The 57671-nt window shown below is 67.7% G+C and carries 50 protein-coding genes and 1 other RNA gene (2 of these 51 only partly in view); 28 read left to right on the top strand and 23 right to left on the bottom strand.

Going from position 1 to position 57671, the window contains the following annotated elements:
- The 7 genes from ACOGI5_RS13130 to ACOGI5_RS13100 all read right to left on the bottom strand — a co-directional run.
- A protein-coding gene (locus tag ACOGI5_RS13130) for a xanthine dehydrogenase family protein molybdopterin-binding subunit (RefSeq protein WP_419864858.1) crosses the window boundary here: on the bottom strand, nt 1–2258 show its 5' portion. It extends 133 nt beyond the left edge of the window; the window shows 2258 of its 2391 coding nt (coding positions 1–2258); it begins with the start codon at nt 2256–2258; the stop codon falls past the left edge of the window.
- Nucleotides 2255–3769: a 2Fe-2S iron-sulfur cluster-binding protein gene (locus ACOGI5_RS13125; protein ID WP_419864857.1), complete on the bottom strand. Its 1515-nt coding sequence runs from the start codon at nt 3767–3769 to the stop codon at nt 2255–2257. Before ACOGI5_RS13125 ends, ACOGI5_RS13130 begins: the two co-directional genes overlap by 4 nt.
- 37 nt (nt 3770–3806) lie before the next feature.
- Complete coding sequence (locus ACOGI5_RS13120) at nt 3807–5483, bottom strand: thiamine pyrophosphate-binding protein (protein WP_419864856.1); 1677 nt, start codon at nt 5481–5483, stop codon at nt 3807–3809.
- A 38-nt stretch (nt 5484–5521) separates the two neighbouring features.
- On the bottom strand, nt 5522–6271 hold the full coding sequence (locus ACOGI5_RS13115) for a 3-oxoacyl-ACP reductase family protein (protein ID WP_419864855.1): 750 nt from the start codon (nt 6269–6271) through the stop codon (nt 5522–5524).
- Between the two features lie 39 nt (nt 6272–6310).
- The gene (locus ACOGI5_RS13110) at nt 6311–6769 is read right to left on the bottom strand and encodes a cupin domain-containing protein (protein WP_419865488.1); all 459 of its coding nucleotides are present in this window, start codon (nt 6767–6769) and stop codon (nt 6311–6313) included.
- Nucleotides 6770–6908: 139 nt separating this feature from the next.
- Nucleotides 6909–8108 carry a Rieske 2Fe-2S domain-containing protein gene (locus ACOGI5_RS13105; protein ID WP_419864854.1) on the bottom strand — a complete coding sequence of 400 codons (1200 nt, stop codon included), beginning with the start codon at nt 8106–8108 and terminating at the stop codon, nt 6909–6911.
- Between the two features lie 70 nt (nt 8109–8178).
- A complete protein-coding gene (locus tag ACOGI5_RS13100; protein WP_419864853.1) occupies nt 8179–9279 on the bottom strand; it encodes an LLM class flavin-dependent oxidoreductase in 1101 nt (366 codons plus the stop codon).
- A gap of 105 nt (nt 9280–9384) precedes the next feature.
- On the opposite strand from ACOGI5_RS13100, the gene ACOGI5_RS13095 reads away from it, so the two are divergent.
- From ACOGI5_RS13095 to ACOGI5_RS13080, 4 genes are all read left to right on the top strand, one after another.
- Nucleotides 9385–9867 (top strand): hypothetical protein, encoded by a 483-nt coding sequence (locus ACOGI5_RS13095; RefSeq protein ID WP_419864852.1) that lies wholly within the window; start codon nt 9385–9387, stop codon nt 9865–9867.
- 56 nt (nt 9868–9923) lie between these two features.
- Nucleotides 9924–10652 (top strand): M48 family metallopeptidase, encoded by a 729-nt coding sequence (locus tag ACOGI5_RS13090; protein ID WP_419864851.1) that lies wholly within the window; start codon nt 9924–9926, stop codon nt 10650–10652.
- 145 nt (nt 10653–10797) lie between these two features.
- A complete protein-coding gene (locus ACOGI5_RS13085) occupies nt 10798–12402 on the top strand; it encodes an acyl-CoA carboxylase subunit beta (protein ID WP_419864850.1) in 1605 nt (534 codons plus the stop codon).
- 56 nt (nt 12403–12458) lie between these two features.
- Nucleotides 12459–13349, top strand: a complete 891-nt coding sequence (locus ACOGI5_RS13080; protein WP_419864849.1) for an LLM class flavin-dependent oxidoreductase — start codon at nt 12459–12461, stop codon at nt 13347–13349.
- Nucleotides 13350–13417: 68 nt separating this feature from the next.
- On the opposite strand, the gene ACOGI5_RS13075 is transcribed toward ACOGI5_RS13080, so the two are convergent.
- On the bottom strand, nt 13418–14755 hold the full coding sequence (locus tag ACOGI5_RS13075) for an ABC transporter ATP-binding protein (protein ID WP_419864848.1): 1338 nt from the start codon (nt 14753–14755) through the stop codon (nt 13418–13420).
- A 170-nt stretch (nt 14756–14925) separates the two neighbouring features.
- Between ACOGI5_RS13075 and ACOGI5_RS13070 the strand changes: the two genes are divergently transcribed.
- Nucleotides 14926–15339, top strand: a complete 414-nt coding sequence (locus ACOGI5_RS13070) for a nuclear transport factor 2 family protein (protein WP_419864847.1) — start codon at nt 14926–14928, stop codon at nt 15337–15339.
- A 5-nt stretch (nt 15340–15344) separates the two neighbouring features.
- Nucleotides 15345–16577 (top strand): PLP-dependent aminotransferase family protein, encoded by a 1233-nt coding sequence (locus ACOGI5_RS13065; protein WP_419864846.1) that lies wholly within the window; start codon nt 15345–15347, stop codon nt 16575–16577.
- Nucleotides 16578–16635: 58 nt separating this feature from the next.
- Here the strand turns inward: ACOGI5_RS13065 and ACOGI5_RS13060 are convergent, their stop codons facing one another.
- The 3 genes from ACOGI5_RS13060 to ACOGI5_RS13050 all read right to left on the bottom strand — a co-directional run bounded on the left by ACOGI5_RS13060 (nt 16636) and on the right by ACOGI5_RS13050 (nt 19633).
- Nucleotides 16636–18384 carry an N-acyl-D-amino-acid deacylase family protein gene (locus tag ACOGI5_RS13060; protein ID WP_419864845.1) on the bottom strand — a complete coding sequence of 583 codons (1749 nt, stop codon included), beginning with the start codon at nt 18382–18384 and terminating at the stop codon, nt 16636–16638.
- 84 nt (nt 18385–18468) lie between these two features.
- Nucleotides 18469–19248: an SDR family NAD(P)-dependent oxidoreductase gene (locus ACOGI5_RS13055; RefSeq protein ID WP_419864844.1), complete on the bottom strand. Its 780-nt coding sequence runs from the start codon at nt 19246–19248 to the stop codon at nt 18469–18471.
- Between the two features lie 7 nt (nt 19249–19255).
- The gene (locus ACOGI5_RS13050) at nt 19256–19633 is read right to left on the bottom strand and encodes a limonene-1,2-epoxide hydrolase family protein (RefSeq protein ID WP_419864843.1); all 378 of its coding nucleotides are present in this window, start codon (nt 19631–19633) and stop codon (nt 19256–19258) included.
- 182 nt (nt 19634–19815) lie between these two features.
- Between ACOGI5_RS13050 and ACOGI5_RS13045 the strand changes: the two genes are divergently transcribed.
- The 4 genes from ACOGI5_RS13045 (at nt 19816) to ACOGI5_RS13030 (ending at nt 24525) form a co-directional block, all read left to right on the top strand.
- On the top strand, nt 19816–21204 hold the full coding sequence (locus tag ACOGI5_RS13045) for a CaiB/BaiF CoA transferase family protein (protein ID WP_419864842.1): 1389 nt from the start codon (nt 19816–19818) through the stop codon (nt 21202–21204).
- Complete coding sequence (locus ACOGI5_RS13040) at nt 21201–22415, top strand: CaiB/BaiF CoA transferase family protein (RefSeq protein WP_419864841.1); 1215 nt, start codon at nt 21201–21203, stop codon at nt 22413–22415. Before ACOGI5_RS13045 ends, ACOGI5_RS13040 begins: the two co-directional genes overlap by 4 nt.
- 61 nt (nt 22416–22476) lie before the next feature.
- On the top strand, nt 22477–23232 hold the full coding sequence (locus ACOGI5_RS13035; RefSeq protein WP_419864840.1) for an enoyl-CoA hydratase/isomerase family protein: 756 nt from the start codon (nt 22477–22479) through the stop codon (nt 23230–23232).
- An 18-nt stretch (nt 23233–23250) separates the two neighbouring features.
- Nucleotides 23251–24525 carry a CaiB/BaiF CoA transferase family protein gene (locus ACOGI5_RS13030; RefSeq protein ID WP_419864839.1) on the top strand — a complete coding sequence of 425 codons (1275 nt, stop codon included), beginning with the start codon at nt 23251–23253 and terminating at the stop codon, nt 24523–24525.
- Between the two features lie 9 nt (nt 24526–24534).
- Here ACOGI5_RS13030 and ACOGI5_RS13025 read toward each other — a convergent pair whose 3' ends face one another.
- The 3 genes from ACOGI5_RS13025 to ACOGI5_RS13015 all read right to left on the bottom strand — a co-directional run bounded on the left by ACOGI5_RS13025 (nt 24535) and on the right by ACOGI5_RS13015 (nt 26296).
- Nucleotides 24535–25431 (bottom strand): MOSC domain-containing protein, encoded by an 897-nt coding sequence (locus ACOGI5_RS13025; protein ID WP_419864838.1) that lies wholly within the window; start codon nt 25429–25431, stop codon nt 24535–24537.
- 48 nt (nt 25432–25479) lie between these two features.
- Nucleotides 25480–25764 (bottom strand): hypothetical protein, encoded by a 285-nt coding sequence (locus tag ACOGI5_RS13020; protein ID WP_419864837.1) that lies wholly within the window; start codon nt 25762–25764, stop codon nt 25480–25482.
- Nucleotides 25765–25825: 61 nt separating this feature from the next.
- On the bottom strand, nt 25826–26296 hold the full coding sequence (locus ACOGI5_RS13015; protein ID WP_419864836.1) for a hypothetical protein: 471 nt from the start codon (nt 26294–26296) through the stop codon (nt 25826–25828).
- A gap of 522 nt (nt 26297–26818) precedes the next feature.
- Between ACOGI5_RS13015 and ACOGI5_RS13010 the strand changes: the two genes are divergently transcribed.
- Complete coding sequence (locus tag ACOGI5_RS13010; RefSeq protein ID WP_419864835.1) at nt 26819–28141, top strand: M24 family metallopeptidase; 1323 nt, start codon at nt 26819–26821, stop codon at nt 28139–28141.
- Nucleotides 28142–28180: 39 nt separating this feature from the next.
- Here the strand turns inward: ACOGI5_RS13010 and ACOGI5_RS13005 are convergent, their stop codons facing one another.
- The 3 genes from ACOGI5_RS13005 to ACOGI5_RS12995 all read right to left on the bottom strand — a co-directional run bounded on the left by ACOGI5_RS13005 (nt 28181) and on the right by ACOGI5_RS12995 (nt 33086).
- Nucleotides 28181–30088, bottom strand: a complete 1908-nt coding sequence (locus tag ACOGI5_RS13005) for an acetyl/propionyl/methylcrotonyl-CoA carboxylase subunit alpha (protein WP_419864834.1) — start codon at nt 30086–30088, stop codon at nt 28181–28183.
- Nucleotides 30089–30221: 133 nt separating this feature from the next.
- On the bottom strand, nt 30222–31844 hold the full coding sequence (locus tag ACOGI5_RS13000; protein ID WP_419864833.1) for a carboxyl transferase domain-containing protein: 1623 nt from the start codon (nt 31842–31844) through the stop codon (nt 30222–30224).
- 75 nt (nt 31845–31919) lie between these two features.
- Nucleotides 31920–33086 carry an acyl-CoA dehydrogenase family protein gene (locus ACOGI5_RS12995; RefSeq protein WP_419864832.1) on the bottom strand — a complete coding sequence of 389 codons (1167 nt, stop codon included), beginning with the start codon at nt 33084–33086 and terminating at the stop codon, nt 31920–31922.
- Between the two features lie 91 nt (nt 33087–33177).
- On the opposite strand from ACOGI5_RS12995, the gene ACOGI5_RS12990 reads away from it, so the two are divergent.
- From ACOGI5_RS12990 to ACOGI5_RS12975, 4 genes are all read left to right on the top strand, one after another.
- Nucleotides 33178–35661 carry a CoA transferase gene (locus ACOGI5_RS12990; RefSeq protein ID WP_419864831.1) on the top strand — a complete coding sequence of 828 codons (2484 nt, stop codon included), beginning with the start codon at nt 33178–33180 and terminating at the stop codon, nt 35659–35661.
- Nucleotides 35662–35698: 37 nt separating this feature from the next.
- On the top strand, nt 35699–36844 hold the full coding sequence (locus tag ACOGI5_RS12985; RefSeq protein ID WP_419864830.1) for an LLM class flavin-dependent oxidoreductase: 1146 nt from the start codon (nt 35699–35701) through the stop codon (nt 36842–36844).
- A gap of 56 nt (nt 36845–36900) precedes the next feature.
- Entirely contained in the window at nt 36901–39225 is a 2325-nt protein-coding gene (locus ACOGI5_RS12980; protein ID WP_419864829.1) for a molybdopterin-dependent oxidoreductase, read from the top strand.
- Nucleotides 39226–39290: 65 nt separating this feature from the next.
- Nucleotides 39291–39965, top strand: coding sequence for an alpha-ketoglutarate-dependent dioxygenase AlkB (locus ACOGI5_RS12975; protein WP_419864828.1), 675 nt, complete (start codon nt 39291–39293; stop codon nt 39963–39965).
- On the opposite strand, the gene ACOGI5_RS12970 is transcribed toward ACOGI5_RS12975, so the two are convergent.
- A complete protein-coding gene (locus tag ACOGI5_RS12970) occupies nt 39955–40644 on the bottom strand; it encodes a DUF2461 domain-containing protein (protein WP_419864827.1) in 690 nt (229 codons plus the stop codon). The genes ACOGI5_RS12975 and ACOGI5_RS12970 overlap by 11 nt on opposite strands.
- Nucleotides 40645–40753: 109 nt before the next feature.
- On the opposite strand from ACOGI5_RS12970, the gene ACOGI5_RS12965 reads away from it, so the two are divergent.
- From ACOGI5_RS12965 to ACOGI5_RS12945, 5 genes are all read left to right on the top strand, one after another.
- Nucleotides 40754–41005 (top strand): DUF6457 domain-containing protein, encoded by a 252-nt coding sequence (locus ACOGI5_RS12965; RefSeq protein WP_419864826.1) that lies wholly within the window; start codon nt 40754–40756, stop codon nt 41003–41005.
- A gap of 82 nt (nt 41006–41087) precedes the next feature.
- On the top strand, nt 41088–42377 hold the full coding sequence (locus ACOGI5_RS12960; protein WP_419864825.1) for an O-acetylhomoserine aminocarboxypropyltransferase/cysteine synthase family protein: 1290 nt from the start codon (nt 41088–41090) through the stop codon (nt 42375–42377).
- Nucleotides 42374–42883, top strand: coding sequence for a CoA-binding protein (locus ACOGI5_RS12955; RefSeq protein ID WP_419864824.1), 510 nt, complete (start codon nt 42374–42376; stop codon nt 42881–42883). Before ACOGI5_RS12960 ends, ACOGI5_RS12955 begins: the two co-directional genes overlap by 4 nt.
- A gap of 29 nt (nt 42884–42912) precedes the next feature.
- Entirely contained in the window at nt 42913–45120 is a 2208-nt protein-coding gene (locus ACOGI5_RS12950) for a thioredoxin-like domain-containing protein (RefSeq protein WP_419865487.1), read from the top strand.
- A gap of 83 nt (nt 45121–45203) precedes the next feature.
- Nucleotides 45204–46703 (top strand): glycoside hydrolase family 3 N-terminal domain-containing protein, encoded by a 1500-nt coding sequence (locus ACOGI5_RS12945; protein ID WP_419864823.1) that lies wholly within the window; start codon nt 45204–45206, stop codon nt 46701–46703.
- On the opposite strand, the gene ACOGI5_RS12940 is transcribed toward ACOGI5_RS12945, so the two are convergent.
- Together ACOGI5_RS12940 and ACOGI5_RS12935 are read right to left on the bottom strand one after the other, a co-directional pair.
- Complete coding sequence (locus ACOGI5_RS12940; protein ID WP_419864822.1) at nt 46700–47857, bottom strand: hypothetical protein; 1158 nt, start codon at nt 47855–47857, stop codon at nt 46700–46702. The two genes, ACOGI5_RS12945 and ACOGI5_RS12940, sit on opposite strands and share 4 nt — an antisense overlap.
- Nucleotides 47858–47921: 64 nt before the next feature.
- A complete protein-coding gene (locus ACOGI5_RS12935) occupies nt 47922–48611 on the bottom strand; it encodes a thiamine diphosphokinase (protein ID WP_419864821.1) in 690 nt (229 codons plus the stop codon).
- A gap of 144 nt (nt 48612–48755) precedes the next feature.
- On the opposite strand from ACOGI5_RS12935, the gene ACOGI5_RS12930 reads away from it, so the two are divergent.
- The 4 genes from ACOGI5_RS12930 (at nt 48756) to ACOGI5_RS12915 (ending at nt 52998) form a co-directional block, all read left to right on the top strand.
- Complete coding sequence (locus ACOGI5_RS12930) at nt 48756–51035, top strand: transglycosylase domain-containing protein (protein WP_419864820.1); 2280 nt, start codon at nt 48756–48758, stop codon at nt 51033–51035.
- Nucleotides 51032–51763, top strand: a complete 732-nt coding sequence (locus tag ACOGI5_RS12925) for a zinc ribbon domain-containing protein (RefSeq protein ID WP_419864819.1) — start codon at nt 51032–51034, stop codon at nt 51761–51763. The genes ACOGI5_RS12930 and ACOGI5_RS12925 overlap by 4 nt, the downstream gene beginning before the upstream one ends.
- A gap of 42 nt (nt 51764–51805) precedes the next feature.
- On the top strand, nt 51806–52315 hold the full coding sequence (locus ACOGI5_RS12920; RefSeq protein WP_419864818.1) for a hypothetical protein: 510 nt from the start codon (nt 51806–51808) through the stop codon (nt 52313–52315).
- 86 nt (nt 52316–52401) lie between these two features.
- A complete protein-coding gene (locus ACOGI5_RS12915) occupies nt 52402–52998 on the top strand; it encodes a histidine phosphatase family protein (protein WP_419864817.1) in 597 nt (198 codons plus the stop codon).
- A 32-nt stretch (nt 52999–53030) separates the two neighbouring features.
- On the opposite strand, the gene rnpB is transcribed toward ACOGI5_RS12915, so the two are convergent.
- Together rnpB and ACOGI5_RS12905 are read right to left on the bottom strand one after the other, a co-directional pair.
- An RNA gene (gene rnpB / locus ACOGI5_RS12910) (RNase P RNA component class A) lies at nt 53031–53418 on the bottom strand.
- Between the two features lie 15 nt (nt 53419–53433).
- Nucleotides 53434–53877 carry a hypothetical protein gene (locus ACOGI5_RS12905; protein WP_419864816.1) on the bottom strand — a complete coding sequence of 148 codons (444 nt, stop codon included), beginning with the start codon at nt 53875–53877 and terminating at the stop codon, nt 53434–53436.
- Nucleotides 53878–54029: 152 nt separating this feature from the next.
- Here ACOGI5_RS12905 and ACOGI5_RS12900 point away from each other — a divergent pair, with 152 nt between their 5' ends.
- From ACOGI5_RS12900 to ACOGI5_RS12890, 3 genes are read left to right on the top strand one after another with little or no spacing between them, the layout of a single operon-like run.
- Entirely contained in the window at nt 54030–54344 is a 315-nt protein-coding gene (locus ACOGI5_RS12900) for a WhiB family transcriptional regulator (protein WP_419864815.1), read from the top strand.
- 16 nt (nt 54345–54360) lie between these two features.
- Nucleotides 54361–55452, top strand: coding sequence for an anthranilate phosphoribosyltransferase (gene trpD, locus ACOGI5_RS12895; protein ID WP_419864814.1), 1092 nt, complete (start codon nt 54361–54363; stop codon nt 55450–55452).
- Between the two features lies 1 nt (nt 55453).
- Nucleotides 55454–55687 (top strand): hypothetical protein, encoded by a 234-nt coding sequence (locus ACOGI5_RS12890; RefSeq protein WP_419864813.1) that lies wholly within the window; start codon nt 55454–55456, stop codon nt 55685–55687.
- Nucleotides 55688–55792: 105 nt separating this feature from the next.
- Here the strand turns inward: ACOGI5_RS12890 and ACOGI5_RS12885 are convergent, their stop codons facing one another.
- Nucleotides 55793–56683 carry a serine/threonine-protein kinase gene (locus tag ACOGI5_RS12885; RefSeq protein ID WP_419864812.1) on the bottom strand — a complete coding sequence of 297 codons (891 nt, stop codon included), beginning with the start codon at nt 56681–56683 and terminating at the stop codon, nt 55793–55795.
- An 84-nt stretch (nt 56684–56767) separates the two neighbouring features.
- Between ACOGI5_RS12885 and queG the strand changes: the two genes are divergently transcribed.
- A protein-coding gene (gene queG, locus ACOGI5_RS12880; RefSeq protein WP_419864811.1) for a tRNA epoxyqueuosine(34) reductase QueG crosses the window boundary here: on the top strand, nt 56768–57671 show its 5' portion. 284 nt of this gene lie beyond the right edge of the window; 904 of the gene's 1188 nt are visible here — the first part of the coding sequence; the start codon lies at nt 56768–56770; its stop codon lies beyond the right edge, outside the window.

The following is a 57671-nucleotide window of genomic DNA, read 5'->3' as shown; positions in this document are numbered from 1 at the left end:
TCGCCGAGACCCTTGGAGCCGAACGGGCCCGGCCCGTGCCCCTGCTGTTGGGTGATCGACACGAATTCCGCCGGCACGTCGCTGGCCCGTGGCACCCGGTAATCAACGAGGCGGCCGTTGGCGAGCACAGCGCCGTCGAAGCGCATGGTCTCGAACAGCGCGCCGCCGAGGCCCATGATCGCGGCACCCTCGTCCTGTCCACGGCAGGCACCCTCATGCAGCACCGTGCCCGCATCGCCCGACACCACCAGCCGGTGAACGGTCACCACGCCGGTTTCGGCGTCCACCGACACCTCCGCAGCCCCCCAGCCGTACTCCCATGACACACACGGGGATTCCAGCGGCGCCCGGCTCTCGCCGGGTGCCTTGAAGAACCCCTCGCCGGTGAATTCGTAGCCGGTGCCGCCGTAGAAGCCCATCACCAGCGGTGCCAGCGGGACGCGTTCGGGCTCGCCCGAGCCGTCCGGGGAAGCTGCGATGACGAGTCCGTCCTGGAACTCGACGCGCTCGAGCGGAACGCCCAGTGCCGTTGCGGCGAACAGCAGGACGCGCAGCCGGGCCGCTTCGGCGGCCTTCTGCACTGCCTGGCCCATGACCGAAATGGCTGAGGATGCGTTCGTGCCCTGGTCGAAGGGCGTGTGGTCGGTGTCGATGTCAGACCAGTGCACTCGCTCGCGGCTCACGCCGAGCACCCGCGCTGCAACCTCTCGCAGGGCGGTCTGGGCGCCCTGACCCATCTCGACAGTGCCGCACTGCACCCAGGCATCGCCCGAGGTGGCCACCTTCACGCGGGCCTGCGCCGGCTTGTTGACACCGCCGGAGTCCTTGAATCCCACCGCCACGCCACGTCCCCGGCCCGTTGGGCGGGGTTGGTCCATGCCGATGCGGTCGGCCACCAGGTCCAGCCCCTCGACCAGGTCCGAGTCCATGGCCGACTCGCCCGGCACGTACGGCTCGCCAAGCCCGATCAGGTTGCGGCGCCGCAGCTCGACCGGGTCGAGGCCGAGCCGGTCAGCGATCATGTCGAGCTGGCTTTCGCAGGCGAAGTTGGCCTGCGTTCCGCCGAAGCCCCGGAACGGGCCGGCTGGTGTGGTGTTGGTCAGCACGGCGTCGGTGACTGACCGGATGTGCTGCCAGCGGTACGGCCCCGCCACCCGGTAACCGGCTTTCTCCGCTACGAGCGGGCTGGCGTCCGCGTAGGCGCCCCCGTCGAGCAGCACTTCGGCGTCGCGAGCTACGAGTGTGCCGTCGGCCATGACGCCGGTGCGCAGCGTGAGCCGGGCGTTGTGCTGGCGCATTGTCCAGAAGCCCTCATCCATGGTGAGGCAGTAGCGCACCGGTGCCCCGGCCTTCAGCGCCAGCAGCGCGGCGACGGGTTCGGTCTTGCAGCCGTTCTTGGCGCCGAAGCCGCCTCCGAGGTAGCCGACATGCATGCGCACCCGCTGCTCGCCGATGCCCAGCAGGCGGGCCATCTCCTTGCGGACGGGGAACGGGTTTTGGCAGCTCGACCAGAGCTCCAGCCGGCTGCTGGCGTCGAGATGTTGCGCCGCTGTGTCGTCGGGCCATGGAGCGCTGGTCCAGCGGGCAACCGCTACGAACGGCTCCAAGTGCAGGTGCTGCTGACGGCCGTCGAAGTTGAACACGTCGGTGAATACGTGGTCGCAGTGATCGAACGCAGCAGGGTCGCCGGTCTCGTAGCCGAAGCGGTAGCAGACGTTCGGCCGCGGCCGGGCGCCACCGCTCGCGCCTTGGCCGTACTTCGGCGTCATGGCGAGAGGTGCTTCGGGAAACAGCTCTGTGGCACCGGGAGCCAGGGCCTCGTCGAAGTCCGTCACGGCGGGCAGCGGCTCGTAGTCGACCGTCACCAGCGCCAGCGCCTTGGCTGCATCCAGCTCGGTGTCGGCGGCGATGGCCACCACCGGATCTCCGATGCAGCGCACACGGTCCAGGGCCAGAATCGGCTGGTCCTTGATGAAGTAGCCGTAGCTGTGCGAGGCCACCAGGGGCCGCTGGGGCATGCGCAGGCGGGCGTCCTGGCTGGCCCAGCGCTCGCAGGTGTCCGCGTCCAGCAGGTCGCGACGTGTGAGCACCGCCCGAACGCCGGGGGCTGCTTCGGCCTCGGTGGTGTCAATGCGCGTGACCAGTGCATGGGCATGGGGGGAGCGCAGCACCTTGGCGTGCAGCATCCCGTCGAGAGTGACATCGACGGCGTAGGCGCCGGTGCCCGAAACCTTCAGCGCAGCATCCGAGCGGGTCACGGCGTGTCCTCGAGGTCGGCGTCGCCGCTGTTTCGCACTGCCGCAGCGGCGGCCTCGACGGCTTCGATCACCATCAGGTAGCCGGTGCAGCGGCAGACGTTCGAGTCGAGCCAATCGCAGATGGCGGCTCGGTCGGGTTCGGGATGGCGGGCGAGCAGTGCGGCGGCCACCAGGATCAGGCCCGGAGTGCAATAGCCGCACTGGAATGCGCTGCGCTCGGCGAAGGCGCCTTGGACAACGGGCAGGATCGATTCCACGTCGCCACGCCCGCCGGCGCTCGCGGGACGGTTGGCGGCTTCGATCGTGAGCACCTCGCTGCCGTCGGCCTGCCAAGCGAACGTGGAGCACGACGCCGTCGGCGTGCCGTCCACCAGCACCGTGCAGGCGCCGCAGACCGCCTGGTCGCAGCCCACACGCGTGCTGCCCAGACCGGCCCGGGTGCGGATGGTGTCCACCAGCATCTCCGAGGGCGGCGCCGCGACGGCCAATGGCTCGCCGTTCAGGTGCATCTCGACATGAGCCATGCTTCCGGTGCCGTCTCGCGAGACGGCATCCGGCGACTGGACGTCTTGCGAGCGGGCGGGCGGTGCGGCCTCCAGTGAGCGGGCGTCTGGCGTCGCGACTTCTCGCGTCGACCCAGGCCGTGTCGCAGGCACGCCCATGCGGTCATCTCCGGCAGGTGCAGGTGGCTCGGCGTGCATCCGCAGACACCGATCCACGAGCACGCTGATCATGCGACGCCGGTAGGCAGCGCTGGCGAATGCGTTCTCGATCGGATCACCGAGCGCGGCAACCGCAGCGGTGACGCTTTCCGGATTGGCCGCTCCATGCGGGATCACGTGAGTCGCTGCATAGGCACAGCCGATGGCGACGGCCTGCTCGCCGACAGCCACCGAGACAACGGGTTTCAGCGAGCGGTCATAGACGACGCGCCCCGACAGCGGTATCTCACACCCCACGATCAGCCGATCCCGTGGCACGTCGGCCACGGCGCAGCGAACCTCGGTGCCGTCAGGCTCGGCGACGACCAGCTCGGCCCCGGCAGCCGCAAGTATCGGTGCAGCGTCGTAGCCCGGATGGAAGGCCGCCAGGTTGCCGCCGAGCGTGCCGGCGGCGCGGATCCTGACGTTGCCGATCGTCCGCCATGCGGAGGCCACGTCGGGACGGTGTGCCTGCACCAGTGGATCCGACTCGATGCGAGCGTGTGAGACACCGGCGCCGATGAAAAGGGATCGCTCGCCGAGCGAGATCTCCGTGAGCCGCTCGAGTCCGGCACCTGCCGATCTTCGGGGAGCGCACAGCGGCACAAGCTCGTCGGCGACCTCCCCGGCGCGCAGGCGTTGGGCCACGTCGATGCCGCCGGCATGCGCCCAGGAGCCGTTCGCCACCGCGGCCGCTGCGTCGGCCAGCGTCTCCGGCAGGCGCAGCTCGAACGGGTCGATGCCGAGGTGGCTGCGCGAGATGAGCCCACTCGCCCGCGAACCTGGTGAGGGTTGCGGCAGTTCGCTCATCGCAGCGTGCCTCGATGTCGGTTGAACGGGGGAATCGTCATCGGACCCCTGAGGGCACGTCGACGGGCGGGACGAACGGCACTGGCATGGGACCGAGCTTGTCGCAGTCCACCCGGATCATCTGCGGGCTCCCGCTGGCAGTCGCAGCTTCGAAGGCGGCGGCGAATCCGTTAGGTGTCGACACGTCGCAGTAGCCGAAGCCGAACGCCGCCGCAGTCGAGGTGAAGTCGGGCGCCAGCAGGTCGACGCCCGAACGCCGGCCCACATGGCGATCCTGCGTGTTGCGCAGCACGCCATAGCCGCCGTCGTCGAACACGACCAGAGTGACTGGCAATTGCTCCTGGGCCAGCGTGGCGAGCTCGCCGATCTGGGGCGCGATGCCGCCGTCGCCGACCATCACCATGGTTGGTTCGGCCGGTCTGGCCACAGCAGCCCCGATCGCCATGCCGACAGCCTGTCCGATGCCGCCGCCACGCGGGACGACATTGGTGGTGGGGTCAACCATCGGCAGCAGCCGGTTGCCCCACGAGCTGTTGGGGATGGTGATGTCACGCACGCGCGGAGCGTGGTCGCCCAGCACGCTCGCCATGATGTCGCAGATCGCCGCATAGGGCCCGATGTCGGCTCGAAGCTGCGCCCTGCATGCCTGACGAGCTCCCGCAACGGCTGCTTGCCAGCCGCTCTCGACAGCAGTCGCACCGTCGCTGAGCTGACCGACGAGCGCGTCCACCACCGTGGCTGCATCACCCACGATGCCCGCATCGGTCGGATACACCCGGCCGATGGCTGACGGGTCCACGTCGATCTGGATGTGCCGCGGCGGCAACCTCAATTGGTAGCTGCGAGTCTCGTTGGAGCGGAAGTGGGTGCCGACCGAGATCAGCAGGTCTGCCTGCGACAGCAGTTGCGCACCAGCTGGCGACGCGGCGAAGTTGCCGATGACGCGGGCATCGGACTCGGGCACCACGCCCCGCCCGGCGTTAGAGGTGAACAGGCCCGCACCCGCGCTGCGCAGCAGTTCGTCGATCTGCGGGCCGGCGCCGATGGCGCCGCCTCCTGCCCAGACCAGCGGTCGTTGCGCGGAGGCGATCAGCTCGGCGGCACGTCCCGTGGCTTCCGCGTCGGGTGCGGGCACTGTCCCTGGGACTCCCGAGCCGTCACGCAGCGGAACGGCGTCGAATGGCGTCGTCGCTGCGTACTGCAAGTCAATGGGCCATTCGAGGCTCACCGGGCCGCGCGGGTGCTGGCGAAGCCGCCACACAGCGTCGGCGAAGTCGGCAGTCGGGTCAGCGCCCACCGTGGTTGCCCAGACGGAACAAGACGCGAGCAGCTCGAGCTGGTCGCGGGTCTCATGGATGACCCCCCGACCCTTGCCGAAGTATTCGCTGGGGATCTGGCTGGTCACGTGCAGCACCGGTGAACCAGCGCTCAGAGCTTCGACGAGTGCCCCGGCTGCGTTCGCCGCGCCTGTGCCGGTCGAGGTCACGGCACAGCCGGGCGTGCGGCCAACTCGCGCATAGCCGTCCGCCGCGTTGACCGCAGCGGCCTCGCTGCGGGTCGGCACCCAACGCAACCGGTGTGCGAGGGCGTCAACCAACGGCAGGTTGTGCACGCTGACCACACCGAAGGCAGCGTCGATCCCGACCGTCGACAGCACTTCGGCCAACAAGTCACCGCCGTTCCGGTCTCGGTCGGGAGAGCCGCCTGTCGTCATGGCGTCAACGTCATGGAAGGACCGTCAGTTCAGCGCTGTCATGGCATCACGAAGCCGCCGTCCACCACGATGGTCTGCCCGGTGATGTAGCCAGCCTCGTCCGACAGCAGGAACGTGACGGCACCCGTGATGTCGGCTGGCTGCTGTGGCCGGCTGATGGCCCGATTGGCGGCATAGAGCTCATGGCGCTCCGAAGGGATCTGTTCTGCAGAGGGTCCCTCGGTGAGCCCGGGCGCCACTGCGTTGACGGTGATGCCGTGATCGCCAAGCTCGCGTGCCATCGCCCGGGTCAAGGCAATCAATGCACCCTTCGAGGCGATGTAGTGAGCGAGCCGTGGGGAGCCGTACAGCGCCGCATCCGAAGCGATGTTGACGATCCGGCCCTCGCCGGTGGCCAGCATCTGCGGTGCGAGCGCTCGGCTCACCAGCCACGGGCCGCGGGCGTTCGTCTGCTGGATGCGGTCCCACTCGTCGGGTGTGATCTCCCAGAACGTCTTGCCGCCGACGGCGTCTGCGAGAGCGGCGTTGTTGACCAGGCCCCAGATGGGTCCGCTGCCGTCGAGAAATGCGGCAAGCTCAGCCACTGAGGCTTGATCGCCCACGTCGACCGTGTGCGATTCCGCCGAGCCGCCTGCCGCATGAATCTCGTCCACAACGCGGTCGGCCCGCTCGCTCCGAATCTCGGCGACCACGACGTGACCCCCACCCGCGGCGATCGCATGCGCCATGGCCTCTCCGAGCCCGCGCCCGGCGCCGGTGATTACGACGCGGCGACCGTGAAGGCTCATGTCTGTGCCGTCTGACCTCGGGCCGGCCGTGCGACCGGGTCAGTCCCGCGTGATCCCCGCCATGGGGGAGTGCGGGGGATAGGTGGGCAGCTGGGGCTTCGATGCGCCCAGCATCACCACGAACAGGGCATCGGTGTCGCCGACATTTCGGATCGAGCGGGCGGTGCCGGCGGGCACTTTGATGAGGTCGCGGTAGCCGAGCATCCGGCTGGCGGCGTCGTCGCCGTCGTGGATGGTGACCTCGAGTTCGCCCTCGAGCACGAAGAACGCTTCCTCGACATCGTGATGGGTGTGCTCAGGGCCCTCGGCACCGGGCGGCAGCAGCATGTTCGAGAACGTGAAGTGCTCAGCCGCCAGTGCGCGTTCGTCGCCCTCGTGATTGCCGGTGCCGCCCGAGCCGATGTAGCGGATCTGCGCACGCCGGTACTGCGGGCCGGCCTTGGTCTGGAACGCCAGCGTGTCCCAATCCTCACGCCGGCTGTCTGCTGTGGCGCACATCGAGTCGATGAGTTCCTCGAGGTCAGTTGCTGTGGCTGCGCTGGGTGTCTCGGCTGGGGCGGCGGTCTGGCTCATCGGTGTCGTCCTGTGGTGTCGGCGGGCGGCGAGTGAGTGGGCGGTGCGATGTGAAGCGGTGCGGTCAATCAGCGGCGAGCAGCTGCACCGGCTCGGGTCGGGCTGCCAGTCCGAAACGCTGCCGCTGCGCCTCGAAGTCGCCTTCGAGCGCGCGACGCAAGTGCACCACAGGGCGATCGGCCTGCGCCAGATGCTCGTCGCGACGCGCTTCCTCGACAGTGCGCAGGCCTTCGAGCATCTCCTTGTCCTGATTGAGCACGTGCAGGTGGGTGCCACGCAGGCGCAGCCGGTAGAGCGTCCGCCAGATTCGGCGCTCGCGGCCCGACACCGCACGGAAACGGGGGAAGTGCACCAGCGTGGCGGCATTGTCCCGCGGTGTCAGGAACCCCAGGATCCGCAGCGGCGGGCCCGGCCCGGCACTGGGCGGCAGCGGGATGTCCAAACGCACGTAGCTCAGCGCCCCGGTGTGGACGTCGATCCAGTCGAAGTTGGTGCCGGCTTGGTCGCGGCGGCGCACCTCGAACCCGTCGTCGTGGTCGTCGACGACGACCCGGTCGTGCGTGACGCCCTCGCTCAGCGTGATCGAGCGCGCATGCAGAAACGGCGCATGCATCAGGTCCACGAGGTTTTCCAGCCCGAGCATCCAGTTGGCGCCCCACTCCACGGTCTCGGGAAACGTCGAGTAGTGCTCGTCGGTGAACTCAGCCGGAAGCTCGAGCGGTGCAGGCTCGCTCTCGCCGATCCAGGCCCACAGATAGCCGGCTTGCTCGCTGACGGGATAACTGACGCTGACGCGGGTCCGCTCGGCCAGCGAGCAGGCACCGCCCTGTGACGGCACCGACGTGCACTGGCCCTCGCCGTCGAATCGCCAGTGGTGGTACGCGCACTGCAACTGCCCGCCCACGACATCGCCGACCGACAGCCGTGCGCCCCGGTGCGGACACAGGTCCGCCATCAGCCGCGCAGTGCCGTCGCCGTCGCGCCACGCAACCAAGTCCTCGCCGAGGAGGCGGGTCGGCACCGGCCGGGCGCCCACGAGGTCGGCCACGCCCAGCAAGTACCAGCGGTCCCGCAGCCCGAGACGGGGGTCGCCCTTGGGGAGTTCGGGGGCGGGAGGCCAGATCGGCGGTCGTCGCGCTGCGCGTCGCGCGCCGATACCGGAGTACTGGGAGATGCGGTGTCGGGCGAGTTCGACCAGCGCTTCGGCCTGAGCTCGCACGGTCCGAAGTGCCGGTGAGGTTGCTGCTCGCGGTGCCGACACCATGGCGCGCAACTGTATTCGCCCCAGTCGCCGGACCCGGCGGGCAGAGGCTGGACTCAGGGTTCGCGCGGGTTCAGTCGCCGGTCAGATGCGCCACGCGCGGCATCACGTCGTGGGCCAGCAGCTCCATCGACTGCCGCCACGCCTCCGCGCTCTCGGGTGTCTCGGAGTAGTCGAAGCAGAACAGCAGCAGGTGGCCGAAGCCGCCGACATCCGCGTAGACCTTCTCGATCGACGCCGCCACGGTCTCGGGCGAGCCCACGAACCAGTTGTTACGGGCGCAGTACTCCACGGTGACGACACCGTCGGCGGGCGGGTTGCGCTCGTCGATGAGGAACTGGTGGAAGTCGAACGCACCGAGCAGCGGGATGAAGTAGTCGGTCATCATCCGGCCCATCATCCCGCCGTAGGAATGCTCCCAGGCCTCCTCGTCGGTGGGTGCCACGAACACCTCGCGCACCATGCGCCAGTCGCTGCGGCTGACCTCCCGCCCGGCGCGCCGTGCGCCGGCTTCGTAGGAGTCCCAGTGACCGCTGACGTACTGCGGGTTGAGGTTCAGGCTGAGCGGGATCCAGCCCTTCTCGCCCGCCATCTCCAGCGTCGGGGACGGCGAGTTGAGCCCGGCCACACCGATCGGCGGGTGCGGCTGCTGCAGCGGCTTGAGGTGGTGCACCAGCTCCATGTCGGGCATGCCGTGGGGCACCGAGCCCTTCCAGTGCTTGCCCTCGTGGGTCCAGCCGGGCTCCTGGCTCCACAGGTTCAGGATGAACTCGACCGACTCCTGGGTCATCTCGCGGTTCTCGCCGGCCATGCCGTCCACGCCGAACATCTCCCAGTCGCTGGGCAGGCCGCTGGCGGCGACCCCGAAATTCAGCCGCCCTTCGGAGATGTGATCCAGCAACGAGATGCGATTGGCCAGTTCGGCGGGGTGGTAGTAGGGCATCAGGAAACCGCCGGGGCCGATGCGGATGTTCTCCGTGCGTCGCAGAGCCTCCAGCGTCAGCAGGTCTGGAGCAGGATGCGGTTCCCACTTGGCAGCATGATGCTCGCCGATCCACGCCTCGGCGAAGCCGTATTGATCGGCCCACTCGATGACCTGCAGGTCCCACTCCCACCCCTCGCGCAGGTCGCGCTCGGGCGGGTGGCTCGGCATCGTGAACAGTCCCAGTTCCATCGTGATCCCCTGTCAGTCTCAGCAGCGCCGCGAAGTCCCGCGCCTCGCAGCCGCAACTTACTTCGGCCACGCTTCCCCGTCAGTGGCCTGCGTACTCTCTGCGGTGTGATTGGCTCCCGCCACTCGACGAAGAACCTGGCGCTGGGAATCGGCATCGTGGCACTAGCGGCAGCTCTGCTGGGTGGGTGCGCCGAAGAACTCGGGCAGGGAGGACTCTGGGAGTGCCGAGCGCATTCGGGGCCTGAGCCGGCCGAACTGCTCGACTGGCGTTCGGACCACGACGAGCCGCACCCCGATGTCTCGTGTCGGGTGGGTGTGGGCATCCGTGCGGGATGGTGGCATTGGCACGAACTCTCCGGCCATGAATGCCGCCATGTCGCTGTGTCGGCATCGGCGACAGCTGAGCTGCCTGAGGGCCAATCACGGTCCCGGCGGGATGCGCGCGAACCGATCCTGCTGAACGCTGGTGACGTCGTCACTGGATTCACCACCGAGGACTCTGGGGCCACCGGCTACATCGCAGCGACCTCGATTTCGCAGTGCTTTCTCGAGTTCGTGGGAACGGAGCCCCCAACCTCGGAGCAATGACAGTTTCATCAGAAGGTGATCCGGGTGATGTGACACCCCGCGGTCAGGATCGTGGGATGGAATTCACCGAACATGACTGGATTCGATTCGGCGACGCCGTGATCGACTACGAGATCAAGCGCAGCACGCGGCGGCACAAGACGATGGAGATCTCTGCTGGACCCAACGGCGTCCGCGTCGCGGTGCCTGCAATCACGCCGTCTGAGGAGGTGGCGGCGTTCGTCCGCAACAAGGCGCATTGGATACTCGCTCACACAGCGGCACCGCGCGCGTCGCCTGAACCGAGCAAGTTGCCGAGTTCGCTTCCCTATCTCGGCCGGCAAGTGAACGTGGTCGTCGGCAACGGGTGCGTCGCCGATGTCGACGTGCGTTTCCGTCCATGGGAATTGCAGGTGTTCCTGCCACTGGAGACCGATGAAGCGCATGCCGCGGGACGAGCTCGCAGCGCAGTCGCCGAGTGGTACTGGCTGCGTGCGTGCGAGCACGTCACGACGAGCGTCGACCGCTGGTGGCCCGATCTCGGACGCGACTCCATGCCGGAGATCCACATTGGAGATCAGCGCAAGCGATGGGGGAGCTGCGCCGCGGACGGTCAGCTCAGGTTCAACTGGCGGCTCGTGATGCTTGCCCCTCGATTGTTGGACTACGTGGTGGTCCACGAGCTCGCGCACCTCACCGAACGGAACCATGGACCGGCGTTCTGGGCGCTCGTCGAGACGATCCTCCCCGACGTCGCCGAGCGCAAGCGTGCGTTGCGGTCGGTCGAGGGCACGCTTCCGATGTGAGCCAAGGGATTCCGGCGGGCGACCATCCGCAGACCCCGGCGCAGGCAGGCAGAGCGCCATACATTCATAGGGGCACCTGATGGCGCACGCTCAGCGGCCGCCGCAGCCGTGTGCACGGCTCCATGGGTGTGAACGGAGAGCGCGAATGCCTGTTGACCCGGACCGGGAGACGTGGAAGCCGGGAATGTCCTGGGAGGACGCGGTCGCCGAGATCGCCTATCTCAAGGAGCTGGCCGCCGAGATGGGCGGGCCCGAGCGCATCGACCGCCAGCATCAAGGCGGGCGCTACACGGTGCGCGAGCGCATCGCGAAGATGGCCGACCCTGGGTCGTTCGTGGAGATGGGCGGGCTCATGGGCGGTCCGGAATACGACGACGATGGCAACATCATCGGGTTCACGCCCGGTGGCTACGTCATGGGCCTCGCCGAGCTGGACGGCCGGCCGGTAGCGATCGGCGGTGACGACTTCACCATTTCCGGCGGCAGCCCGCACAACGTGCACAAGATCCCGCACCAGTTCGCGCAGCCGCTGGCCATCACCTATGGCATCCCGTACGTGCAGCTTCGTGAGGGCGTCGGCCACAGCTCCCGCTCGGACGAGGAGTCGGGCCAGATGGCGCTGCCGCAGGGCGACATGTGGTGGCAGGGCGTGGAGATGCTGACCAGGGTGCCCGTGGCTGCGGGGATCATGGGCTCGGTGGCCGGCTGGCCTGCCGCAGCGGCGCTCATGTCGCACTTCACGGTCATGGTGAAGGGGCAGTCGCAGATCTTCCCGTCCGGGCCTCCGGTGGTGCAGCGCGCAACCGGCGAATCGCTGTCGAAGGAGGAGCTGGGCGGCTACCGGATGCATGTGTACGAGAGCGGTCAGGTCGACAACGTGGCCGAGAGCGAGGAGGACGCGTTCGAACAGATCCGCACGTTCCTGTCGTACCTGCCCAACACCACGGCGCAGGTAGCACCCCGTGTCGACACGGGCGACCCGGCCGACCGGCGCCCTGAAGAGCTGCTCAACATCATTCCCACGAACCGGCGAGCCGGCTACGACGCACGGGCGCTCATCCGCCACGTCGTCGACAACGGCGAGTTCTTCGAGATGCGCCAGCACTACGCCGGGGCGATCATCACCGGTTTCGCCCGGCTCGACGGCTACAGCGTGGGCGTGGTCGGCAGCGACCCGATGCGGCTGGCGGGCGCCATGGACGGCGACGGCGCCGACAAGTACACCCACTTCGTCGACCTGTGCGATGCGTTCAACCTGCCCATGGTGATCTTCCTGGACATGCCTGGGTTCATGCTGGGCTCCGCCGCAGAGCGCAAGGCCACCATGCGCCGCGGCGTGCGTGCGCTGATCGCCTCGGCTGAGGCCAGCGTTCCGAAGGTGGAGTTCAACGTGCGCAAGTCCTACGGCGTGGCTGCTGATGCGCCCAACAGCATCGGCCTGCCGCACAATCTCAATCTGCGATTCGGCTGGCCGGCGGGGGAGTGGGGCGGCATACCCATCGAGGGCGGCGTCGCGGCGGCCTACCGGCGCGAGATCGATGCTGCACCCGATCCCGAGGCGCATCGCGAGATGATCGAGGAGCGTCTGCTGCGCCTCCGCTCGCCGTTCAAGGCGGCCATGCACGGCGACGTTGTCGACCTCATCGATCCTCGAGAGACCCGCCGGTTGGCGTGCACGTTCGTGAAGCTGGCCCAGCCGGTGCTCGAAGAGCTCGCCCGCCGACCCAACAAGCGCGCCGTCCGTCCCTGACCCAGGTCCGCGGCGATCTTCCCGAGCGCTCAGGAACAGCCGGTTAGCGTGACGCCGTGACTGCGGAAAATGGACTCAGGTTCGGGTGGCTGTCGCCGTGCATCGGCAACCGCTGGAGCGACCACCGCCCGATCGTGGCCGACCAGGTGGAATGGCTGCTGCCCGAGGTGATCGGCCACTTCGACTCCCTGTGGATCGCCGACCACTTCTACGGGTTCGACGCCAAGACCGATCCGTTTCTCGAGGCTTGGACCGCCATCACCTGGTGCGCGGCCCGCCTGCCTGGCGTGCAGCTGTGCCACCACGTGCTCGGACACGGCTACAGGCCGCCGGCACTCACCGCGAAGATGGCGGCGACGCTGCAGTACCTGTCGGGCAACCGGTTCATCCTCGGCATCGGGGCCGGTTGGCGGGGTGATGAGTACGAGGCCTACGGCTACGAGTTCCCGCCGCCAAAGGTGCGCTTTGCGCAGCTCGAAGAGGTGGTCACGATCTGCCGCCTGATGTGGACGCAGGACAACCCGAGTTTCGAAGGCGAGTACTACCGCATCGACGGCGCAGCAGCGCCGCCCCTGCCTCAGGTGCCGCCGCCCATCTGCATCGGGGCCTCAGGCGAGCAGATCGGCCTGAAGGTCGCTGCCCGCCATGCCGACATCTGGAACACGCCGTGGCGGCGCGATCTCGAAGCGCTGAAGCGCAAGTGCGGCATCGTGCTCAACGAGCTCGACCGGCTGGGCCGTGACCCCGCAGACGTCGAGATGTCGACCACCGTCGAGCGGGCGCTGCCGACGAACGACAGCGAGTCCGCGGAGTACGCCGAGTTCCTGGCCTCGCTGGCCGAAGTGGGCATCCGCCACTTCGTGCTCGATTTCGGCAATCCCGGCAGCGCCGAGCCGGCCCACCGGTTCGCCGAGCAGGTCATCGCGCCCCTGCGGGCTGCCGGGTAGTCACCCGGCCTTCCGCGAGGGGGAGCGCTGAAGCTGTGGCGCAGGCACTTGTGTCCGTGACCGGAGGCTCAGTCGGCGAAGAGCTCCAATTCGGCAGGCGTCGCTGACCCTTCGGCCGACGTGGGGAAGCGCAACTCGGCTTGTTCCAGGGCCTCGGTGTAGACGCTATGCGCAGACGGGCCCATCGAAGCAAACGCCATGACGTCGGTGCCGATGAACTCGACGGCGACAGGGTCGCCGCGACGCACGGCGGGATCGGGACCGCAGCGCACGCGCAGTCGCGTGCCGTCAAGGTTTGCCACCACCATCGAGTCGTGGCCGTAGAACTCCACCAACTCGACCTCTGCGCCGGTTCCCGCACCCAGCCGAAGCTGCTCGGGGCGGAGCATCACATCCACGGTGCCGGACGGGGCACCTGCATCCAGCGCACCGTTGCCACCGCTAGATGCCGTGCCGCCCACCGGGAGGCGGCCGAGCGCTGTGTGCACGATGCCGCCGGCGGCCTCGCAGCGCAGCCACGATGCGGTGCCCACGAAGTCGGCTACGAACGGATCAACCGGCCGGCGATAGAGCTCGTCGGGCGAGTCGACCTGCATGAGGCGGCCGTCGCGCAGCACGCCGACTCTGTCGCCCACCACGAAGGCCTCGTCCTGGTCGTGAGTGACGAACACTGCCGTAATGCCCAGCTCGATCAGCAATCGCCGGACCTCGCTGCGGACTTCTTCGCGCAATGAGGCATCGAGATTGGAGAACGGTTCGTCCAGCAGCAAGACCCCTGGGTGCGGGGCCAACGCCCGGGCCAGGGCCACCCGCTGCTGCTGTCCTCCTGACAGTGTCGACGGCAGGCGGTCCTCGAACCCGGCCAAGCCCACGAGATCAAGTGCTTCGCCGATGCGACGCGGTGTTCGTTTGGCCCGTTCGAGCCCGTAACCGACGTTGCGGCCAACGGTGAGATGCCCGAACAGCGCCCAGTCCTGGAACACCATCCCCACCCGGCGCGACTCCGGCGCCACCCAGGTGCCACCGCGGCCTGGCGGGCCTGCCACGAACCGGTCGCCAAGCTGGATGGTGCCTGCGAGGGGACGCTCCAGCCCCGCGATCAGGCGAAGCAACGTTGTCTTGCCGCACCCGCTCGGGCCGAGCAGGGCAACTGACTCGCCGGGCTCGACCCGCAGCGACAGCTCGCGCACCGAGTATTCGTTCGCCGCCGACCCGTCCGAGGCGGCGTCGTCGACAGATGTCCGAACGGCTTGCAGGGGTCCGTAGGAGTGCGTGACGTTGTCGAGGACGATGGATCGAGCCCCGGGCCAGTGGCGATCTCGGCTGTTGCCGAGCCGTGCGTCCGACTCAGCGGGACCGGTACCGCGCCTGCGTCGCTGTGACCGAAATGCCCGGACGGTGCGCACCGACAGGAGTATATGCAACCGCGTCCGAAGGTATCCAGATGGGTGAATGCCAGGTGATGACGGTGCCTGCTGCCAGTTGGTAGGCATAGCTAACGGCACTGAGCTCGAGCCGGCTGTTCGACGCCGAAGTAGGTTCAGATCGACATGCAGGGTGAACCTTGGGGAATGCCGTGACCGTGACGAACGATGACCGTGTGGAGATCAGGGATCTGATCTCCCGCTACAACAAGGCGATCGACACCGGCGATGCTGATGGCTACGCCAACACCTTCACACCGGACGGGCAGTTCATCGGGATCGTGGGCACGTTCAACGGCCGCGACGAGCTGCGTGCGTTCGCTGCTGCCTATGCCACTGAGCAGCAGTACGCCGAATTCGCTTCGGCACAGCACTGGGTGACCAACGTCGTCGTCGATCCGGTGGAAGGCGACGACGAACGGGCCACCGTGTTCAGTCATATCCAGATGGTGAAGCCGCTGGCCGAAGGCGGACGGATCCTGCTGGTCGGCCACTACGACGACATCGTCCGCAGGGCCGACGGCGGCTGGCTGTTCGAGCAGCGGATCGTGGTCTCGGACGCCTGAGCCCCATGCCGGCGTTCGACATGGCAGGCAAGCTGGCCGAAGGGCTGCCCGCGCCCGCGGGCGCGTGGTCACCGATCCCGAAGTACAGCTTCGTGGGTGGCAACAACGACTCGCCCAGCGTGCCGGTGGGCGGACTGACAGAAGCGGCGATGGCGGTGCTGGCCAAGCACGGGTCGAACCTGGCCACCTACAACCTGGGTGGCAACCCGCAGGGATTCGAGGGCTTGCGGAGCTTTGTCGCCCAGTCGCTCGCTGCCAACGCCCACATGCCGACCGATCCCGACCAGGTGCTGGTGGTGTCGGGCTCGCTGCAGGCCCTCGACCTGGTCAATGCAGCGTTTCTGCGTCCGGGCGACGTCGTGGTTGCCGAAGAGGCGACGTACGGGGGGATGATCTCGAAGGTCAAGCGCCGCGGCGCGAGCTGCGTAGGAGCCGAGCTCGACGACGACGGGATCATTCCCGAGCGCCTCGAATCGCTGCTCGACGAGCTGGCTGCAGCCGGCACGCCGCCGCGGTTCATCTACACCATCCCGACCGTGCAGAACCCCACCGGTTCGGTCATGCCTGTCGAACGCCGGCGGCGGATCCTGGCGATCGCCCGCCGGTTCGGGGTGCCGATCTTCGAGGACGAGTGTTATTCCGATCTTCAGTGGACTGGCGAGCGACCGCCGACACTGCGGGCGCTGGACTGCGCCGAGTCGGAGGGGCAGAGCGCCGTCGTCTACTGCGGCTCGTTCTCAAAGTCGATCGCCCCGGCCCTGCGGGTCGGTTATCTGGTGGCCGACGTGCCGATCATCCGGCAGCTCGCTGCCCTAAAAGACGATGCCGGTACCGGCGCACTGGAGCAGCTTGTGCTGGCCGAGTATGCGAACGCCCACTTCGACGACCATGTGAGCCAGCTGCGGGACACCTTGCGAGCGAAGTGCCGAGTGATCCGTCGCGCAGTGAACACGCACCTCGGTGCCTTGTCGCGTGTGGCGATCAAGCTCGGCGGGCCGGTGCAGGTGACCGACCCCAAGGGCGGCATCTTCGTGTGGCTGACGTTCCCGTCCGGCACCGACACGGCGCGCTACCTGGCGCCCGCTGCGGAGCGGGGCATCCAGTTCAACGAGGGAGCGGCGTGGTCGGTTGACCCTTCGTGGGGTGCGCGCCGGATGCGGCTGTGCTTCGGCAGCCTGCCCGACGACGACATTCGCGACGGTGTAGCCGCCCTCGCTGAGGTGATCGCCGCGAACTAGCAGCCGCTAGCCGCGCCGCGTTCGACGGGCCGCTAGCCGCGCCGCGTTCGACCGGCCGCTAGCCGCGGCCGTGACGCAGGAGCTTGCCGGGGGTCGCACCCGTGCACTCGCCGTCACGGAACGTCTCAACACCGTTCACCAGGATGTGCCGGTATCCGTGCGCACGCTGCACCCGGCGCCACTCGCCGCCGGGCAGGTCGTAGACCGCCTCGCCGATCCACTCGGGATCGATGGCCAGCTCGCCCATGTCATAGACGAGCACATCGGCGGGAGCGCCTTCGGCGAGCACGCCGCGATCCTTGAACCCGGCCGCATGGGCTGCAAGCGCCGACATCCGGTAGTGGGCCTCCTCGACGGTGAGACGCTGCTCGTCACGCACCATCCATGCCAGGAAGTCCGTGGTCCAGGCACCGCCGGTGAAGAACTTGGTGTGGGCGCCGCCGTCGGACACGCCGGGAATGGTGTACGGCGAGTCGGTGTACACGGCGGACATGTGATCCACGTTGAACTCGGGGCCCTCGCCCAAGAACTCTGTGCGCAGGTCGGTCTCGAGCGACAGGTCCAGCATCACGTCGATGTAGTGCTTGCCCTCCATCTCGGCGATCTCGCCAAGCGACTTGCCCACGTATTTCTGCAGGTCCTCGCGCCGGGCCACACCCTGCACGACCAACTTACGGGGCGGCCCGCCGACCGCGCCCTGCGTGTTCGCGAACAGCGTGGCCGCCTCGTCGGTCTCGGCCCGCAGCCGGTCCCGGATGGCGGGGTCGGACATCTTGCGGATCTTGTCCTCAAGCGAGCCCGTGGTCGCCTCACGCCACGCCGGGCTCGAGTCGTAGAGGTTCCACTCGTCGAGCGAGAAAGCGAAGCCTGTTCGGATCGAGGCGCCCTGGCCGAAGATGCGCAGCCCGTCGTTGTGAGCCTGTTCCAGCCATTCGAGCCGTTCCTCGTGCACCCGCGGGTTGCGCTGACTCACCGGCACGACGTTGTCGATGATCGGCCGGCCGCACACTTCCGCCAGCCGCCGCTTGAACTCGAGGTCCTCAGGGTTGTTGACGTCGGCGCTCGTGGCCTGCGTCAGCTGGATGAAGCCCTCGTCGCGCTCGCGCAGCACCTCGGCCAGCACGAAGATGTCGTCGTCGATCATGGTGTCGGTGACCATCGGCGAGCCGTCGAAGTCGGCCTGGGTGGAATTGGGGCCGAGGCGCTGGATGGAGAAGCCGCACAGGCCGGCGTCCATGCCCTCATGCAGCAGGCGCTGCATCTCCTTGCGCTCGGCGTTGTTGGCCGGGCGTGTCTTGGCAGCTTCCAGGCCCATCACGTAGATCATCAGCGAGGCCGTCGGCATGTACTGCAGCACGTTGACGCCCTTTGGGGCGGCATCCAGCGAGTCCAGGTACTCCGGGATGGTCTCCCAGTCCCACTTGGGCAGCATGCCCTCCTGCATCGCTGCCAGCGGGATCGCCTCGGTGCGCACCATCGTGAGCATCGACCGCTCGCGGAAGTCGGGCTTGCAGGGAGCAAAGCCGAATCCGCAGTTGCCGAGCACCACCGAGGTCACCCCGTGCCAGCTCGAGATGGAGCAGTAGGGATCCCAGCGGATCTGCGCGTCGTAGTGGGTGTGCAGGTCGATGGTGCCTGGGGCAACGATGCAACCGCCCGCATCGATGACTTCCTTGGCCGGCTTGTCAGGCCGTCCGCCGATCTGGGCTATCCGTCCATCGGAGATCCACAGGTCTCCCCGGAAGCTCGGCACGCGTGTCCCGTCCACGATCGTGCCGTCCTTGATGTGGATGTCGTATTCCTCCACGATGTTCCCCCCTGGCTCAGCGCGCAGTACAAAAAACCTAACACAGCTTCGTAAATCGCTGGCTGCTCGCAGAGCCTGCGGGGCTCAGAAAATGCTGAAACCACCGTCGATCTTGATGACGTCGCCGGTGTGCCAGCGGGAAGCGTCGCTCATCAGGTACACCGCGATCGGGCCGAAGTCGTCAGGCACTCCCCAGCGGCGCATCGGGATGCGCGGCATCACGTTGTCGACGAACTTGTCCCAGTTGAACAGGCGCTCGGTCATCGCCGTATCGATCCAGCCGGGGATGATGGCGTTCGCAGTGATCTTGTAGCGGGCCATCTCGACCGACAGCCCCATCATCATCGCCAGCATCGCTCCCTTGGTGGCCGCGTACGCCTGGCCGCGGGCGGCGCCCTGAATGGCGGTGCCGCTGGAGGTCAGCACCAGGCTGCCGCCCTCGCCCTGGGCGATCATCTGGCGGGTGGCGGCGCGCAGGGTGAAGAACACGCCGTGCAGGTTCACGTCGATGACGCTGAACCAGTCCTCGTCGGAGTGCTCGTGGAAGCCCTGCTGGTTCTGGGTGCCGATGCCGGCGTTGGGGAAGCAGGCGTCGATGCGCCCGTAGCGCTCCACGACCGCCGCCATGGACTCCTCGACCTGTTCCTGGTCCGAGACGTCGCAGCGCAGCGCGCTCGCGGACGGGTTGATCTGCTGCAGCTCGGCCTCGGCTGCCGCGTTCTTCTCGGCGTTGGTGCCCCAGATGCTGACGTCGGCGCCGGCAGCGGCGACGCCGCGGGCGTAGCCGAGCCCGATGCCGCCGTTGCCCCCGGTGATGACTGCGACTTTGCCGGTGAGGTCGAAGCCTTCGTACTGGTACGCCACAGCGGGCTCAGCCCTTGATCTGGCGCATGAACATGCCGTTGTCGAAGTAGTCCCGCCAGAACGTGATCAGCCCGTCGTTGACCTCGAAGATGCCCATCACCGGCAGCTCGATGAGGCGGCCTGAGCCGGTGTGGAAACGGTCGACGCGCTCGTTCATGACCGTGTTGCCGGTGGCCGTCTGTCGCACGACTTCGAACTCCACGGGCCCGTCGCCCTTTGTCAGGCCGCTGAGGAACTCCTTCATGGCATCCGGGCCAGTCATGTCGCCGACCGGCACATTGTCGTAATAGAGATCGTCGGACACATGGGCGGCAGCGCCGTCGAGGTCTTTCGCCTCGATGCAGGCGATGAACTTGCCGACGACCTCGGTGGGGGAATCTGACATGGCTGCTGTGCTCCTGTCTCGGACGGCCGGCAGACCCAGCCGCTGGGGCTCTGGTGTAGCACGCAGCATGATCTGCTGCCCAGCCGGGACGACGCGAGCTGCACTTCGGTGGGCGCTAGCGCCGAGAGTGGCCGAGAGTAAGGTCAGCGGGCTATGAAACCGCAGCAGGTGAGGTGTCAACCATGACGGGTAGCACTGACCGCAGGCCGCTGGAAGGCGTGCGGGTCTTCGAGATCAGCATCGCGGTGGCGGCGCCGTGCTGCGGGAAGATCCTGGCCCACCACGGCGCCGAGGTGTTCAAGGTGGAGGCCCGCAGTTATCCCGACGTGGCGCGGGCCTTCGGCTCGGCATGGGCACGAGATCCCGAGCTGGCCGACGTGTTCTGTGACACGAGTCCTTATGTGCCCGAGATGTCCTGCGGCAAGCGATCGGTGGGCTTCGAGCTGAAGCAGCCCGGCGGGCTCGAGGCCGCCAAGCGATTGCTGGCGACCTGCGATGTGTTTCTCACCAACTTTGCAGCGCCGGGCATCGCCGAGTTGGGTCTCGACTACGAATCTGTCGTCGAGCTCCGGCCCGACATCATCTATGCCGGCATGACGGGCTTCGGCGTCGACCCGGACAAGCCGTACTACCCCTTCCGGGCCTTCGGGCCCAATCAGGCCCCGCTGGTGGGTTGGGATGCCCTCACCGGATTCCCGCACGAAGAGCCGGCAGGCATTCCGTCCATCGCACCGCCCGACTACATGGGCGGCCTTCACGCCACGATGGCGATTCTCAGCGCCCTGCACGAGCGCGACCAGACAGGCGAGGGACGCTTCATCGACATCAGCCAGCTCGAGACAACGGTGTCGTTTCTGGGCCCGTACCTGGTGGGTCAAGACCTGGGCGTGCCAGAGCCGTTCCGCAACGGCAACCGTGTTCCGTGGTCGGCACCGGCCGGCATCTACCCGTGCGCAGGTGGCGACCGGTGGGTGGCCGTGGAGGTGCAGAGCGACGAGGCGTGGCAGTCACTCGCAGCGCTGCCCGAATGGCGGAACATCGGGGCGCACGGCGCCAGCCATATGGCTGCGTTGTCGACCTATCCGCACGAGACGCTGGCTGATCGCATCGCCAACCACGACGCCATCGATGCGGAGCTGTCGGCGTGGACGGCGCGTCGCAGCCCGCAGCAGGCGGCCGCTGAGTTGCAGGCGCTGGGCATCGCGGCCTACGAGGTGCTGGATCACACCGGCGTTCTCGTCGATCCTCAGGTGCATGACCGCCGGCCGTACTCGATCGTCCCGTGCCCCCGCCTCGGCAGGGACCTGTTCGTGCGAGACCCGCTGCGGATGAGCGGGACGCCGCCCTTCGTGACACGAGCGGGTCCGAACATGGGCGGCGACACTACGGAGGTCATGGCCGAGCTGGGCTATGCCGATGACGAGGTGTCCCAGATGATCGAAGGGGGTGAGGTGTTCACTGATTCGCGGCCTGAGCTCGTGCTGGAGCGGCCATTCGACCGCTGGTACGGGTCGGTGGGCATCGCCGAGTTCTACGACGACGAGGGCAACGTCACGGGCGGCGGGCAATGAGCGCCACCCAGGCCACCCAGCAGCGACGGGGCCCTTGGACGGGCACCCGGGTGCTCGACCTGACCGGTCTTTCGGGCGCTTACGGCACGCGGGTGTGGGCGGCGCTCGGTGCCGATGTCATCTGCGTGGAACCCCCGCAGGGCAACCCCGTGCGGAAGATGCCGCCAATGGCTGCCGGGCACAGCGGTCCCGAAGCCAGCTTGTGGTGGGCGTACTACGCAGCTTCGAAGCGCAGCGTCGTGCTGGATCTGGACGACGACGACGACGTCGATGCATTGGTAAAGCTGTTGGGGACCGCTGACGTTGTGTTCGATGATGCGCCGCCTGCAATCCAAGAGAACTACGACTGGCTCGCCAACCAGGGTTACCTGGACGGATTCCCTCAAGGCTGTGAGGGCATCTGCGAGCACTTTCCGGGCCTCACCTGGGTGTCCGTAACGCCGTTCGGCATGACTGGTCCGCGACGTGCCTGGCACTCGTCGAACCTGATCGGCTGGGCATCGTGTGGCCTGGCGTCCACGGTCGGCTTCCCCCACGGCCCGCCATTGGCGCCCGGCGGCGAGATCGGCGTGCTGATGCACGGCGCGTCGCTCTACGCCGTGATCGGGGCAATGCTCTCAATGCGCGCCGGTGGGGGTCAGACCGTCGACCTGTCGCTGCAGGATGTCGGGCTCTGGCTGTCGCCCGAGACGGGTGTGCCGCTGTATCTCGACGATCAGGTGCCGCGGCCTCGTGCGGGCAACCGCCGTCCGGTGACGAGCCCGATGGGCATGTACCCGGCGTCCGACGGGTATGTGGCGATGATCGCCATCCAGCCGGCGCACTGGAACGCGGTGGCGCAGTGGGTGAACGAGCTCACCGGCAACGAAGGCATTCTCGACGAAGTCTTCGTGGACATCGTGGTGCGGCGCGAGGCGCTCGAAGCTGTGGATGCCTGGGTCGAGGAGCTGACGACGCAGTTCACCAAGCAGGAATTGTTCGTCGAGGGCCAGCGCCGGCGGATACCGATCACCCCGGTGAACACCGTCGGCGACCTGCGCACCGACCCTCATCTCGAGGCGGTCGGATGGTGGCGGAACGAAGAACATCCGGTGCTGGGCAGCTACACCGTGCCCGGTTCGCCGTTCAACACCGACGGCGACTGGTGGGCCTGGGATCGTGCGCCGATGCTGGGCGAGCACACAGACGAAGTTCTCGGCGAGTTGAGCTGAGCGGCGACTCGACTGCGTCAACAAGACTGCAGCGGGAGCCGACCTGAGTATTGGAGCCGAGATGATCAGGCTGGAGCACGATGGCGCAGTGGGCATCGTGACGCTGTCGCACCCGCCGCACAATCTGATCGGTGACGAATTCATCGATCGCTATTGCACTGCCCAGGAGGATGCGGTTGCGGCAGGCGCACGGGCGATCCTGGTGCGCAGCGACCTGCGTCACTTCTGCGCCGGGGCTGATGTCAAGGCGCTGGGGCCTGGCGACGACGGTGCCGCCAGCGACCCTGCGGCAGTGCTCGACCGGCTCGAATCGATCCCGGTGCCGACTGTGGCCGCGATTCACGGCGCCGTGCTCGGCGGCGGCTTCGAGCTGGCGCTGGCGTGCGACATGATCGTGGCCGCCGAGTCGGCCCAGGTGGGCGCTGTGGAGGTCACCTTGGGCTTGGTGCCGCTGCTGGGCGCAATCCAGCGCTTGGTGGCACGAGCGGGCCCGGCCCGGGCACGCGAGATCACCATGCTGGGGCGCCGTTACCGACCTGCCGAACTCGAACGGCTGGGCGTGGTGAACCTGGTGGTGCCCGACGCTGAGCTGGAAGAGGCCTCGATGTCGTTGGCGCGCCAGCTTGCGGCGGGACCGACCGTGGCGCTGGGTGTCATCAAGCGCGTGGTCAACATCGCGGTCAACGACGGCACGAAAGCGGCCGACGAAGCATTGAGCGGTGAGCTGGCGACGATGTGGGCGTCCAACGACGTGCGACGCGGTACCGAAGCGATGTTCACCGATGGTCCCGGAACAGCGGTGTTCGAAGGCAACTGAGCGAATCGAGGCAGCGACGTGACCGACGTGACTTCCGAACCGCCCGGCAGCGCAGGTGACGCCGACCCTGCAGAGGCGCCGGCACACGCTGCACCGCTGGCGGGCATCACCGTGGTGGACTTCACGCGGGTGCTCGCTGGACCGACGGCGACCCGGATCCTCGTCGAGATGGGTGCGTCGGTGACCAAGGTGGAGCCACCGGCGGCCGACATCGCGCGGGCCGCATCGCCTTCCGCGGGACCGACATCGGGCTACTACCTGCAGCTGAACGGCGGCAAGCGGAACCTCAGCATCGACCTGAACTACCCGGAGGGACGGGCTGCTGTCTTCGAGCTGTGCAGCAGAGCAGACGTGATCGTCGAGAACTATCGGCCGGGCACGATGGCGACCTTTGGCCTGGACTACGAGGCGGTGAGTGCCGCCAATCCGATGGTCGTGTATGTGTCCATGTCGGGCTACGGGCAGGACAACCCGTGGTCGGGCCGACCCGCGTTCGCGCCCACAGTGCAAGCCGAGAGCGGATCGACGGCGACGCATCTCGCCCACTACGGCGACCTGTTGACCCGACCCACGACGGATTCGACCAGCCAGGCCGATCTGTACACGGGCGTCCAGGGCGCCCTCGCTGCCATCACCGGCCTGTTCCAGCGCAGCGTGACTGGCCGGGGAACACACGCCGATGTCTCGATGATGGCCACGATGCTGTCGGTGAACGAGCGGCTGCACATGGAGGCCAACGGGCTGGATCCGCTCGGGGAGCCGACAGCGCTGAGCGCTCCCGAATCGCCGATCTTCGAGCTAGCCGACGGGTCGCTGATCACCATTGCCGCGTCGCCGGTGTGGTCTCCGGCATTCGGCCGGTACTGCACGATGATGGGCCGCAATGACCTCAAGGCCGATCCGCGCTACAAGACGCCGGAGCTGCGCCGGGAGCACTACGACGAGCTGATGGCGGAGGTCGCAGCGTGGATTCGCACCTTCGGGAGCATCGACGAGCTGGAGCACCAGGTCTCAGGAGCCGGCGGTCTGGCTGTCGGTCGCATCCGGACGTCGGGCGAGGCGCTCGACACCGAGTGGGCCGAGGCGATCCAGCCGTACTACAGCGTCGAGGCCGACGGGCGCGAGCTGCGGCTGATGCGCGGGCCATGGCGATTCGACGGCCTGTCGACGGCGCCATTGCCGCTGGCGGCAGCGCAGGGGGCGCACAATGCCGAGGTCATGGCAGAGCTCGGCGCGACCGAGGACGAAATAGCCGATCTGGCCGAGCGAGGCGTGCTCCGCTCCAGCGACTGAGGCCGCTGCTCAGCGCGGTGGGTCGAGCAGGGGCTGTCCGGTGGCCGTCACGATGACCGGGTCGCCTACGGAGACCACAGCGCCTTCGGGATCGATGGTGCAGGCGATGCCGAACATGGCGTTGCCCTCGAGCATCCCTCGCATGCCTGGCGAGAATCCTTCGGCGCTGTAACACCAGCGGTGTTCGCGCAGCACCAGGGCCGGCTCACGGTGCCGTTCGCCGGTGTCTTGGTCGATCTGCGGGACGGCACAGCGGGGCCACACCACCCGGGTGGCGAGCTGGGCGGGTCCGATCGAGAACTCGGTCCAGGTGTCCTCGGCCCACGGCTGGTCGTTGGTGACGATCAGGTTGGCACGGAACCGCTCGATGCCGAACGGCTCGGACGCCCGTGCAACGAGATCGTCGAGGGAAGCAGTGCTGGCGACCAGCACGGGCGCGGCGTCGGCGAATCCGGTGGGGCGTCCCCGGAACAGCCGCATCGGCCGTGACGACTCGGGAGTCAACGCTGCGAGCCTGGCCGGGAAACCGAGCACTTCGCTGAAGAACTCGGCGGCTTCGTCTCCCGCATCGGCGCACGCCACCTCCTCGCCGATGAGCGCAAGGACAGTGACGTCGTTGGCGTCGGGCCGCTTCACCTCGATCATGCCCACGCCGGGTGCGCTGACGGTCAGGCCGCCTTCGATCGGCTCCGGTGCGACCGTGGCGAGCGCCGCGTTCCGGCGCTGGGTGACCGCCTCGCCGAGGGCACTGTCTTCCGGAGGATCCGTGACTACCTGCCATTGCCGGTCGCCTTCGAGCCCCGTTGCGGTCACCGTCACCGAGTCCAGCTCGATGCGGCGGCAGCCCTTGATGGGGTGGATGGCGATACCGGTGAGCGATCCGCCGTCGTGGCTCTCCGTGGTCATGGTCAGACCCTAGGGCGTGTTGACAAATTGTGGGCCGGATGGCTGCTGTCAGATGCTGGTGGCAGCGGTCGGTATGGCCCAGGCTATGTAGAACCAGAGCTGCAGCGGGATCGAGGCGATGGCGACGCCGGTGACTGCAGGTCGCCGAAGGGGGAGAGCTGCGGCGACGGTGAGCGCTGTGGAGAGCACTATGACGATCCAGCCGGTTCCGCTGTTTTGGGTGCAGGCGGTGTCCCAATCGGTGCCGCAGAACACTGCGGTGAAGGCGACACCGCCGACAGCGAGGGTGATGGCTGTGGCTGCGGCTGCCCAGAGTCCCAGCGCCGCCCACACCGAAAATCGGTGCTGCGGTGATGCGCCGGATGGCGCTGGGACTGGGAGAGGTTTCATGGCGTTACCAGGCGCACCGCTTCCACGGTCGCAGATAGCCGAGGTTCGCTGAGCGGTGCCCTTCGAGGTCCCATGAGCCGCCTCCGCCGACGAGCTGATACACGATATGGCAGTGGATCTGCTGCCATATCGCTGTCCAGCTCCTCACGCTCACGGTGAGGCTGTGGCTGCGCAGGCACGAGCGTGCCTCGCGGTACATGGCCCATGCGGCGGCGATGGTTGCCGCCGGGCTCGTCAGCGACGCTGCGCGGCCGAGATCGGTGGGCGCGATGTGGATGCTGTCGTAGCCTTGGTTCGCGGCCCATGACACTCCGATGTCGTCGACGGTAACGTCGGCGCAGTCGAGATAGCCGGTATCGGTCGAGGCACGACCGCACGATCCCATGCCGAGGAAGCACGGCCACGCATTGGCGTTGGCGCCGCCACCCATCCGGCGCATCGCCTCAGCCGTGAGCGCCTCGATGTCATCAGGCAACTCGACATCGTCGTCGTCGTTCTCGATTTGGGTCTCGGTGCCTGTCGGGTCTATGACCGGCTCGCCGCTCGCCGGTCGCCTGCGCCGGCACAGCCATAGTCAATGTCAGCGCTGCCGCGGCCAGCACCGCCAGCAGTGCTGCGATCAGTCGTCTCATGAGGCCTCATTCCTTCCGTCATCCGTTCCGGTTCTCGGAACGGAATGCGAGAACATACACCCGTTGTCACAATATGAGAACACATACATCTACTGTCACAACATGAGGCAGAACAAGATGCAGCGCCGACCTGTCCTTCACGCACACCGTTCATCACACCGGAACAGCATCCGTCTCCACGAAACTCAGGCATCCCCAGAGCCTGCGCAAAACCCAAGATGAATCACAACAACCAACAAACCGCCGCTTGACGAACCATCGGAGCACCACCTCCCCAACCACTTTGTCAACACGCTCTAGGCTCGCCGCGCACCGCTGTCTTGGAGTCGCGGCGGCCTGGCTGACGTGGGGAGGGACGGGCAGGCATGTCACGTCGGGGATTCGAAGCTCGCCACCGTCCCAAGATCGGCGTGGAGAGAGCCGAACCGCCGCAGTGGCTCCTGGATCACACCGATCTCAACATGCACGCGCTCGGACCTGGCGCCGATCTGGAGGCCACCTGGGTGGCGGCCGGACTCGAACTGCCCAACCGCTCCGCCATGCGCCGGTACCGGCTGGAGCGGGTGCGCGAGCAGTTGCGGGGCGCCGACTGCGATGCAGCGTTGCTGTATGACCCGCTCAATGTCCGCTATGCCACCGACACCACCAACATGTCGCTCTGGACCATGCACAACGCCGTCCGCTATGCGTTCGTGGCCACCGAGGGGCCGGTGGTGGTGTTCGAATTCTCCGACGGGGAGTTCCTCGATGCCCACTCCGAGACGGTGGACGAGATCCGTCCGGGACTGTCGTACATCTATTTCAAGGCTGGGCCGCGCTCCGGCGAAGTCGCCGACCGGTGGGCGGCCGAGATTGCGGCACTGATGGAAGAGCACAGCGTGGGAGGGCGACGCCTCGCCGTCGATCAGCTCGAACTGCGCGGGGTCCGGGCCCTGGAGTGCCGCGGCATCGAGCTGGTCAGCGCCGGCGAGCTGATGGAGCAGGCCCGTGCGATTAAGGGCCCCGACGACATCCGGGCCATGCGGTGCGCCGTGCACGCCTGCGAAACGGCGGTCGGCGACATGGCCGCCGTCTTCGAGCCCGGAGTGAGCGAGCTGGATCTGTGGGCCGAGCTGTGGGCAGGGAGCCTGCGGCGCTACGGCGAGTGGATCGAGACCAGGCTGCTGTCGTCGGGACCGCGCACGAACCCGTGGTATCACGAGGCCAGCAGCCGCCGGGTGCAGGCAGGCGAGCTGATGGGTTTCGACACGGACCTGATCGGCGCCTACGGCATGTGCGTGGACCTGTCACGGACATGGCTGTGCGGCAGTGGCAGACCCAGCGGTGCCCAGCACGACGCGTGGTCGCTCGCACTCGAACAGATCCAGCGCAACACCGAGCTGCACCGCCCCGGAGCAACCCTGCGGGAAATCACCGACAAGGCGTGGTACCCCGACCCCGAGCATTACCGCGGCTACACGGTCATCTCCCATGGCGTCGGGCTGTGCGACGAATACCCGGCGATCTACCACCGCCACAAGTGGAACTCGATCGGCTACGACGGGGTTCTGGAGCCCGGCATGGTGATGTGCGTGGAGGCGTTCATCGGTCCGAGATCGGGCGGCGAGGGCGTGAAGCTGGAAGAGCAGGTGCTGATCACCGAAACCGGCAACGAGGTGCTGACAAGCCTGCCGCTCGGACTGGTCTGAGCCCCAGAGCCGTCGGGGTCGTCGGGGCCGTGGCGGCGATCAAGCCGGATCTGCCGACAGGTCACGCTCGTGCTGTTCGAAGCTGACGAGCACCTGGTTGGCCTCGACGGCATCGCCTGGCTCGCAGCGGATCTCTGCGACGGTGCCCGCCCCGTGCGCGGCAAGCGAGTGCAGCATCTTCATCGCCTCCACCACCACGACCACGTCGCCCGTGGCAACGACATCACCCGTCACCACCGGCACGTCGACCACGACAGCGGGAAATGGCGCAGCGACCGAATCGACGTCGCCGGTGTCGTCGGTTGCGGTGGGCGCCCAGGCGTCGGAGCGATCAGGCACGTCGAAGGTGACCGTGTGGCCGCGGAGATTGACGGCCACTCCCTCACGCGTTGCACTGCTCGTGCTCGCGGCACGGCCCGCAGCCATCGCCCCGGCGGACACCTCGTGGAGCTCGCCGACCTCATCGCGCAGCACGGCGACGGCGTCCGAGGTGTGCGGGGTCAGCCGGAAGTCGCTCAGCACGGTCCACGGCCCACTCGGGGCTGCAGCACGCTCGTCCAGCAACTGGCCCAAACAGGCGGCTGCGGCGGCCGCGGCCGCCTCGGCGGCAGGCGGCGGCGCAGGCATCTCGGCGGCTCCGAGCCCATCGATCACGTTCGTGGTCATCTCGCCGTCGCGCAGTTGGGGCGCGTCGACGAGCCAGCGCAGAAATCCGGCATTCGTGGGCACCGGGCCCACGACCAGCCCGTCCAGTCCGTCACGCAGGGCGTCGAGTGCCGCAGGGCGATCGGGGCGAGTGACGACGAGCTTGGCGATCAGCGGGTCGTAGTACGGGGAGATCTGACTGCCGGCGACGATGGCGGCATCCCAGCGCACTCCTGCGGGAACCTGCAGATGGCGTACCGGGCCTGCCTGGGGAGTGAAGCCATCGGAGGGGTCCTCGGCGTTGATACGGGCTTCGATGCTGTGCCCGCTGAACGTGACGGCTGACTGGTCGAGACCCAGCGACTCGCCGGCGGCGGCTCTCAGCTGCAGCTCCACCAGGTCAAGCCCGGTAATGGCCTCGGTGACGGGATGCTCCACCTGCAGGCGGGTGTTCATCTCTAGGAAGAAGAACTCGCCGGTGCCGGCATCGACGATGAATTCCACGGTGCCGGCGTTGTCGTAACCGATGCGATGGGCCAGCGCCACCGCCGCGTCATGCAATCCCTCACGGGTGGCGGCATCCAGATTGGGTGCCGGCGCTTCCTCCAGCAGCTTCTGGTAGCGACGCTGCGAGGAGCAGTCGCGAGTGCCGAGGTGGATGACCGTGCCGTGCCGGTCGCCGACGACCTGCACCTCCACGTGACGGGGCCGCTCGATGTAGCGCTCCACCAGCACCCGGTCGTCGCCGAACGAGCGCAATGCCTCGGTGCGGGCCTCAGCCAGCGCGGCGTCGAACCCGTCAGCGGAGCGGACGATGCGGATGCCCTTGCCGCCACCGCCCGCTGATGCCTTGATCAGCACCGGAAAGCGCATCTGCTCGCTTGCGGCGCTGATGTCGGCGTCGTCGAATCCGGGGATCGTCGGCACATCGGCTGATTCGGCGATGGCCCGGGCTTCGATCTTCGAGCCCATCTGGGCGATGGCGTCGGGATGCGGCCCGACCCAGGTCAGTCCCGCGTCGATGACTGCCCGGGCGAAGTCTGCGTTCTCGGACAGGAAGCCGTACCCGGGGTGAATCGCATCTGCCCCGGACTCGTGTGCAGCCGCAATGATGGCTCCGGCGTCGAGGTATGAGCGCTCGAGCGAGGCCGGCCCGATGCAGTGCGCCTCGTCGGCGTCGCCCACGAACGGCGAGCGGCGATCAGGCTCGGCATAGACGGCGACGGTTCGCCAGCCCAGCCGGCGCGCCGTCGCGAATACCCGGCTCGCGATCTCGCCTCGGTTCGCGACCAGCAGCTTCACGGCGATCGTGCCTCGAGCGTGTGCGGATGGATGAGTCGTGCCATTGCGTCACCTGTTGTATTCCCGCTCTTGTTCGCTCCGCTCACGGGCCGCTCGGGCCACGGCTTCGCCTCTCGGCTCAGCCTCTTGCCGGCTACATCCGGTAGACGATGCCGCTGCCCGGGGCGGGGGCATCCTGGCGGGCCGCGAGCGCCAGGCAGAGCCCGAGCGCGTCCCGCGTGTCGGCAGGGTCGATCAGCCCGTCATCCCACAGCCGGGCGGTGGCGTAGTAGGGGTCGCTCTGGCGCTGGTACTGGTCGGCCACCTCGGCTCGCATGGCCGCGATCTCTTCATCGGTGGTCTCCGTTCCCCGCATGCCGGCGAGCCGGATGTCCACCAGCACCGTCTGAGCGGTTTCGGCGGACATCGTGGCGATGCGGCTGTTCGGCCAGGCGAACAGGAACCTGGGGTTGAAGCCTCTCCCGCACATGCCGTAGTTGCCGGCACCGTAGGAGCCCCCGATGAGCACCGTGTAGCGCGGCACAGTGGCGTTGGCCACGGCGGACACCATCTTCGCCCCGTGCTTGGCGATGCCCGCTGCCTCGGAGTCGCTGCCCACCATGTAGCCGGTGGTGTTCTGCAGGAACAGCAGCGGCACCCGCCGCTGCTCGCACAGCTCGATGAAGTGGGTGGCCTTGAGGGCGTCGGAGGAGAAGATGATCCCGTTGTTGGCGATGATGCCGACTTGATGGCCCCAGACTCGAGCAAAACCGCAGGTGATGTGCTCGCCCCACTCCGGCTTGAACTCCGAGTAGCGGGAGCCGTCGACCAGACGGGCGATGACCTCTCGTGCGTCGAAGCCGATGCGGTCGTCAGCGGAGATCACGCCGTAGATCTCGGCTGGGTCGTAGTGGGGTGCTTCCGGTTCCGCCCACGACAGCCAGCCCTCGCGGTGATCCACCGGACGCTGGTTGGCGGCGGCGCAGAGCTCGCGCAGCTTGCCGTACGCAGACCGCTCGTCTGGGGTCATGTAGTCGGACACGCCCGAGATGCGGGTGTGCAGCGCTGCGCCGCCGAGGTCGTCGGGCTCGATGATCTCGCCGAGAGCGGCCTTCACGATCGGCGGGCCGCCGAGGTAGATGCGGCCGATGCCCGACACCATGATCACCTCGTCGCTCAGCGCCGGAACGTACGCCCCGCCTGCCGTGCAGCCGCCCAGCACCACCGAGATCTGCGGCAGGCCCATGGCTGAGAGCCGGGCCTGGCGGTAGAAGCTGCCGCCGAAGTGGTCCTTGTCGGGGAAGATGTCGTCCTGCAGGGGCAGGAAGGCGCCGCCGGAGTCGACCAGGTAGATGACGCCGAGGCTGTTCTCGGCGGCGATGTCCTGGGCACGCACGTGCTTCTTGATGCTGACCGGCAGCAGCGAGCCGCCCTTCACCGTGGCGTCGTTGGCGATGAACATCCACGGCACGCCGCAGACCACGCCGACACCGGTGACGATGCCCGCGCCGGGGGCGCTGTTGTCGTACATCTCCCAACCCGCCAGCGTGGAGAGCTCCAGGAACGGCGTACCGGCATCGCACACCAAATCGATGCGGTCCCGAGGCAGAACCTTGCCCCGGCTGTGGTGACGCTCGATGGAGCGCTCCCTGCCAGCCCCGCCCGAGATGGCGAACTGCTGCCGCTCGCGCAGCACGGCGAGCAGGTCGCCGTAGGCAGCCGTGTTCTTGTCGAACTCGGTGCTGCCGGTATCGATGCGGCTCTCGAACTGTCTCATCTGTCGGCGATGTCCATAGGCCGGGGCGTTCCCGTCGTCGAAGATCGTACGGGGCGCGCCGTTTCGCACCCCGGCTCAGAAGTTGCGGTCGGTGGGGTCTTGGCCGAGCAGGACCTTGCCGGCGGTGTCCATCTGGTAGCCGCCCACCATGAAATGGCCCGCGACGGCACGCACGTCGTTCAGCAGGGCGCCGAGCGGCGATGACGTGAAGTTGGCAGTGCTGCCGGCCGCATCGACCAGCGTCTCGACCGCGGCGATGCAGTTCTGCACACTCCACGAGCAGGCCAGGCGGGCGCGGGCGTGCTGGGCGGGCGTGATCTCGTCGTGCGCTGCTGCGGCGTGCCAGATCTCGTCGAGCTGGTCGGCCACGTACGAGCGACCGGCGCCGGCGAGTGCGGTGGCGCGGGCGATCGCTGCGTGGGCATCGGGTCGGCCGGCCAGCTCGGTGCGGGCGAACAGCGGGGTCTTGGCGGTGGCCAGGGCCGTGAACTCGTCGATGGCCCGATCTGCGATGCCCGCAGCCACCCCGGTCTTGGGGAACGGGAACCGCAGCGCCGAGGGCAAGCGGTAGAAGGGATGCTCGTTGGGCCTGGGCAGCGAGAAGTTCTCGGCCACGCCAGCACGCTCGCTGGGCACGAAGCAGTCGGTCAGCACCACGTCGTGGCTGCCGGTGCCACGCAGTCCCAGCGTGTGCCAGGTGTCGTCGATGAGCGAGGGATCGGCGGGCACCAGAACGTGGCAGATGTCCTTGGGCCGGCTGCCCTCGACGACGTTGGCCACGACCCACCAGTCGGCCACCGAGCACCCGCTGACAAAAGTCCAGCGGCCGTTGACGATCCAGCCGCCGTCTACTGCGCATGCAATGCCGCGGGGTACGCCCGAGCCGGCGATCACCGCGTGGGGGTGCTCGTCATAGAACGCGGCGACTGTGGATGCTTCGAGGTGGGCAGCGAAGATCTCGGCTTCCTCATTGCAGGTCATGGCCACCCAGCCGGTCGAGGGGTGCTCGTAGGCAATCTTGCGGGTGAACTCGATGAACTCTGCGGGGTGACGGCCGAGCCCGCCCAGCTCGGCCGGAACGAGCAGCTTCATGAGGCCGAGGCGCCCGAGGTCGGCGATGATCTCCCGATCAGGATTGCGCTCGGCGTCGCAGCGCTCCCCGCAAGCGCGCACTCGCGCCAGCATCTCGTCGTTCAATTCGCTCGGCGGGCAAAAGCGCTGGGGCGCGTGGCTCTGGGCCATCCGGGCAAGCTAACCGCCCCTCGACTGTGGTTGCCTGCGTATCGTCGTACCGGTTCGACACGGAATCCCGGCCTGAGTTCACGGACATCCCATGAAATCACCCCATGCCACGCAGCCTTCCGCGGCATCGCCGCTCGGGGGCTTGACGGTGCTCGACTTGACCGATCACCGCGGCGAGCTGGGTCCTTGGATGCTGGCCGAGCTGGGCGCCGAGGTGATCAAGGTCGAACCGCCGGGCGGCACTGAGGCCCGCGTAGCGCGGCCGATGCGGCAGCCGGACACTGCCGATCGGGATCTGCGCAGCTGGCAGTTCTGTGCGTACAACTCCAACAAGCGCTCGATCGTGCTGGATCTGGACGACCCGGACGACCGGGACGTGTTCGAGCGTCTGGTCGGCAGCGCTGCATTCATTTACGAGTCCGGCGTGCCGGGCACGCTGGCTGAAGCCGGCTACTCCCACGACGACCTGGCAGTGCTGAACGGGCACATCGTCCATGTGCAGGTCACGCCGTTCGGCCTCGATGGCCCCCGTAGCGGTGATCCCGCGTCGGAGCTGTCGCTGGCGGCACTGGGCGGGCCGGCGAACATGCAGGGCGTCTTCGAGCGAGCGCCGGTCAAGGTCTCGGTCGCGCAGGCGTGGCGCCATGCAGGCGCCGAGGCCGCCGCCGCAGGGCTCATGGCACACGCCCGCATGCGCGTCAGCGGAGCGGCACAGCACGTCGGCGTGTCGGCTCAGGCGGCGATGACGTGGACGCTGCTGAACGCCATGGAGACCCACGCCATCTGCGGGCGCGACTTCAAGCGCTCGGGGACGGTCGCGCAGCTCGCTGTTCCCCTGCAGATGCGCTACCTCACCCAGGACGGGTGGGCGATCGGCGTCGCCCGGGGCGTGGCGACCGGCCGGCTGCTCGAGTGGTACATCGAGGAGGGCCTCGCCGACGAGAGCTGGCGCACCGAGGAGTGGGACACCTACGACCTGCGCGCCGCGGCCGGCGAGCCGATCAGCCGAACCTTCGACGAGCTGTACGAGGCCATGGTGGGGTTGTGCGCGAGCCACACGAACGCCGAGCTGCTGCAGCGTTCGATGATCCTGAAGGAAACGATTGCGCCGGTCCACACAGTGGCCGACCTCGTCGAGTTCGAGCATCTGCGAGCGCGCGACTTCTGGCGTTCGGCGGAACTGCCCGGCGCCGACCCGGTGGAGATCCCAGGCGGCCCGGCGACCATCGACGGCGTCCGCATCGGCACCAAGCGGCAGCCGCCACGACTCGACGAGCACGGCGCCGAGATCCGGGCGCAGGCGGCTGACGCCGCGAATGAGCCCGAGACGCAGGCACAACCGCTGTCATGGGACGTGGGCACTGCCGAACTGCCATTCGCCGGGCTGCGCGTGGCGGACTTCAGCTGGATCGGCGTGGGACCCATCACGGCGAAAGCCCTCGCGGACCACGGAGCGACCGTCGTGCGCATCGAGTCGAGCTCGCGACTCGACGGACTGCGCGCGAACCCGCCGTTCAAGGACGATGTCGCCGACGTCGACATGGCTCACTTCTTCGGTACGTTCAACACGTCCAAGCTCAGCATCGACATCGATCTCAAGAGCCCTGAGGGCGTCGAGATCGCCCGGCGGATGATCGCGTGGGCCGATGTGGTGGTGGAAGCGTGGACGCCAGGGACCTTCGCACGCAACATCGCGGACGACGAGCTGATCGCGGAGCTGAACCCGCAGGCGATCGTGGTGCACACCTCGCTGCTGGCCAGCGGCGGGCCGCTGTCGGCATTGGGCGGGTTCGGCTACCACGCGGCGGCCATCGCAGGCTTCTACCCGATCGTGGGCTGGCCCGACCTGCCGCCCGACGGCCCGTACCTCGCCTACACCGACACCATCTCGCCGCGCATCATCACCGCCACGCTGCTCGCAGCGCTGGACCGACGGCGCCGGACCGGCGAGGGCTGTGTCATCGAGGCTGCGCAGCTCGAATGCGGCTTGCAGTTCCTGGCACCCGAGCTGGCTGACTACGGCGAGAGCGGCAACGTGGCCACCCGCATGGGCAACCGCGACCCCGACATGGCGCCCCAGGGCGTGTACCCATGCGCGGGAGAGGATCGCTGGTGCGCGATCACCATTGCCGACGACGGGGAGTGGAAGACGCTGGTGGAGCTGATGGGCGCTCCGCCGTGGGCGCAGGCGCCCGAGCTGTCGACGCTGGAGGGACGCCTCGCTGCGCACGACGCCCTCGATGAGCAGATCTCGGCGTGGACGGCGAATCAGGACGCCGCCACGCTGGAACGACGGCTGGCAGGCGCCGGGATTGCGGCAGGCATGGTGCAGCGAAGCAGCGACCTGCTCACAGACCCGCAGTATCTGCACCGCGGCTTCCACCGGTGGCTGGAGCACCCCCGGATGGGCGCCGTGCCCTATTCCGGCCACCAGTACCAGATCGCCGGGTACGACCATGGGCCGAGGTTTGCGGCACCCATGATCGGGCAGCACACCTACGACGTCCTGAGCTCCGAGCTCGGATTCACTGACGAGCAGATTGCTGACGCGGCTGCTGCCGGCGCCTTGGGCTGACGGCTCGCCGCTCAGCCAACGGCTTTAGCCTGACGCTGTGAGTGCTGCGCAACCCGTCCCGCTGTCGGCGCTGGACCTGGCGACCGTTTCTGAGGGCGGCACCAGCGCGCAGGCGCTGTCCGAGACCACCGAGCTGGCTCGGGCTGCAGACCGCCTGGGCTACGAGCGCTTCTGGGTGGCCGAGCATCACAACATCGACACCGTGGCGAGCACCTCGCCGGCGGTGCTCATCGCTCACCTGGCCGCTCACACACAGCGGATCAAGCTGGGCTCGGGCGGGGTGATGCTGCCCAATCACAGCCCGGCCGTGATCGCCGAGCAGTTCGCGATGCTCGAAGCGCTGCATCCGGGCCGCATCGACCTCGGCGTCGGGCGGGCCCCCGGCAGCGATCGCCTCAGCGCCGCCGCGGTGCGTCAGAGCATCGCTTCCGCTCCCGGTGAGGGTGGCCGAGCACCCGACGGCGCACTTCGGCAGGGCGCAGTGCCTGATCCTTGGCAGGTGGATGACTTCCCGAGCCATCTCATTGACCTCATGGCGTACCTCGGGGACGTGCGGGCTACGGAGGGGCCTTGGGTCGACTTCCAGGCAACCCCAAAGGCGACATCGGCACCTGCGGTGCTGCTGCTGGGCTCGAGCGGCTACTCGGCCCAGCTCGCCGGGTACCTCGGTTTGCCGTTTGCTTTCGCGCACCACTTCGACGGCGGGGGAGTGCTGGGTGCCGTTGACCTGTACCGCCAGCGGTTCCAGCCGTCGATGGTGCTCGACGAGCCCTACGTAATGGTGAGCGCGGGCGTCGTCACCGCCACCGACAGCGAGACCGCCCGCTACCACGCTGCGCCGTCGCTGCTGCGACGCTGGGGCATCCGCACCGGCCGTTTCTGGCCGCTGTTGCATCCCGACGAGGCGATGACCCATCCCGAGTGGCAGCGCGCGGCGACGATGCCGACCAACGCCATCGTGGGCGATCCGGGCGAATCGGTCGAAGCTCTCGAGGTGCTGGCCGCCGCGACGGGTGCCGACGAGTTGATGGTGCACACGTCGACGTTCGGGCTGCCGGAGCGCACCGCCAGCCTGGAATTGCTGGCGGATGCTTGGAGCGAGCGCAATGCAGGCAGTGTCGAGGCCAATTCCGAAACCAACCCAGCGCTCGACTCCAAAGCCTCTCCGGCGGGCACCTCATGACGGCGGCGAACGAAGCTCCGTCGAGCGCTCCATCGAGCACAGCGCGCAGCACAGCGATGGCGACGCACTTCGGGTCGTTCCTCTTGGACTCAGTCGAGGGCGAGGTACTCGACGTGCGCCGGCACCCCGCTGATCCCGAGCAGTCGCACCTCGGGGAATCGCTGCGCCACTTCGCCGAGAACCGGGTGATGCGCCCAGCAGTCCGGCAGTCGTGGTTGCGAGACGGACCGGGAGCGGCAACCCACTTGCGTGGTCATGAGCCCTTCGTCGAGGTCAGCTGGGACCACGCATTGGACCTGGTTGCCGCCGAGCTCGACCGGGTGCGCTCCCAGCACGGCCGGTCGTCGATCTTCGGGGGCTCCTACGGCTGGGGCTCAGCGGGACGCTTCGGGCTGCCGTCCAGCCAGCAGCACCGCTTCATGCGGCTCGCCGGCGGCTGCACCGACCAGAAGGGCACCTACTCATCTGCCGCAGCCGAAGCGCTGTTTCCCTACATGGTCGGCATGGGCTACCACGCTGCGCTGGCCCGCCAGACCTCGTGGTCGGTCATCTGCGAGAGCACCGAGCTGTTCGTGTGCTTCGGCGGCATGCGCGCCACCAACAGCCACGTCACCTACGGCGGCCAGGGGCCGCATCACCACAACGATTGGCTCGGGCGGGCCCGAAAGGCTGGCGTCGAGTTCATCAACGTGGGCCCGCTGCGGGACGACTTCGATCCTGCCGTCGGGGCGCGCTGGCTGCCGATCCGCCCGGGCACCGATGTGGCGTTGATGCTGGGCATCATCCACACGCTCGTCACCGACGGCCTCGCCGACGAGGAGTTCCTGGTCACCCATTGCCACGGCTGGGCGCAGCTGCGAGCACACGTGCTCGGCGAGGGCTTCGCAGCCGCCTGCGGTGACTGGGACGGCGCAACGCCGTGGCGCGATGCCGTTGACTACGACACGCCCAAGACGGCTGAATGGGCCGCATCAGTCACCGGCATCGAGGCTGCGCGCATCAGGGCGTTGGCGCACGAGATGGCGGCCAAACGCACCCTGGTCAACCTCAGCCTGTCCACCCAGCGGGCCCACCACGGCGAGCAGCCGTACTGGATGGCGCTGGCGCTGGCGTGCGTGCTGGGCCAGGTGGGGCTGCCAGGCGGCGGTTATGCCTTCAGCTTCGGCACCCAGGGCAACACTGGCGCTGGCCAGGTGCGGGTGCGGGTGCCGGGCCTGCCGGTGCCGATGCGCCAGCCGGGACCGCCGGTGATCGCGGTCTCACGCATCACCGAGATGCTCGAAGGGCCCGGCGAGGCGTTCGATTTCGACGGGCACCGCGGCCGGTTCCCCGACATCAAGCTCGTCTACTGGTCGGGCGGCAACCCGTTCCACCACCACCAGGACCTGAACCGGCTGGTGCGCGCTTGGCAGCGCCCCGAGACGGTCGTGGTCCACGAGCCCTTCTGGTCGCCGGTGGCCCGCCGCGCCGACATCGTGCTTCCGGCAACTACACCCCTGGAACGAAACGACATCGGCGGCGCCGAGACGATGATCGTCGCGATGTCGGCGGTGGCGGAGCCCGTGGGGGAGTCCCGCGACGACTACTGGATCTTCGCCCGCCTCGCGGAGCGGCTGGGCTTCGGAGAGAAGTTCACCGAAGGCCGCACCACCGACGAGTGGCTCGAGGTGATCTACGAGATTCACCGAGCAGCGAATCCCGAGTCCCCCTCATATGACGAATTCCTTCGCAACGGCTATCTGATGGCACCGGGCATGTCGCTGATGGGGGAGCCCCGCCAGGTGTTCCTGGAGGCCTTCCGTGCCGATCCGACGGCCAAGCCGCTGCGCACGCCGAGCGGAAAGATCGAGCTGTGGAGCGAGACCATCGCCGGCTACGGCTACGACGACTGCCCGCCCCACCCCACCTGGATGGAACCCTTCGAGCGCTTGGGCGGGACAGGCAGTGACCGATTCCCGCTGCATCTGGTCTCGAACCAGCCAGCAGCGCGCCTGCACAGCCAGTACGACCACGCCGCTCCCAGCCAGGCCACCAAGGTGGCGGGCCGCGAACCGGTCCGCATGCATCCCGACACTGCGGCTGCGCGCGGCATCTCCGATGGCGACGTAGTGCGGCTGTTCAACGACCGGGGTGCCTGCCTGGCCGGCGCAGTGCTGGACGACGCCGTGATGCCCGAAGCGGTGCAGATCTCCACCGGCGCCTGGTACGACCCGGCCCCCGATGGCACCTGCCGAGCCGGCAATCCGAACACGCTGACCGCAGATGTCGGCACCTCCCGGCTGGCCCAGGGGCCTTCAGCGCACACCTGTCTCGTCGAGGTTGAACGCTTCGAGGGCGAACCGCCGCCGGTCGAGTCGTATCTGCCGCCGGAGCTGGTGTGACTGGACAACTGACAGCACTAGCGAACATCCGTGTTTAAGGAACGTATGTTTGGTACGGTGCGGCGATGGCGTGGAACCGCACCGCTGTCGCGGCCGACGTCGGGGACTTCCAGACCGATCTGTTCGCTCTAGGCACGCCCCAGCTCAGCCCAGCCGCGACGGTGGTGCGCACGAACCTCGATGAGCACAGCTGGATCGATGCGTCGTCCCGATGGCTGAGCGGCGCCGACGAGCTGCTGGCTGACTTGGCGCAGCGGCTGCGTTGGACCGCTGCACAGCGCGAGATGTACGGCCGGATGGTGGATGAACCACGGCTCGGCGCGCAGCTCAAGTGTCCTGCCTCAGGCGCACCGGCCGCGGTCAATGCGATGTCGGCAGCTCTCAGTGACCGATACGGGAAGCCGCTCAACTCGGTGTGGGTGAACTACTACCGCGACGGCCGGGACTCGGTGGCGTGGCACAGCGACCGCATCGGCATCAATCCCGACGATTCGCTGGTGGCCGTCGTCTCGCTCGGCGGACCCCGCCGTTTCCGGCTGAGGCCCAAGGGCGGGGGGCGCAGCCGTGCATTCACGCTGGCCTCAGGCGATCTGCTCGTGATGGGCGGTGCTTGCCAGCGGTCCTGGGAGCACTCAGTACCGAAGACAGCGACGGCGTCTCCGCGCATGAGCGTCACCTTCCGTCACTCCCGCGACGCCAGCCGTCGCCCGGAAAGGGGCGATCAACAGCTCAGAACTTGAGGCCGACGGCGGTGCACAGGAACCTCATGAGCGGCTGTGTCTCGCCGCACCAGGCGGCGATGAGCGACGGGAAGTCGGGCTTGAACACCGCGTCGTGGTCGAAGTCGCGTACCGCGATGAAGCTCTTGCGCTTGAGATCCTCGATCATCGGGTGGTCCGCGGACCAGTCGCGGGGCGAGCGCTTGAGCCGCTCGCCCTCCATCCGCCAGTCGCCCGACTGGCAGGCATCCCGGGCTGCGATCCACGCCTGAGGACGCTCGTCGATAGCGACGCGGTACGCGGCCAGCGCATCCCGATCCGGCATCCAGCTGCCGGCACCGAAGAAGCAGCTCTCGGTGTCGAGGTGCACGTAGTAGCCGGGAGTGTGGACGTCGCCGCCGCGCACATGCCGGAACTGGATGCCGACGTTGGTCTTGTACGGCGTCTTGTCGGCGGAGAAACGCGTGTCACGGAACACACGCATCAGCGAGCCGCCGACCTTCGTGTCGCGTGCGGTCATGTGCGGTGAGATCTCGCCCAGCAAGGCGCCCATGGCACGGATGAAGTCGAACGCAGGCTCGCGCACTTCCTCCTCGTAGCGCTCGCGGTTCTCGTTGAACCACTCCCGGTTGTTGTTCGCTTCGAGTTCTTCGAGAAACTCGAACAACTCGGGTCCGAAAATGCCCTCGTCGTCGCTCATCGGTGTCCTTTCGGCTGCGGGTGCCACCTGCCGGGTCCGCACCGTAGCGATCACCGATGCTCCTCGGCATCGAATAACGGCACACCGTGCTGGTCCGTACGCTGAGGTCATGAGCGATGACCGGTCTGCAGGCACACCGACGGCCGCAGCGGAATGGCTGGCGGGCTTCGAGGCCGTGATCGGCACCTCTGCTCCGGGACCGGAGGTGACCGAAGCGCTGCTCAACCTGGCCGGGGTGGCAGCGCACGATTCGGAACGGATCGCTGCGCCGATTGCCTGCTGGATGGCCGGTGTCGCCGGCGTCGATCCTGCTGAGGCCTTGGAGCGGGCCAAGCAGTACGCCCAGCACCGAGCGGGCTAAGCCGCATTTGGGACGGGCCGACTGAGCCCCACCCAGCAGGGGCGCACTCGATGGCCGGGCGCCCCGTCGTAGGCTGCGGACGATGAGCGATCACCAGTTCGGCTTCCGCACGCGCGCCCTGCACGCGGGCGGCCGGCCCGATCCGACGACGGGCGCTCGAGCAGTGCCCGTCTACCAGTCGACGAGCTTCGTCTTCGAGGACGCAGCGGACGCTGCCGACCTGTTCGCCCTGCAGAAGTACGGAACCATCTACACCCGCATCTCCAACCCCACCGTCAACGCCTTCGAAGAGCGGGTAGCGAGCCTGGAAGGGGCCATCGGCGCGGTTGCGGCTGCCTCAGGCATGGCGGCGGAGTTTCTCACAGCGGCTGCGCTGTGCGAAGCCGGCGACAACCTGGTCACCTCCTCGGCGCTGTACGGCGGCACCCACACCATGTTCGATGTGACTCTCGGCCGTTTCGGCGTCGAAGCCCGCTTCGTCGACGGCGACAGCGTCGATGCGTACGCCGCCGCGATCGATGACCGCACCAAGTTCTGCTACACCGAGATCGTCGGCAATCCTTCAGGGTCCATCCCCGATCTGGCCGGCATCGCCGAGGTGGCACACGCCCACGGACTGCCCCTCGTGGTCGATTCGACGTTCACCACGCCGTATCTGTGCCGGCCCATCGAGCACGGCGCGGACATCGTGATCCACTCGGCAACGAAGTTCATCGGCGGCCACGGGAACTCCATCGGCGGGGTCGTCAGCGAGTCGGGCCGCTTCGACTGGGGCAGCGGGCGCTTTCCGAACATGACCGAGCCCGTGGCCAGTTACAACGACCTGCGGTTCTGGGAAAATTTCGGCGAGTACGCGTTCTGCACCAAGCTGCGGGTGGAGCAGCTGCGAGACATCGGCGCCGCCATGTCGCCAATGAACGCCTTCCTGTTGCTGCAGGGCCTCGAGACGCTGCCCCAGCGCATGGACGAGCACGTCGCGAATGCACAGGCCGTGGCCGAGCATCTGGAAACCCACCCGGCCGTCAGCTGGATCAGCTATGCGGGCCTGGAATCCTCGCCGTACCGGGAGCTCGCACGCACGTACATGCCCCAAGGGCCCGGCGCCATCTTCACCTTCGGCGTCAAGGGCGGCCGTCAAGCCGGTGCTGACTTCATTGAGGGCCTCCAGATGATCAGCCACCTCGCCAACGTCGGCGACGCCCGCACGCTGGTCATCCATCCGGCCTCCACCACGCACCAGCAGCTCTCTGACGAGGCACTGGCTGCGGGCGGCGTGAGCGCCGACATGATCCGCCTGTCAGTCGGCCTCGAAGACCTCGACGACATTCTTTGGGACCTGGACCAAGCCCTCGCGAAGGCGGTGCCCGCATGACCATCGTTCACGAGCCCGTCGAGGGCTGGACCGAGCCGAGCGCGGCCGACCGGCTGGCCCTCATCCAACGCACCGACACCGTGGCGATGGTGGGGGTCTCGGCCAACCCGGCGCGCCCGTCCAATTTCGTCGCGACGTACCTGCTCAGCTCGAGCACCGACTTCGACGTGTACTTCGTGAATCCGGTGGCCGACGAGATCTTGGGCAAGCCCTGCTACGCGAGCCTGGCAGACCTGCCTGTCGTGCCCGACCTGGTCGACGTGTTCCGGCGCCCTGCCGATCTGCCCGGTGTCGCCGAAGAAGTCGTCGGCATCGGCGCCAAGGCCTTCTGGGTGCAGCTCGGCCTGTGGAGCGCTGACGCCGCCAAGCTGGCCAACGATGCCGGGCTCGACGTGGTGATGGACCGGTGCCTCAAGATCGAGCACGCGCGCTTCCATGGCGGCTTGCACCTCGCCGGCTTCGATACCGGCGTAGTGGACTCGCGCCGCACCGTGCGCAGCCAGTAGCAGTCGAGGAAGGCGGCATTCCGGTGCCGATGCATACCTTCAAGCGAGCGCCCGGTCGCTGGCGGCGGCGCTGGCTCATTCGACTCGCTGTCGGAGTCGTGGCGGGCTCGCTGCTGCTGGCTGGCTGCTCGCCCGGCGCGACTGACGAACCGGCAGCCGTCCAGGACGACACTTCCAGCGCCGATGGAGATGATTCGCAGGCGGCGTCGCGGACAACCTCGGTTGCTCAGCGCGACGATGCCTCAGCGGGTGCGGGCAGTGATGCCGGCACCGCACCGACGGAACCGGTCGAGCTGACGTTCGAGGGCAGCGTTGCCGCACCGGAATTCCCGGCCGGATACGACTGGTTCAACGTCAGCCGACCGCTGTCGATGAGCGGCGACCTGCGCGGCAAGATCGTGCTGCTCGACTTCTGGACCCAAGGCTGCATCAACTGCATCCACATCATCCCCGATCTCCACCGGCTGGAAGCCGAGTATCCGGACGAGGTCATCGTGATCGCTGTGCACTGGGCGAAGTTCCCCAGCGAGCGCACCTCGGAAGCGGTGCGGGAGGCCTCTATCCGGTACGGCCGGCAGCACCCCGTCGTCAACGACTCGGCGGATTTGCTTGCCCGTGCCTACGGTGTGCGGGCCTGGCCCACCGTGGTGGCCATCGACCCGCTGGGTCGGGTGCTGGGTCCCATCGCAGGCGAGGGCGTGTACGAACGGCTGCAGCCCGCCATCGAGATCATGGCCACCGAGTACGGCCACAACGGGCTCATCGACCCGACGCCGCTGGGCGAGCTGCTCGAGATAGCGCCCGCGCTGCCGACCGTGCTCAGTTTCCCCGGCAAGGTGCTTGCTGACGAGGCGGGCGACCGCCTGTTCATCGCCGACACGGGACGTCACCGGATTCTCGTTGCGACGCTCGACGGCGAGCTGATCGAGGTGATCGGCACCGGCGCAGAAGGGCGTGCCGACGGCGGGTTCGGCGAGGCCACGTTCAGGCGCCCGCAGGGCATGGCGCTGCACCACGACGGGCACACGCTGTACATCGCCGACCGGGAGAATCACCTGATCCGTGCAGCCGACCTCCGCACTCGTGAGGTCACGACGATTGCGGGCACGGGCGAGCCGGTCACGGTGTTCGCTCCGGGCCCCGCCGAGCAGACGGCGATCGCATCGCCGTGGGATCTGCACATCGAGGGCGATCTGCTGTACGTCGCCGGCGCCGGACGGCACCAGCTCTGGCTGATGAATCTGACCAGCGGCGTCATGGATTTCTTCGCGGGCACGGGTGCCGAGGGTCTCGATGACGGCCACCGCCTCGAGGCCACCCTGTCGCAGCCTTCCGGGCTCGCCGCCGACGGCAACGTGCTCTACTTCACCGACCCCGAAGCCAGCGCCGTTCGACAGGTCTCGTTCGGCCTCGACGGGCAGCTCGACACGCTGGTGGGCAAGCATCTGTTCGTGTGGGGCGACGAGCTTGGAAGCTTCGAGGAGACGCTGCTGCAGCACGCCGTCGGCATCGAGCACGTCGGCCGGGGCGACGGCCGAGGCGTGCTGTACATCGCAGACACCTACAACCACAAGATCAAGCTGCTCGATCTCGACGGCATGACCTCGTCGCTGATTGCCGGCGACGGCGTTGCCGGACTTCGCGACGGCTCCGGTGCCGACGCACGACTGGCCGAGCCGAGCGGGCTGAGCGCCACGTCGGACACGCTGTACGTGGCGGACACGAACAATCACCGCATCCGGACGCTCGACTTGGCCACCGGCGAGCTGTCCACGCTGGCGCTGTCGAATCTGGAGATCGCCACCGTGACGATGGCCGGCGTGATCGAAGACGACGTGGTGCTGTTGCCCCAGCGGGTGGCGCCCGGACCGGTCGAGATCGTGCTGGGCCTGCAGGTGCCCGAGGGCTACAAGTTCAACACCGACGGCCTGTTCGAGTTCGAGTGGTCTGCCGAAGGTGACGTGCTGCGCCCGGAGGGACCGGCCCGCTACGAAGCCCGTGGCCCTGAGATGCCGCTGCGGCTGGCCGGAACCGTCAGCGCAGACGGCGGGACAGCGGTGCTGACCGCCACCGCGGTGGTGTTCTACTGCCCGGCCGTGGACGAGACGTTCTGCCTCATCCGGGACGTGGATTTCACTGCCCCGATCGAAGTGGATCCTGCGGGTGCAAGCAGCATCCAGCTGCCGCATCAATTGCTGTCTGCCGAGGAGCTGGACCAACGCCTGGGAACGGGTTGACGACCGGCGGCACCAACTCGTCTGAACTGTCGCGCACCTCGCGGCTGCATGGGCGATCACGAAGCCGACGGGTCACCTCGGCGATGCTGGCACTGCTCATCGCAGCCGGCTGGTTCGTTGCACCGCCGGATGTCGCTGCCCAGGCATCGAGCGAACCGGAGACCCCACCGCTCGTCACCGTGGCACCAGACGGGGAGTCGGGAGCAGCTGAGGCGGAGCCATCCCTGCCCCGGATGGTGGCGGTACTGCGCGGTCCGGGTGGGATCGGCTATTGGGTGATCGGCGCCGACGGCACCATCGAACCGGTCGGCACCTCGATCCTGCCGATCGTGGGCGACCCGGCCCAACTGCACACGCAAGTTGTCGGCGCCCGCCTCGGGGCACCCGGGGCACTCGGTGTCTGGCTGCAACTCGCCGACAACTCGGAGGTAGCCATCGGCGATCCAGGGCCGACGGTCTTGACAGGAGAGGAGCGGCCCCTGGGCTGGCTCTCGGGTGTCGGCGTTCGTCAACTGCTCTCCGGTGCGTGGTGGACCGACGTCGATCGGTGGTGTACCAGCGAACTGTCGTTGCCGGTGCGGATCGGGCAGACGATCATGACGGCATTGGGCGAGCGCTCGCTCGGATTCGCCGTCGAGGAGGCACGTGACCGCCGGATCGCCGGCGTCCTGGTGCAAGGGCCGGTTACCGAGCATGTCTGGCGTCGCATCGCCGAGCTGCAGGATTTTGCGGGTCGTGTCCCGTTGATCTTCGCTGTCGACGAGGAAGGCGGTCGGGTGCAGCGGCTCGCCGCGGTGGTGGGGCAGTTGCCCTCGGCAGCAGCGCAGACCGCCAGATCGCCCGCTGATGTGGCTGAGGCGGCCGCGGATCACGCCCGCAAGATGTACCAACTCGGATTCACCATGAACTTCGCGCCAGTCATCGATGTCGGTGCAGGTGAAGGCATCGGGGATCGATCATTCGGCGACGATCCAGCCACGGTCACCGAGTACGGCATGGCGACAGTCGAGGGATTGAGTGCCGGCGGGATTGTGCCCGTGGTGAAACACTTCCCCGGCCACGGCGCAGCCACTGCAGACACCCACGACCAACTGGCCTCCACGGCGCCGCTGGATGAACTGCGCCGACGCGATCTGATTCCCTTCGCCGCTGTGGTCGGGGCCACTGACGCCGCGGTCATGGTGGGGCATCTGCAGGTCCCTGGCTTGACCGGCGGGATGCCGGCCTCGCTGTCATCTGCTGCGATCGACGGCGTGCTGAGGAACGAACTCGGCCACTCGGGACTGATCGTGACCGATTCGTTGGTGATGGGCGCGATACGCAGCCAGTGGTCCGTGAGCGAAGCGGCACTGCTGGCAGTGGGCGCAGGCGCGGATCTTGCGCTCGTCGGCGGCCTGGAGGATGCTGCCGCAGCTTTTGCTGAGATCGAGACTGCGGTGGCCGAGGGGCGGTTGAGCTCGGAGCGCTTGGACGACGCGGCGACCAACGTGCTCCGAGCCAAGGGCGTCTACGCATGCACGCTCGTCGGCCGCGACGGCCTGGGCCGCCCAGTGCTGTACGACCCGACCCTGGTCGGCCGCTAGGGCAGCGTCACGGTTACTTCGGGTTCGGGCGGCGGGGGACCGGTGCGGAAGTTCCGCACCACCTGGCTCCACGTCAGCTGCCACTCCTTCCAGTGGGCACCGACATAGGCAGGATCGGGCCGGTACGGGTGCACTGTCACCCCGAATTCGTTCCACTCGGGCGTGCTGACGATGTCGTTGCGGGCCGGTCGCGAACCGAAGCGGTCGCCGACGCCGAACTGGAACAGGGGCTCACCCATGGCGTCGATGAGCCGTCCACCGAGAGAAGCGTTCTGCGCGCCCGCCACCACTCCCGCATAGAACCCGATCCGGACACAGTCATCGGTCACCACTGCGATGTCCAGTGACGGCGGCAACCCCGGTTGGTACTGGGCGTACACCGACGGCAGTCCAGTCGTGCCCCAGGTCATCGGCAGGCGTCCGCGCAGCGATTCGAGTGTCACAGGATCAGGCTCGTCCTGACTGATCGGTCGCTCAGCGGGCGGCTCCCCGCCCGCGAAACGCTCGAACGTAGCGAGCTCCCAACTGGGGGCGAGTTCGACGCCCCACCTCAGCATCTGGTCGAGCACCTGGGGCCACGGCGTCGTTTCGGTGTCATCGCGTTCGGGATGCAGCCGCTCGAGTGCCACCAGCAGGTACACACCCATCCTGCTGGTCGCGGCATCCGGGATCACGGCGGTGCCCCCATGCGCCGGGTCCCAGAGCGCAGCGACACCGCTTGGCACCGGCGGCGGCAGGAGCTCGGCGTCCGGCAGCTCATCGATGCGCCGTTCGGGCACCACGTAGAACGACGGCAGGTAGTTCAAGCAGGCGTCGATGTAGCTGATGGGCGTCATCGCATGGTCGTCCACCGCCAGATCGGCAACCAGCGGACCGGGCGCAAGCGGTACGTACGGCCGGGTGAGCCCACTGTCGATGACGTGTTGAAGGTCCAATGTGTCGACGCCGACAACCACGTCTGCGACCGGATGGGCTCGACTGCGCTCAAGCAGATCGATCACGTCGTCGGGCGTGTCTTCCCGGAACACCACGATCTCGATGCCGGTCTCGGTGGTGAAGGCTTCGAGTGCGTCGGCGGGCAGGTGAAAATCGCGATGGGTCAGGATGCGCACTGCTGCGGATCCCTGGCCAGTCTCGGCGCACCCAGCGGTCACGAAGGCGGCTGCGCACGCGACAGCGGCAAGTGCCCGGGCATGCCATACGCGCCGGCGCGCCCCCTCAAGGCAGCGGTGTGCCATGAGTTTGTATCGCCAACACCGTGCCGGCTTGGACCCTGACGTGGGCCTCGGGCTCGATGAGTTCGTTGCTCAAGCCGAGCGACGCGGCACTGGCCAGTGGTGTCGTTGCTGACAGGTTCCATCGCAGCCCGCGCGTGTGCATACTCGCAGCGCCGCCCACCGCCAGCAGCGTCAGCAGATTCCCGTCGTCGACGGGCAGGCGCATGTCCATGCCAGCGGTTGCCGCCCGTACGACGCTCGCACCGATGTAGGCAGTAAGCGGCAGTGCGGCGTACCGGGGCCTTGCCAGCATCGTCACCGAGGTCATCATGTGGTCGAGCCTGCCGCCGCCACCGCCGGCCAGCGCGATCTCGGCAGGGTCCAGCCCCCAGGCAAAGCTCAACGCCAAGTCCAGGTCGCTGTGCGCCTTGTGCCGGTCGTGTCGCCGGACCACCAGATCAGGCCACTGCTCTCGGGTCGTCTGGAGCATCGCGGGGTCAACGGAGTCGAAGTCGCCGACGACGACGTGAGGTCGCAGTCCCAGCCGCAGCGTGTGCGCCAGGCCACGGTCCACGGCGATGACGCATGAGGGCTCGCCTGGCGGCAGCCGGTGCGGTACATGAGGACCCCCATCGATGATCCAGACGCAGTGAGCATCCAGGTGCCCCTCGCCGGATACGCCGCCGTCCACAACACCAGTGTGACCCCAAGCTGCAAGGTTCAGATGTCATAGCGGCGGAGGCGGCAGGGGAACTCTGCGAGGTTGGAACCTGCTGGATTCCCGGAGCAGAGGGCCCCTGCCGCCTCCGCCGCGGGCGCACATTGGCGCACGGCTGTGCCCGGTACCTTGCAGTTCAACGTGGACCTCGCCCGCCGGCTCGCCCGGCTGCCCCTGCTGGCCGTGATGATCGCGGTCTGCGCAGCCGTCGTGACGATCGGTGCCCGCGCCTCGGCGCCGCACGCCGCGCGCACGCTGGATGCTGTTGAACGCGACCGAGACCACATCACCATCGACCTGCGTCCCGGTGCCCAGCGAACCCAGGTCTTCGACTCCGACGGCAACCCGATCGGCATCCTGGTGAACGACGTGGACCGCGAGATCATCACGCTGGACCAGGTGCCCGACGACGTGATTGCGACGATCGTGGCGGTGGAGGACAGCAAGTTCTGGCTCCACAACGGTGTCGACCTGCGGGCGACAACACGAGCCCTGGTCTCGAACGTGTCGGCTGGCGGCATTGCGTCGGGCGGCTCCACGATCACGCAGCAGATTGTCAAGCTGCGTGTGGTGGGCAGCGAGCGCAGCTTCAATCGCAAGATCCGCGAGGCGGTCATCGCCGCCCGACTCGAGGAGGACTTCACCAAGGAGGAGATCCTCGAGTTCTACGTGAATGAGGTGTATCTCGGGAACGGGGCGTACGGCCTGCAGGCCGGGGCCGAGACGTACTTCGGCAAGGACGTCTCAGCGCTCGACGTCGGCGACGCGGCCTTCCTCGCGAGCCTGATTCGCAGTCCCGGCTTGTTCGACGGGTTCGATCAGAACATCGACACGATGACGCGCCGCCGGAGCAGGTCGCTCCAGCAGGCAGTCGACGCGGGGATCATCACCGAGGCCCAGCGGGACGCGTTCGAGCGGCGACCGCTACCGAGCCGGAATCTGTCGCCGCGCCGCACCGACGTTGCTCTCCGGCGTGATTACTTTCTGGTCGAGGTGCGGCGGTCGCTGCTGGCAAACCCAGCGCTCGGGGATACGTACCAAGCTCGGTTCAGCCAGGTGTTCGGCGGCGGCCTGCGGGTCTGGACAACGCTGCGTCCCGAGCTGCAGCGGGCCATGCGCACTTCGGTGGCAGAAGTGCTGCCGGAAGGCACGGGCCCCTTCGAGGTGTCCATCGTCAGCGTGGATCCGACGACCGGAGCAGTGCATGCGTTCATCGGCGGCCCCGCTTTCAGCGATTCCGAGTTCAATCTCGCTACCCAGGGACGGCGTCAGCCAGGGTCATCGTTCAAGACGTATGTGCTCGCTGCGGCGATCGAGCGCGCCGGTCTGTACCCGTTCGACACCATCAGCGGACAGGGCCCGTGCGTATTTCCCAATCCGCCCCTTGACGACTACGAGGTGAGCAACTTTGCGAATAGCCCGGGTCGGGTGGCCACACTGGAGAAACAGGCCACTGCCAGCTCGAACTGCGCATTTGTGAGATTGGGCTTGATCACCGGTCTGGACGAGGTGGTCGGGATGGCGAACCGGCTGGTCGGTCGATCCGACGCAGACAGCTACCTGCCCTACCCGTCCATCTCGCTGGGGGCTCAGGAGATCACCCCGCTGGAGCAGGCCGTCGCGTACGGCACGTTCGCGAACGGCGGCGTTCGGATGGAGCCGTTCTATGTGACCCGCATCGAGAACAGCTTCGGCGAGGTGCTCTACGAGCACGTCCCGCGTGGGCGTCGAGTCGTGTCGTCGACGACGGCCGATTGGGTGACATCAGTGCTGGAAGAGAACGTGCGATCGGGAACCGGCACGCGATCGGCGCTCGAGAGCGGTCAGGTCTCGGCGGGCAAGACCGGAACGACCCAGTCATTCCACGACGCTTGGTTCGTGGGCTTCACACCTCACATGTCGACCGCCGTCTGGATGGGGCATCCAGACGAGCAAGTGCCGATGGGCGAGATTCAGGAACGGCGGGCCACTGGCGGCTGGATCCCGGCGCGCATCTGGTCGGCTTACATGGGGCGGGCGCTGGAGGACACGCAATTGCGAGGGTTCGCGCCCGCGCCGCCGCCGCCACGGGCCAGCCAGTACCTGTTCCTGTCGGGGGACACCTGCTCGATCGCCGTTGCCGTGTCGCCGTCGGAGCCCCCGCTGGAGTTCGACCTGCCATGCAGCATGGTCCGTCCGACCGATGACAACGAGTTCGAGCCTCTGCCCGATGCGCTGTGCAAGGTCGCCGTTCCCGAAGCCCATGGCGAGTCCCGGTTCGAATGGCTCCGCTGCACCCAGATCGCCACCGAACTCGGGGCGCGGGCGACCGAACCCGTGGGCGATACTGACGGGTCAGTCGCGCCGGGCGCCAGAGATGAGACCGGGGTGGCCAGCACCGAAGAGGACCAGAATTGAGCGGATCGAACGTGAACCAGCTCGAAGCTCTTGCTCAGATCGGCGACCTCGACATACGACTCGATCAGATCTCCCATCACGTCACGAACCTGCCCGAACGCGAGATCCGGGCCGGTATCGAGGCCGAACTTGGCGTGCTGGCATCCGAAGCGAAGGTGCTCGACGCGCAGATCGCAGATCTGGAACGCCAGCAGCGTCGTCATGAAGACGAGGTCGCGCGCATCGAGGCCAAGCGCGCGCACAACTCCGAGCGGCTGTACGACAGCCACCTGACCTCGCCCAAGGAAGCCGAAGCGCTCACGGCCGAGGCAGATGCTCTCGGGCGGCACCAAACCGAGATCGAGGATCAGATCCTCGAGCTGATGGAGGAGCTTGAACCGCTCCATGAGGCTCGGGCCAACCTCGGACGACGCGGTTCGGCGGCCACGGAGCGCATGGCTGCCGTCGACGCCGCCATCGGCACGGCCGAGGGCGAAGCAGGCAAGGAGCGCGACGAAGTGCTTGACCAGCGAGCGGTGCTCGTGAACTCAGCCGATCCCGCGCTCATGTCGGTGTATGAGGAGCGTCGGGCCGCCGCTCGAGGTGCCCCAGTCCTCGGCCGGCTCGTCGGCACCACGTGCAGCGCGTGCCATCTCGAGGTTCCTTCGGTCGACTACGAGCGCATCACCCAGCTTGCACCTGACGAGCTCGCCGAGTGTCCCCAATGCGGGGCACTGCTCGTCCGCTGAGCCGTTGGATCCGCCGGTGCGCTGGCGAGAGGCTCCAGGCTGATGCTGTTGTGGTTTGTTGCGACCTCGCTGGTGGCCATGCGTTGGTGCTTCGGAGACCCAGCGATCGACCACCGCCTCATCGTGGCGGGAGCGCTCCTGCCCGACGTGTTGCACGCTGCGACCGGCGGGGCACCCCTCGCTCACTCGCTGGCGCTGCCGGTGTGCGGCCTCGTTGCCGTGATGCTGCTGACCGTCGGGCGCCGGCGCGCGCGGCGCAGGTGGCTGGCGTTGCCGATCGGCGTCTTCTGGCACCAAGTGTTCGATGGTGCTTGGATCCAGCCGGCGTTGTTCTGGTGGCCCGTCGGAGGCGATGCCGCCGGCGCCACACTGCCGCTGGCTGCCCGGAGCATCTGGTTGATCCTCGTCATGGAGCTGGCAGGTCTGCTTGGCTGCTGGTGGATCTGGTGTTCGTCCGGCATGGCGCACAATTCGCAGGCCCGAGCCGATTTCTGGCGAACTGGACGGCTGGCGTACGGTGCGGGTCCGCAGTACCGGCGAGAAGGCGGTTGATGATGGCTCGCCTGGCCATAGGGCGCCCATGCTGATCCTCGTGCGCCACGGGCCCCCATGCTGATCCTCGTGCGCCACGGGCGCCCATGTTGATCCTCGTGCGCCACGGGCGCACGAGTGCCAACGCGGCGGGCCTGTTGCAGGGACGTGTCGACAATGAGCTCGACGAAGTGGGAGTACGGCAAGCGAGTCAGATTGCTGCAGCACTGTCCCGGACCGATCAGCCACCGGATCGGATCATCTCTTCGCCGCTGCTGCGAGCACGCCAGACGGCGCAGGCCACCGCCGAGCTGACGGGCCTGGAGATCGCCATAGACGAACGCTGGTCAGAGCTGGACTACGGCGAATGGGACGGGATACCGATCTCGGAAGTACGAGCCTCTGACTGGCAGCGCTGGCGGGCCGACATCGGCTTCGCACCGCCTGGTGGCGAATCGCTGGCGCAGCTCAATGACCGAGTCGATGCAGCCTGCAATGAGCTGGCTGCGCTAGCCGCTGGCCGGAACGTCGCCGTCTTCACCCACGTTTCGCCGATCAAGTCAGCAGTCAGATGGGCGCTGGGAACCTCCGACGAGATCTCGTGGCATCTGCACGTCTCACAGGCACAGATCACCACCATTGGATTCCGGGGACCGATGCCGAGATTGAGCGTCTTCAATGACACGTCCCACCTCGGCACCTGAGACAGAAAGTCGATAGCAGCGGAGGCGGCGGGGCGGTGAGCCGGCCTGTAGGCGGGATTCTGTCCGTCGGCTGCTGCCGTCGGGGTGGCCATCCATCTGAGCGGCCTACCCGGGATCATCGGACGGGCCGCCCGATCCCTGCTTGGCCTTGCTCCGGGAGGGGTTTGCCGATCCGCCGGAGTCACCCCCAGCGATGGTGCGCTCTTACCGCACCGTTTCACCCTTGCCTGTGGCCGGGCACCGGGCCCAGCCCATCGGCGGTCTGCTCTCTGCTGCACTTTCCGTCGCCTCGCGGCGCCTGGTTGCCAGCCAGCTCCCTGCCCTGTGGAGTCCCGACCTTCCTCGAACTGCGCCTTTCGTACGGCTCCGCACGCTGCGGACCGCCGAAGCAGCTCAATCCGCGGCCACCCGGCCGACTCACCGCAGGCTCGAATGCTATCTCTGCCTCTTGTGACGCGGCTCTCGAGCATCCAGCAGCGACCGCCGTCGGCGCTGGGTCATGCCGGCCAGGATGCCGCCCAACGTGGCCAGCGACGCTGCCAGCAGCATCACGAGAGGAAGGCCGAGTGGTGCCGCCGCGTCGCCGGCACCGAATCTGCGGATCAACTGCACCGCTACGGCGAGGACCATCACCGGGCCGGAGCTGAGGACCGCAGCCAACAGCTGGTGCCCAGTTGCCCGGGCCGCGGCAACGGCGCCTCCTGCGATCATTCCTGCGAACAGCAGGCCGTTGACTGCGTACGCCGCCGCAGTTCGCTCTGCCACCCAGCTCCCGGCCAGAACGCCCACCACCAGCGCAGTTCCGGTGGACACGAGGGCACCGCTGATGACTGCACGCCGCTCGACGGTTCGACCGAAGACTTGCAACAGGCTGCGCATCACGCTCCATACTGAACGCTCAATAAGGTCTTGACAAACAGCAGCGCATCGGCAAGATTGCGCGTCAGATGCCTCCTGTCACAGCACCGGCACCGTCCTCTGCGCAAACCGCGAGCTCACGTTCGGCGGCAGCTGACCCCATCCGGGTCATCGTGGACCAGCACGGTGGTCTCTCCACAGACTTGCTCGCCTGGCAGCGTCACGCGGCCTGCCGGGGCCTCGAAGCCGAGATCTTCTACCCGCCCGACAGCGACGACGCCGGCGGTGACGAGGCCGCATTCGAGGCGAAGGCGGTCTGCGCGGCTTGTGCCGTATCGGGTGAATGCCTGGAGTACGCCATCGCAGTGCGGGAGAAGGAAGGCGTCTGGGGTGGGCAGACCGCGGCCGAGCGTGTGCGGATCATCCGGCGCCGGCGCCGCGCCGCTGCACGCGCCCGCAACGCGCAGGCGGCTGCCGCATCGAACTGATGGCCGACTCGACCTGATGGGACAGCCAGACCCTGACGAGGCTCACCCCCTCGAGCACTACGGCGGTTGGAAGTCTGTCCTCACGGATCTGGTCGCCGGCATCGACTTGAGTCCCGAAGTGGCCCGGGCGGCGCTGGGCAGCATCCTCAGCGAGCGCGCAACTGACGCGCAGCTGGCTGGTTTCATCATCGCCCTGGGCATGAAGGGCGGTTCGGTCCCTGAGCTCACGGGCCTCGTGGATGCCATGCACGATGCAGCGGTCCCCCTGAAGGCTCCCGATGACGCAATCGACATCGTGGGCAGCGGCGGGGCGCCGGTCCGGCAGAGGCACGCACTCAGCGTGTCCACCATGGCAGCCTTCGTGGCCGCGGCGGCCGGTGCCGTGATCTGCAAGCACGGATCCGTCGCAGCCACTTCGTCGTCGGGTTCGTTCGACACCCTCGGAGCGCTCGGCCTGGTGATCGACCTCGATGGACCGGACGTGGAACGGTGCATCTCCGAAATCGGCCTGGGATTCGCCTTCGCCAAGAAATTCCATCCGGCGATGCGCTTTGCGGGACCGGTGCGCAGCGAACTCGGCGTGCCCACGACGTTCAATTTTCTCGGGCCGCTGTCCAACCCGGCGCGCGTGAGGCGGCAGGTGCTGGGTGTGAGCGATCCAGTCATGGCGCCACGTGTCGCCGGTGTGCTCGCGGCCCGCGGCTCGGAACGATCGCTGGTCGTGCACGGTGCCGACCGGCTGGACGAGATCACCTTGACCGATCTCACGCGCATCTACGAAGTGCGCGATGGCGAGATCGCGAACGAATACCAGTTCGATCCCACATCGATCGGGCTGGAGCGCGTCAATCGAGCGGAGCTCTGGGGAGGAAGCCCGCAACGGAACGCGGAGATCCTGCACGCGATCGTCTCCGGTGACGAGACGGGGCCCCGAGCCCAGATCGTGGAGCTCAATGCCGGTGCCGGATTGGTTGTCGCTGGGCTGGCGGAGAACTTCGCCGAGGGATTCGAGATGGCGCGTGACGCGGTGGCTGACGGGCGTGCCGCGGCAAAGCTGGAAGCGGCCGTGAAGCTCACGAATGAGCTGGCCGCCAGTTCAGCTTCTTGACGTGGTCGTCGGACTCTCCTTGCCATTCGGCGTCGGCGACATCGTCCGTTTGGCGAACACCTCCGATGACCGCCGCGCCTCGCTGGTGGGCACGACCGGCACCGTCGTTGGAGTGCGTCCGGGGGATCGGCGGGTGATGGCGATTGTGGCCTTCGACGAGGGGCCGGCCGAGACCGTCCTGGTGTATGGGATCGACGAAGCCGAGATTGTCGAGCGCTACCGCCACGGTGTGTGAGCCCGCTGCGGAGGCGGCATGACCCTCTGCTCCCGCGATCCAGCAGGTCGCAACGTCGCAGAGTTTCCTGCCGCCTCCGCAGCTGTGTCGCTTGCGCCCTTGCGCCTAGGTACGGCTGGTGAGTCGGCGCAGGAGACCTTTTCGTCGTTCGCTGTCGCGGGCGGGGATCTCGACTGTTGCCAGGGCGGCGGCTAGGTCGGCTCCGCTTGCGAAGCGGTCGCCGGGGGCCTTCGCCATTGCGGTCAGGATGATCTCGGAGAGCTCGGCAGACACGCCTCGCTCTGCCGGGTCTGGCGGCGGCGTGCGGACGTGTGCATGCAGCAGGTCGTTCCGTTCGCCGTAGAAGGGCGCTGAGCCCACGGCGAGCACGTACAGCGTCGACCCCAGACCGTAGATATCGGTGCGAGCATCCACCGGCTGCGCCAGGGCCTGTTCGGGCGACAGGTACATAGGCGATCCGTAGACACGACCCGGTGGAGACGGCGGCCCATCGAGGTCGTGCGCCAGGCCGAAGTCGAAGAGCACCGCCCGATCGCTGCCGTCAGGTTGAGCATCGAGCATGATGTTCGACGGCTTGACGTCGCGATGGACGATTCGGTGCTCGTGCACGTGGTCGAGCCCTGCGCAGATCTGCTGGACAATCGCAATGCTCTCGACGAGGCTCGGCGGGTGGCGGCTGCCGCACCGGTCAGCCAAGGTCTCGCCCTCCACGATCTCCATCTCCATGAAGTGGGCCCCGCCGATGACGCCCGCCCCGTGGACGGCAAGGACATTCGGATGGCTCAGCCGCGCCATCAGCTCGTATTCCTGCTCGAACAGCGAGCGGATCTCCGCGCGTGCTTCAGCGAACGGCGTCAGCACTTTGAGTCCGACTTCGTCGCCCCTCAGCGTCGTTGCCCGGTAGCAATGCGCCACGGTGCCGCGGCCCAACACACCGGTGATCTTGTACGGGCCGTATTGGCGGCCAACCCAGACGTCAATTTGGTCTTCGTACATTGCACCGGCCGCGGCTCGAGCGCCGCTCCCAGCATAAAACGACGCGAGAACAAGTGAGCCTCACTGTCACGGCACACTTGGGCGATGACTGCGGGGGCAAACCGGTTGCTGCTTGCCCAGATCCAGCACGCTGCCACGAGCGCCGGCCTCGATGCCGTCGGCGTGACCGACACCGCGCCGTTCAGCCAAGCGCGACGAGCCATCGACGAGCGCAAGGCGGCTGGACTGCACGCCGGCATGTGGTTCACCTATGGGCGGCCCGAGCGCTCGACGACTCCCGCGAACATCCTGACCGGCGCCCGCAGCATCGTCGTGTGCGCTCGCAACTATGCATCGCCAGATTCCTTCACGCCTGAGCGGCCGGCGACCGATGGGCGCGGCAGGGGAACCGTTGCGGCCTATGTGGCGAGCGATGCCTACGGGGCGCTGCGGGCCGGCCTCGAGCGAGTCTGCGAGGTCCTGCAGCGCCATGGCTACGACGCCGTAGCTGTCTGCGATGACAATCGCCTGGTGGATCGAGCTGCTGCGGCCCGCGCCGGACTGGGATGGCTGGGTCACAACACCATGCTCCTGTCACAAGAACTCGGCTCGTGGACCGTGCTGGGTTCGGTGGTCACCACCGCCGAGCTGCCGCTCTCAGACGAGGTCCAGCCCGATGGCTGCGGGACCTGCCGCCGCTGCCAGACGGCCTGCCCGACAGGTGCGCTGGACACAGCGGGTGTGCTTGACGCGAACCGGTGCTTGGCATGGCTGGTCCAGGCGCCGGGAATCTTCCCGCCCGAACATCGCGTCGCCCTCGGCGATCGTCTGTACGGCTGTGACGACTGCCAGACCGTCTGCCCTTTCAACGGCAGCGCAGCCGCATCGGCGCGCGATCAGCCTGTCGAGCTCGGCCCGCGCAGCGAACGGGCCACCCGTGGAAACACTGTTGACCTCGTCGAATTGCTCCAGATGACCGACGACGATCTCATGGCCGCCTTCGGACATT

Source organism: Candidatus Poriferisodalis sp., assembly GCF_965208925.1.
GTDB lineage: Bacteria > Actinomycetota > Acidimicrobiia > Acidimicrobiales > Poriferisodalaceae > Poriferisodalis.
Note: the sequence above shows the minus strand (reverse complement) of the source record. Positions and strands in the feature narration are given on the sequence as shown.

What these genes read in the sequence shown, in the direction of transcription:
- ACOGI5_RS13125 (WP_419864857.1), bottom strand. Translation starts at nt 3,769, where the DNA reads ATGAGCGAACTGCCGCAACCCTCACCAGGTTCGCGGGCGAGTGGGCTC.
- ACOGI5_RS13120 (WP_419864856.1), bottom strand. Translation starts at nt 5,483, where the DNA reads ATGACGACAGGCGGCTCTCCCGACCGAGACCGGAACGGCGGTGACTTG.
- ACOGI5_RS13115 (WP_419864855.1), bottom strand. Translation starts at nt 6,271, where the DNA reads ATGAGCCTTCACGGTCGCCGCGTCGTAATCACCGGCGCCGGGCGCGGG.
- ACOGI5_RS13110 (WP_419865488.1), bottom strand. Translation starts at nt 6,769, where the DNA reads ATGTGCGCCACAGCAGACAGCCGGCGTGAGGATTGGGACACGCTGGCG.
- ACOGI5_RS13105 (WP_419864854.1), bottom strand. Translation starts at nt 8,108, where the DNA reads ATGGTGTCGGCACCGCGAGCAGCAACCTCACCGGCACTTCGGACCGTG.
- ACOGI5_RS13100 (WP_419864853.1), bottom strand. Translation starts at nt 9,279, where the DNA reads ATGGAACTGGGACTGTTCACGATGCCGAGCCACCCGCCCGAGCGCGAC.
- ACOGI5_RS13090 (WP_419864851.1), top strand. Translation starts at nt 9,924, where the DNA reads ATGGAATTCACCGAACATGACTGGATTCGATTCGGCGACGCCGTGATC.
- ACOGI5_RS13085 (WP_419864850.1), top strand. Translation starts at nt 10,798, where the DNA reads ATGCCTGTTGACCCGGACCGGGAGACGTGGAAGCCGGGAATGTCCTGG.
- ACOGI5_RS13065 (WP_419864846.1), top strand. Translation starts at nt 15,345, where the DNA reads ATGCCGGCGTTCGACATGGCAGGCAAGCTGGCCGAAGGGCTGCCCGCG.
- ACOGI5_RS13050 (WP_419864843.1), bottom strand. Translation starts at nt 19,633, where the DNA reads ATGTCAGATTCCCCCACCGAGGTCGTCGGCAAGTTCATCGCCTGCATC.
- ACOGI5_RS13045 (WP_419864842.1), top strand. Translation starts at nt 19,816, where the DNA reads ATGACGGGTAGCACTGACCGCAGGCCGCTGGAAGGCGTGCGGGTCTTC.
- ACOGI5_RS13040 (WP_419864841.1), top strand. Translation starts at nt 21,201, where the DNA reads ATGAGCGCCACCCAGGCCACCCAGCAGCGACGGGGCCCTTGGACGGGC.
- ACOGI5_RS13035 (WP_419864840.1), top strand. Translation starts at nt 22,477, where the DNA reads ATGATCAGGCTGGAGCACGATGGCGCAGTGGGCATCGTGACGCTGTCG.
- ACOGI5_RS13025 (WP_419864838.1), bottom strand. Translation starts at nt 25,431, where the DNA reads ATGACCACGGAGAGCCACGACGGCGGATCGCTCACCGGTATCGCCATC.
- ACOGI5_RS13010 (WP_419864835.1), top strand. Translation starts at nt 26,819, where the DNA reads ATGTCACGTCGGGGATTCGAAGCTCGCCACCGTCCCAAGATCGGCGTG.
- ACOGI5_RS13000 (WP_419864833.1), bottom strand. Translation starts at nt 31,844, where the DNA reads ATGAGACAGTTCGAGAGCCGCATCGATACCGGCAGCACCGAGTTCGAC.
- ACOGI5_RS12995 (WP_419864832.1), bottom strand. Translation starts at nt 33,086, where the DNA reads ATGGCCCAGAGCCACGCGCCCCAGCGCTTTTGCCCGCCGAGCGAATTG.
- ACOGI5_RS12990 (WP_419864831.1), top strand. Translation starts at nt 33,178, where the DNA reads ATGAAATCACCCCATGCCACGCAGCCTTCCGCGGCATCGCCGCTCGGG.
- ACOGI5_RS12980 (WP_419864829.1), top strand. Translation starts at nt 36,901, where the DNA reads ATGGCGACGCACTTCGGGTCGTTCCTCTTGGACTCAGTCGAGGGCGAG.
- ACOGI5_RS12975 (WP_419864828.1), top strand. Translation starts at nt 39,291, where the DNA reads ATGGCGTGGAACCGCACCGCTGTCGCGGCCGACGTCGGGGACTTCCAG.
- ACOGI5_RS12970 (WP_419864827.1), bottom strand. Translation starts at nt 40,644, where the DNA reads ATGAGCGACGACGAGGGCATTTTCGGACCCGAGTTGTTCGAGTTTCTC.
- ACOGI5_RS12965 (WP_419864826.1), top strand. Translation starts at nt 40,754, where the DNA reads ATGAGCGATGACCGGTCTGCAGGCACACCGACGGCCGCAGCGGAATGG.
- ACOGI5_RS12960 (WP_419864825.1), top strand. Translation starts at nt 41,088, where the DNA reads ATGAGCGATCACCAGTTCGGCTTCCGCACGCGCGCCCTGCACGCGGGC.
- ACOGI5_RS12955 (WP_419864824.1), top strand. Translation starts at nt 42,374, where the DNA reads ATGACCATCGTTCACGAGCCCGTCGAGGGCTGGACCGAGCCGAGCGCG.
- ACOGI5_RS12950 (WP_419865487.1), top strand. Translation starts at nt 42,913, where the DNA reads ATGCATACCTTCAAGCGAGCGCCCGGTCGCTGGCGGCGGCGCTGGCTC.
- ACOGI5_RS12945 (WP_419864823.1), top strand. Translation starts at nt 45,204, where the DNA reads ATGCTGGCACTGCTCATCGCAGCCGGCTGGTTCGTTGCACCGCCGGAT.
- ACOGI5_RS12920 (WP_419864818.1), top strand. Translation starts at nt 51,806, where the DNA reads ATGCTGTTGTGGTTTGTTGCGACCTCGCTGGTGGCCATGCGTTGGTGC.
- ACOGI5_RS12915 (WP_419864817.1), top strand. Translation starts at nt 52,402, where the DNA reads ATGTTGATCCTCGTGCGCCACGGGCGCACGAGTGCCAACGCGGCGGGC.
- ACOGI5_RS12905 (WP_419864816.1), bottom strand. Translation starts at nt 53,877, where the DNA reads ATGCGCAGCCTGTTGCAAGTCTTCGGTCGAACCGTCGAGCGGCGTGCA.
- trpD (WP_419864814.1), top strand. Translation starts at nt 54,361, where the DNA reads ATGGGACAGCCAGACCCTGACGAGGCTCACCCCCTCGAGCACTACGGC.
- ACOGI5_RS12885 (WP_419864812.1), bottom strand. Translation starts at nt 56,683, where the DNA reads ATGTACGAAGACCAAATTGACGTCTGGGTTGGCCGCCAATACGGCCCG.